This is a genomic window from Pseudomonas akapageensis (assembly GCF_011355085.1).
Lineage (GTDB): Bacteria > Pseudomonadota > Gammaproteobacteria > Pseudomonadales > Pseudomonadaceae > Aquipseudomonas > Aquipseudomonas akapageensis.
Window position 1 is genome coordinate 23,848 of record NZ_VXCP01000009.1, and the last position, 57,671, is coordinate 81,518.

At 60.2% G+C, this 57,671-nt stretch carries 49 protein-coding genes and 1 pseudogene (1 of these 50 running past the window's edge); 29 read left to right on the plus strand and 21 right to left on the minus strand.

The annotated features are described in order from the left end of the window. A partial coding sequence (locus F2S13_RS06475; RefSeq protein ID WP_166359646.1) for a DMT family transporter occupies positions 1–808 on the plus strand: 808 nt, incomplete at its 5' end. 10 nt (positions 809–818) lie between these two features. Here the strand turns inward: F2S13_RS06475 and F2S13_RS06480 are convergent. The 5 genes from F2S13_RS06480 to F2S13_RS06500 form a co-directional block, all read right to left on the minus strand. Then, positions 819–2,438 carry an MFS transporter gene (locus tag F2S13_RS06480; protein WP_166359647.1) on the minus strand — a complete coding sequence of 540 codons (1,620 nt, stop codon included), beginning with the start codon at positions 2,436–2,438 and terminating at the stop codon, positions 819–821. Beyond that, complete coding sequence (locus F2S13_RS06485; RefSeq protein ID WP_166359648.1) at positions 2,435–2,878, minus strand: DoxX family protein; 444 nt, start codon at positions 2,876–2,878, stop codon at positions 2,435–2,437. Before F2S13_RS06485 ends, F2S13_RS06480 begins: the two co-directional genes overlap by 4 nt. A gap of 13 nt (positions 2,879–2,891) precedes the next feature. Further along, positions 2,892–4,787 carry an amidohydrolase family protein gene (locus tag F2S13_RS06490; RefSeq protein WP_166359649.1) on the minus strand — a complete coding sequence of 632 codons (1,896 nt, stop codon included), beginning with the start codon at positions 4,785–4,787 and terminating at the stop codon, positions 2,892–2,894. Between the two features lie 68 nt (positions 4,788–4,855). Beyond that, positions 4,856–5,128, minus strand: coding sequence for a XapX domain-containing protein (locus F2S13_RS06495; RefSeq protein ID WP_166359650.1), 273 nt, complete (start codon positions 5,126–5,128; stop codon positions 4,856–4,858). 83 nt (positions 5,129–5,211) lie between these two features. After that, positions 5,212–5,904 (minus strand): hydrolase, encoded by a 693-nt coding sequence (locus F2S13_RS06500; RefSeq protein WP_166359651.1) that lies wholly within the window; start codon positions 5,902–5,904, stop codon positions 5,212–5,214. A gap of 201 nt (positions 5,905–6,105) precedes the next feature. On the opposite strand from F2S13_RS06500, the gene F2S13_RS06505 reads away from it, so the two are divergent. Next, the gene (locus F2S13_RS06505) at positions 6,106–7,035 is read left to right on the plus strand and encodes a LysR family transcriptional regulator (RefSeq protein ID WP_166359652.1); all 930 of its coding nucleotides are present in this window, start codon (positions 6,106–6,108) and stop codon (positions 7,033–7,035) included. A 214-nt stretch (positions 7,036–7,249) separates the two neighbouring features. Here the strand turns inward: F2S13_RS06505 and F2S13_RS06510 are convergent, their stop codons facing one another. The 5 genes from F2S13_RS06510 to F2S13_RS06530 all read right to left on the minus strand — a co-directional run bounded on the left by F2S13_RS06510 (position 7,250) and on the right by F2S13_RS06530 (position 13,547). Next, a complete protein-coding gene (locus F2S13_RS06510; RefSeq protein ID WP_166359653.1) occupies positions 7,250–8,569 on the minus strand; it encodes an outer membrane protein transport protein in 1,320 nt (439 codons plus the stop codon). A gap of 150 nt (positions 8,570–8,719) precedes the next feature. After that, positions 8,720–10,621, minus strand: a complete 1,902-nt coding sequence (locus F2S13_RS06515) for an acyl-CoA synthetase (protein WP_166359654.1) — start codon at positions 10,619–10,621, stop codon at positions 8,720–8,722. Further along, positions 10,621–11,577 carry a fumarylacetoacetate hydrolase family protein gene (locus F2S13_RS06520; RefSeq protein WP_166359655.1) on the minus strand — a complete coding sequence of 319 codons (957 nt, stop codon included), beginning with the start codon at positions 11,575–11,577 and terminating at the stop codon, positions 10,621–10,623. The genes F2S13_RS06515 and F2S13_RS06520 overlap by 1 nt, the downstream gene beginning before the upstream one ends. Positions 11,578–11,752: 175 nt before the next feature. Further along, entirely contained in the window at positions 11,753–12,844 is a 1,092-nt protein-coding gene (locus F2S13_RS06525) for a VOC family protein (protein WP_166359656.1), read from the minus strand. Between the two features lie 88 nt (positions 12,845–12,932). Beyond that, positions 12,933–13,547: a TetR family transcriptional regulator gene (locus tag F2S13_RS06530; RefSeq protein ID WP_166359742.1), complete on the minus strand. Its 615-nt coding sequence runs from the start codon at positions 13,545–13,547 to the stop codon at positions 12,933–12,935. Between the two features lie 265 nt (positions 13,548–13,812). Here F2S13_RS06530 and F2S13_RS06535 point away from each other — a divergent pair, with 265 nt between their 5' ends. The 9 genes from F2S13_RS06535 (at position 13,813) to F2S13_RS06575 (ending at position 25,573) form a co-directional block, all read left to right on the plus strand. Then, positions 13,813–15,048, plus strand: a complete 1,236-nt coding sequence (locus tag F2S13_RS06535; RefSeq protein WP_166359657.1) for an NADH:flavin oxidoreductase/NADH oxidase family protein — start codon at positions 13,813–13,815, stop codon at positions 15,046–15,048. A gap of 112 nt (positions 15,049–15,160) precedes the next feature. Next, positions 15,161–18,160 carry a molybdopterin-dependent oxidoreductase gene (locus F2S13_RS06540; protein ID WP_166359658.1) on the plus strand — a complete coding sequence of 1,000 codons (3,000 nt, stop codon included), beginning with the start codon at positions 15,161–15,163 and terminating at the stop codon, positions 18,158–18,160. Continuing rightward, positions 18,153–19,013, plus strand: a complete 861-nt coding sequence (locus F2S13_RS06545) for a 4Fe-4S dicluster domain-containing protein (protein ID WP_166359659.1) — start codon at positions 18,153–18,155, stop codon at positions 19,011–19,013. The genes F2S13_RS06540 and F2S13_RS06545 overlap by 8 nt, the downstream gene beginning before the upstream one ends. Positions 19,014–19,265: 252 nt before the next feature. After that, positions 19,266–19,991 carry a cupin domain-containing protein gene (locus F2S13_RS06550; protein ID WP_166359660.1) on the plus strand — a complete coding sequence of 242 codons (726 nt, stop codon included), beginning with the start codon at positions 19,266–19,268 and terminating at the stop codon, positions 19,989–19,991. Between the two features lie 51 nt (positions 19,992–20,042). Beyond that, entirely contained in the window at positions 20,043–20,591 is a 549-nt protein-coding gene (locus tag F2S13_RS06555; protein ID WP_166359661.1) for a 2,4'-dihydroxyacetophenone dioxygenase family protein, read from the plus strand. 23 nt (positions 20,592–20,614) lie between these two features. Further along, on the plus strand, positions 20,615–21,862 hold the full coding sequence (locus F2S13_RS06560; protein ID WP_166359662.1) for a CaiB/BaiF CoA transferase family protein: 1,248 nt from the start codon (positions 20,615–20,617) through the stop codon (positions 21,860–21,862). Next, positions 21,859–22,623, plus strand: a complete 765-nt coding sequence (locus tag F2S13_RS06565; RefSeq protein WP_166359663.1) for an enoyl-CoA hydratase-related protein — start codon at positions 21,859–21,861, stop codon at positions 22,621–22,623. The genes F2S13_RS06560 and F2S13_RS06565 overlap by 4 nt, the downstream gene beginning before the upstream one ends. Continuing rightward, positions 22,608–24,416 (plus strand): acyclic terpene utilization AtuA family protein, encoded by a 1,809-nt coding sequence (locus F2S13_RS06570; RefSeq protein ID WP_166359664.1) that lies wholly within the window; start codon positions 22,608–22,610, stop codon positions 24,414–24,416. The genes F2S13_RS06565 and F2S13_RS06570 overlap by 16 nt, the downstream gene beginning before the upstream one ends. Beyond that, complete coding sequence (locus F2S13_RS06575; protein WP_166359665.1) at positions 24,413–25,573, plus strand: acyl-CoA dehydrogenase family protein; 1,161 nt, start codon at positions 24,413–24,415, stop codon at positions 25,571–25,573. Before F2S13_RS06570 ends, F2S13_RS06575 begins: the two co-directional genes overlap by 4 nt. Positions 25,574–25,591: 18 nt before the next feature. Here the strand turns inward: F2S13_RS06575 and F2S13_RS06580 are convergent, their stop codons facing one another. From F2S13_RS06580 to mhpA, 3 genes are all read right to left on the minus strand, one after another. Beyond that, positions 25,592–26,425: a GntR family transcriptional regulator gene (locus F2S13_RS06580; RefSeq protein ID WP_218583833.1), complete on the minus strand. Its 834-nt coding sequence runs from the start codon at positions 26,423–26,425 to the stop codon at positions 25,592–25,594. A 107-nt stretch (positions 26,426–26,532) separates the two neighbouring features. Beyond that, positions 26,533–27,186 carry a TetR/AcrR family transcriptional regulator gene (locus F2S13_RS06585; protein WP_166359666.1) on the minus strand — a complete coding sequence of 218 codons (654 nt, stop codon included), beginning with the start codon at positions 27,184–27,186 and terminating at the stop codon, positions 26,533–26,535. 2 nt (positions 27,187–27,188) lie between these two features. Next, positions 27,189–28,847 carry a bifunctional 3-(3-hydroxy-phenyl)propionate/3-hydroxycinnamic acid hydroxylase MhpA gene (gene mhpA, locus F2S13_RS06590; RefSeq protein WP_166359667.1) on the minus strand — a complete coding sequence of 553 codons (1,659 nt, stop codon included), beginning with the start codon at positions 28,845–28,847 and terminating at the stop codon, positions 27,189–27,191. 310 nt (positions 28,848–29,157) lie between these two features. Between mhpA and F2S13_RS06595 the strand changes: the two genes are divergently transcribed. The 5 genes from F2S13_RS06595 (at position 29,158) to F2S13_RS06615 (ending at position 38,258) form a co-directional block, all read left to right on the plus strand. Further along, entirely contained in the window at positions 29,158–32,055 is a 2,898-nt protein-coding gene (locus F2S13_RS06595) for an AAA family ATPase (RefSeq protein WP_166359668.1), read from the plus strand. A 117-nt stretch (positions 32,056–32,172) separates the two neighbouring features. After that, positions 32,173–32,388, plus strand: a complete 216-nt coding sequence (locus tag F2S13_RS06600; RefSeq protein WP_166359669.1) for a hypothetical protein — start codon at positions 32,173–32,175, stop codon at positions 32,386–32,388. A gap of 117 nt (positions 32,389–32,505) precedes the next feature. Beyond that, positions 32,506–34,020 (plus strand): efflux transporter outer membrane subunit, encoded by a 1,515-nt coding sequence (locus tag F2S13_RS06605; protein WP_166359670.1) that lies wholly within the window; start codon positions 32,506–32,508, stop codon positions 34,018–34,020. 30 nt (positions 34,021–34,050) lie between these two features. Beyond that, positions 34,051–35,163, plus strand: a complete 1,113-nt coding sequence (locus tag F2S13_RS06610) for an efflux RND transporter periplasmic adaptor subunit (protein ID WP_166359671.1) — start codon at positions 34,051–34,053, stop codon at positions 35,161–35,163. After that, the gene (locus F2S13_RS06615) at positions 35,160–38,258 is read left to right on the plus strand and encodes an efflux RND transporter permease subunit (protein ID WP_166359672.1); all 3,099 of its coding nucleotides are present in this window, start codon (positions 35,160–35,162) and stop codon (positions 38,256–38,258) included. The genes F2S13_RS06610 and F2S13_RS06615 overlap by 4 nt, the downstream gene beginning before the upstream one ends. 152 nt (positions 38,259–38,410) lie before the next feature. Here F2S13_RS06615 and F2S13_RS06620 read toward each other — a convergent pair whose 3' ends face one another. Next, a complete protein-coding gene (locus F2S13_RS06620; protein ID WP_166359673.1) occupies positions 38,411–38,854 on the minus strand; it encodes a potassium channel family protein in 444 nt (147 codons plus the stop codon). Between the two features lie 1,022 nt (positions 38,855–39,876). Between F2S13_RS06620 and F2S13_RS06625 the strand changes: the two genes are divergently transcribed. Then, positions 39,877–40,089, plus strand: coding sequence for a DUF1289 domain-containing protein (locus F2S13_RS06625; RefSeq protein ID WP_166359674.1), 213 nt, complete (start codon positions 39,877–39,879; stop codon positions 40,087–40,089). 67 nt (positions 40,090–40,156) lie between these two features. On the opposite strand, the gene F2S13_RS06630 is transcribed toward F2S13_RS06625, so the two are convergent. Next, the gene (locus F2S13_RS06630) at positions 40,157–41,026 is read right to left on the minus strand and encodes an alpha/beta fold hydrolase (RefSeq protein WP_166359675.1); all 870 of its coding nucleotides are present in this window, start codon (positions 41,024–41,026) and stop codon (positions 40,157–40,159) included. Between the two features lie 185 nt (positions 41,027–41,211). Here F2S13_RS06630 and F2S13_RS06635 point away from each other — a divergent pair, with 185 nt between their 5' ends. Further along, positions 41,212–42,090, plus strand: coding sequence for a LysR family transcriptional regulator (locus F2S13_RS06635; protein WP_166359676.1), 879 nt, complete (start codon positions 41,212–41,214; stop codon positions 42,088–42,090). An 89-nt stretch (positions 42,091–42,179) separates the two neighbouring features. On the opposite strand, the gene F2S13_RS06640 is transcribed toward F2S13_RS06635, so the two are convergent. After that, positions 42,180–42,545, minus strand: coding sequence for a DUF3077 domain-containing protein (locus F2S13_RS06640; protein WP_343047357.1), 366 nt, complete (start codon positions 42,543–42,545; stop codon positions 42,180–42,182). 750 nt (positions 42,546–43,295) lie between these two features. Between F2S13_RS06640 and F2S13_RS06645 the strand changes: the two are divergent. Continuing rightward, positions 43,296–43,490, plus strand: a pseudogene (locus F2S13_RS06645) (IS30 family transposase); the annotation flags it as partial. 88 nt (positions 43,491–43,578) lie between these two features. On the opposite strand, the gene copD reads toward F2S13_RS06645, so the two are convergent. The 4 genes from copD to F2S13_RS06665 all read right to left on the minus strand — a co-directional run bounded on the left by copD (position 43,579) and on the right by F2S13_RS06665 (position 47,399). Beyond that, positions 43,579–44,517: a copper homeostasis membrane protein CopD gene (gene copD, locus F2S13_RS06650; RefSeq protein WP_166359677.1), complete on the minus strand. Its 939-nt coding sequence runs from the start codon at positions 44,515–44,517 to the stop codon at positions 43,579–43,581. Between the two features lie 3 nt (positions 44,518–44,520). After that, entirely contained in the window at positions 44,521–44,904 is a 384-nt protein-coding gene (copC, locus tag F2S13_RS06655) for a copper homeostasis periplasmic binding protein CopC (RefSeq protein ID WP_166359678.1), read from the minus strand. 420 nt (positions 44,905–45,324) lie between these two features. Beyond that, positions 45,325–46,713 carry a heavy metal sensor histidine kinase gene (locus F2S13_RS06660; RefSeq protein WP_166359679.1) on the minus strand — a complete coding sequence of 463 codons (1,389 nt, stop codon included), beginning with the start codon at positions 46,711–46,713 and terminating at the stop codon, positions 45,325–45,327. Then, positions 46,710–47,399, minus strand: coding sequence for a heavy metal response regulator transcription factor (locus F2S13_RS06665; RefSeq protein WP_166359680.1), 690 nt, complete (start codon positions 47,397–47,399; stop codon positions 46,710–46,712). The genes F2S13_RS06660 and F2S13_RS06665 overlap by 4 nt, the downstream gene beginning before the upstream one ends. A gap of 210 nt (positions 47,400–47,609) precedes the next feature. Between F2S13_RS06665 and F2S13_RS06670 the strand changes: the two genes are divergently transcribed. The 9 genes from F2S13_RS06670 (at position 47,610) to F2S13_RS06710 (ending at position 55,928) form a co-directional block, all read left to right on the plus strand. After that, entirely contained in the window at positions 47,610–47,957 is a 348-nt protein-coding gene (locus tag F2S13_RS06670) for a co-regulatory protein PtrA N-terminal domain-containing protein (protein ID WP_166359681.1), read from the plus strand. A gap of 174 nt (positions 47,958–48,131) precedes the next feature. Next, the gene (locus F2S13_RS06675) at positions 48,132–48,668 is read left to right on the plus strand and encodes a cupredoxin domain-containing protein (RefSeq protein ID WP_166359682.1); all 537 of its coding nucleotides are present in this window, start codon (positions 48,132–48,134) and stop codon (positions 48,666–48,668) included. A gap of 100 nt (positions 48,669–48,768) precedes the next feature. After that, positions 48,769–50,283: an HAD-IC family P-type ATPase gene (locus tag F2S13_RS06680; RefSeq protein WP_425500219.1), complete on the plus strand. Its 1,515-nt coding sequence runs from the start codon at positions 48,769–48,771 to the stop codon at positions 50,281–50,283. A gap of 721 nt (positions 50,284–51,004) precedes the next feature. Then, complete coding sequence (locus tag F2S13_RS06685) at positions 51,005–51,211, plus strand: co-regulatory protein PtrA N-terminal domain-containing protein (RefSeq protein WP_166359683.1); 207 nt, start codon at positions 51,005–51,007, stop codon at positions 51,209–51,211. Between the two features lie 221 nt (positions 51,212–51,432). Next, positions 51,433–53,412, plus strand: coding sequence for a copper resistance system multicopper oxidase (locus tag F2S13_RS06690; RefSeq protein ID WP_166359684.1), 1,980 nt, complete (start codon positions 51,433–51,435; stop codon positions 53,410–53,412). 12 nt (positions 53,413–53,424) lie between these two features. Next, positions 53,425–53,691, plus strand: coding sequence for a hypothetical protein (locus tag F2S13_RS06695; protein WP_166359685.1), 267 nt, complete (start codon positions 53,425–53,427; stop codon positions 53,689–53,691). Next, a complete protein-coding gene (locus F2S13_RS06700; protein WP_166359686.1) occupies positions 53,663–54,643 on the plus strand; it encodes a copper resistance protein B in 981 nt (326 codons plus the stop codon). The genes F2S13_RS06695 and F2S13_RS06700 overlap by 29 nt, the downstream gene beginning before the upstream one ends. 9 nt (positions 54,644–54,652) lie before the next feature. Further along, positions 54,653–55,471 carry a c-type cytochrome gene (locus F2S13_RS06705; RefSeq protein WP_166359687.1) on the plus strand — a complete coding sequence of 273 codons (819 nt, stop codon included), beginning with the start codon at positions 54,653–54,655 and terminating at the stop codon, positions 55,469–55,471. Further along, the gene (locus tag F2S13_RS06710; RefSeq protein WP_166359688.1) at positions 55,461–55,928 is read left to right on the plus strand and encodes a DUF411 domain-containing protein; all 468 of its coding nucleotides are present in this window, start codon (positions 55,461–55,463) and stop codon (positions 55,926–55,928) included. The genes F2S13_RS06705 and F2S13_RS06710 overlap by 11 nt, the downstream gene beginning before the upstream one ends. Before the next feature lie 220 nt (positions 55,929–56,148). Here F2S13_RS06710 and F2S13_RS06715 read toward each other — a convergent pair whose 3' ends face one another. Next, entirely contained in the window at positions 56,149–57,105 is a 957-nt protein-coding gene (locus F2S13_RS06715) for a cupin domain-containing protein (RefSeq protein ID WP_166359689.1), read from the minus strand. A gap of 162 nt (positions 57,106–57,267) precedes the next feature. Between F2S13_RS06715 and F2S13_RS06720 the strand changes: the two genes are divergently transcribed. Continuing rightward, positions 57,268–57,671, plus strand: partial view of a diiron oxygenase gene (locus F2S13_RS06720; RefSeq protein WP_166359690.1) — the start only. 550 nt of this gene lie beyond the right edge of the window; 404 of the gene's 954 nt are visible here — the first part of the coding sequence; it begins with the start codon at positions 57,268–57,270; its stop codon lies off the right edge, out of view.

Below are 57,671 nucleotides of genomic sequence, written 5' to 3' on the forward strand. Positions count from 1 at the left end.
GGCGGCCGAACTGATCAGTCCTATCCAGATCGTGTTCCTGCGAGTGCTGTTCGGTTTCTTCCCGATCCTGGCGCTCGCGCTTTATCGCGGCGTCCTGTGCAAGCAACACCTGCGCCACTGGCCCCATTTCCTTGTCATGTCGATCTTGGCGACCGCGTTGTATTACTACGCCTTCGCAAAGGGGACCGCGCTGCTGCCATCCAGTGTCGCCGGCATGCTCAGCGGTGCCATCCCGCTTTTTACATTTGTGCTGACGGCGCTGTTTCTAAAGCAAGAGTCGATCAATGTTAGAAAAATCGTCGGCGTGGTATTGGGATTCCTGGGAGTGCTGCTGATCGCTCGCCCTTGGAATACCGGTGCTGGCGGGCTCGATTTGTGGGGCGTGGGCTACATGATTCTGGGGTCGCTCAGCCTCGGAAGCTCGTTCGTCTATGCCAGGCGTTTCATGTCCAATCTGGAAATCACGCCCCTCGCGTTGTCCACGTATCAGGTCGGATTGGCGCTTTTCATTCTCGCGGTGGTGACGCCCTATTCGGGCTTGAGCAACATCGGTCAAAGTGGTGTCGCCTTGGCCGGACTCGTCCTGGGTCTCGGACTGACAGGCACTGGGGTCGCTTACGTCCTCTATTACTTCATCGTACAGCGCATGGGAGCGGTGCAAGCCTCGACAGTGACATACCTGCCGCCGGTTGTGGCGCTGCTGATCGGGCTACTTGTCGGAGAGGCGCTGCGGGTGATGGATCTGATCGCCATGAGTGCAATTCTCCTGGGTGTGTATGTGATCCAGACGTCTATTCAGCAACGCTAGCTACCTGCCCCTATGCCCGCCCTTCGCTCGGGTGGTTGAACGCCAGGAAATGCCGCACTACGGGCCTGCCTTCGCCCCGGTGGAAACGCAGCACTTCGGTCTGGATGTCGGCGTCCGCCCTGGAAACCCGGTGATGCTGACGCAAATGTTCGGCCCAGGACTCGACCTGGAACCATTCGAGCATCAGATCAGGTTCGGCCGCATCTTCGCTGATGGCCCAGGCGTAGGCGCCATCGCGCCGCCGCTCGGCCGACAGCCGGGCCAGCGCCTTCAAGAAGTCGGCGCGCTCCTGCGGCAAGACGCGGTATTCGATCTGGATCAGTACCGGTCCCCGATCATGCTCGACCGGTGCCGCCGTCAGCGGCTCGGGCCAGTGTCTGGAGGGCATCAGGTCGGCCTCACCCTTGGGCAGCTTGAGCCGATGGGCGACCAGGCCCACCACGACCAAGCCGGCGGCACCCGTCAGCAGCGTGAACGGCACGCCGATCAGTGTCGCCACCGCACCCCAGCTCAGGGTACCTAAGGTCATGGCACCGTTGAACACCGTGAGATACACCGCCAGCGAGCGGCCGCGCACCCAGTTGGGCAGGATGGCCTGCGCCACGCCACTGAGGGTGGTCAGCGCAGTGATCCAGGCTGCGCCCAACGCCAGCAAGGCAGCCACCGCCGCCCACTGCGGCGGCGCGAACGAGAGGAAGGCCATGACCGCCGCCGTCACCAGCGCCGCCACTAACAGCAGGCCGTCGGCACTCAGGTGTGCACGCAGTTTCGGCATGATGATGGCTCCAGCGATAGCGCCCAGGCCGACGGCGCCAAGCAGGATGCCGTAAAAGCCGGCGCCACCGCCGAGCAGGCTGCGCGCCACCAGCGGAAGCAGAGCCCAGACCGAACTGGCCAGGGCGAAGAATACGAAAGCGCGCACCAGGACGACATGCAACTCGCGGCTGGCGCGGGCATAACGTAGCCCCGCTCGGAATGCGCCAGGGAAACGCTCGGCCAGCACATCCTGCGCGGCCACTGGTCGCCGCCACCACAACAGTGCGCAGATGACGAAAACATAGGTGATGACATCTACCCCATAGGTGAACGCCGCCCCCAGGCTGGCGAGGATCAGCCCGCCCAGCGCCGGGCCGATGGCGCGGGCGATGTTGATCCCCAGCGAGTTGAGCGCCACCGCGTTCTTGAGGTCTTTCTTCTCCACCAGTTCGGGCACGATGGCCTGCCAGGTCGGCCCCATCAGCGCCGCGCCGATGCCGCCGAGGAGCGTCAGGGCCACCAGCGAGGTAACCGACTGCAGACCGCCGAGTGACAGTAGCATCAGGCAAATGCTGACACTGGCCAGCAGGAACTGGATGACGATCAGGAGCTTGCGCCGGTCGAGGATATCGGACAGCACGCCGGCGGGAATCGCCAGCAGGAAAATCGGCAGTGTCGCGGCGGCCTGCACCAGTGCGACGGCCACTGGCGACGACGACAGGTCGGTCATGATCCAGGCGCTGGCGACATCGCGGATGAAGCTGCCGGTGTTGCCGATGATCGTCGCGACCCACAGGACTGCAAAAAACGTCTGCCGCAAAGGCGCGAAACTACCGGTAGACGCGGAAACGGATTGCGATGATTCCTTGCTCATGATGCTTCTCGCTCTTTCAGGTCCAGCCAGACGACCAGCAGGAATCCGCCCACCAGTCCGAGATGCTCGAAGAACGAATTGGCGGCCATGAAGCGCTCTTGCCCGGCCGGCAGTTCCCAGAAACGCAAGGCGATGCCGGTGGCCAGCAAGGTGAACCCCGCCAGCCCCAGCGCGCCCAGCCAACGCAGCCAGCCGCTGAGGATCATCGCAGAGGCTCCCAGTTCGAGCAGGATCACCAGCACCGCGAACAGCGGTGCTGGCGACAAGCCGAAATGGGTCATCTCGCCGATCGCGCCCGGAAAGTCCGTGAGTTTGGCCAGCCCACCTTGCAGATAAGCTGCACACAGGCCGAGGTAGGCGACGAAGCGCACGGCGGGCGAGCCGAGCACCGGCCGTACGGCAGCAGTCAGTTTTCGCTCGAATGAATTGGACGTTGGCATGGGTCAGTCTCCTCTACACGGCCCAGCAGGAGCAGCCCAGGGCACCGAAGAAACTCCTGGCGTCCGACACCGGAGCACTGGAGGCCCAGGCGCGCGCATGGTCATGACCGTGCAGACCGCAGGAGCTGGCGCAGCCGCATGAAGCCGCGGCCTGGGCGCGCAACGGCGCCAGCGAGTTCCTGCCGGCCCCATCGGGCTCTCCCCAGGCGCCGTAGCCCTTGAAGGTGCGGGTCGGTGACCAGTCGGGCATGGCTGGCGGGAGCGGGTTATCGTCGAGCGACGCGAATTCGCCCGCGCCGTAGACCACACGCCCTCCGACCACGGTCAGGTCGCAGGTGAGGAAGGAAATTTCGTCCTCGGGCACCGTGAAATAGTCCTTGCACGGCACGATCAGGTCGGCGAACTGACCTGCCTGGATACGCCCCCGTTTGCCTTCTTCATTGGAGAACCAGGCGACGTTCTCGGTCCACATGCGCAATGCCGTCTCCCGGTCGAGCAGATTGCGCTGCGGATACAGGTTCAGGCCGCCCACCGTCTTGCCAGTGACCATCCAGGACAGCGATACCCAAGGGTTGTAGGAGGCCACGCGGGTGGCGTCGGTACCGGCGGAGACCTTCACGCCTTTCTCCATCATGCGCTTGACCGGCGGGGTTGCCTCGGCGGCGCGGGCGCCATAGCGCTCGACGAAGTATTCGCCCTGGTAGGCCATGCGGTGCTGCACGGCGATGCCGCCGCCGAGCGCCGCGATACGGTCGATGGACTTCTCCGAGATAGTTTCGGCGTGGTCGAAGAACCAGTTGATTCCCTGCAGCGGGATGTCCTGGTTGACCTTCTCGAATACGTCCAGTGCGCGCGTGATGGTTTCGTCGTAGGTCGCGTGCAACCGCCAGGGCCACCTGTTCTGTGCGAGGATGCGTACCACTTCTTCAAGTTCGCCCTCCATCTGCGGCGGCATGTCGGGCCGTGGTTGGCGGAAGTCCTCGAAGTCCGCCGCCGAGAACACCAGCATCTCGCCGGCGCCGTTGTGGCGGAAGTAGTCGTTGCCCTGCTTGTACTTCACGCTTGAGGTCCATTTCAGGAAGTCCTCCTTTTCCTCCTTGGGCTTCTGCGTGAACAGGTTATAGGCCAGCCGTACGGTCATCTGGCCCTCGTCGGCCAGCTTCTGGATGACGGCGTAGTCGTCGGGGTAGTTCTGAAAGCCGCCGCCAGCATCTATCACCCCGGTCACGCCGAGGCGGTTGAGTTCGCGCATGAAGTGGCGGGTGGAATTGACCTGGTAATCGAACGGCAGCTTGGGCCCCTTGGCCAGGGTAGCGTAGAGGATCATCGCATTGGGCTTGGCCAGCAGCAGGCCGGTGGGGTTGCCGTTGGCGTCGCGGGTGATCTGGCCGCCCGGTGGCTCGGGCGTGTCCCGAGTGTAGCCAACGGCGCGCAGCGCGGCACCGTTGAGCAGCGCACGGTCGTACAGGTGCAGCAGGAACACCGGTGTGTCGGGCGCGACCGCGTTGATCTCGGCGATAGTTGGCAGGCGCTTCTCGGCGAACTGGTGCTCGGTGAAGCCGCCGACCACGCGTACCCATTGCGGTGCGGGGGTGATGGCCACCTGGCGTCTGAGCATGTCCATGGCGTCGGCCAGCGAACGCACGCCGTCCCAGCGCAGCTCCAGGTTGTAGTTGAGGCCGCCGCGAATCACGTGGGTATGGTTGTCGAACAGGCCGGGCAGCACGCTGCGGCGCTTGAGATCGATGATCCGAGTGCCGGAACCTGCCAGGGGCATGATCTCCTGGTCCGATCCCACGGCCAGGAACTTGCCATCCTTGATGGCAACGGCGCTGGCAACGGGATTGCTGCGATCGAGCGTGGTGATCTGACCATTACGGAAAATAATCTCGGGAACGGAATCGGTCACGGTGGATTCTCCTTTATTGAGTATTTCAGCGACGGCGTTGCGTCCCAGCGAGTGCCGGGCCAGGTTGTTCACGTCTTATCTGTATCCTCCGCCTGCTGCCTGGCATGCCGACCGGGCAACTGACCGAACAGATGGCTGACGGTGTGCGTCTTGTCGCAGGCGGCGTTGAATGCCGTGCCACAGAGCAATTGTTTGCCGATCGGAATGATCTGCTCGCCGGCCAGGATGCCGAGCAGCCCGACCAGGGCCACTAGTGGCGGCGCTGGTGAGCGCACGTTGAGCAGACTGTAGACGACGCCGACCAACAGGCCGGCGCCCAGGGACAGGGCATAGAGTTTCATGCTTCACCTCGTTGCCGATTCCCCCGTGGCGCGGAGCCATCGGCCGGCATGCGCCCGACGACTCCTGCCACGGGATGGGTGGTTTACTTGGCCGGGTTGGGGCCGATGCGCTCGCCGTGTTGCACGCGCTCCGGAGCCTTGTGCACCATGGTGTAGGCATAATCCACGCCCATGCCGTAAGCGCCGGAGTGTTCCTTCACGATCGCCATCACGTCGTCGTAGGTTTCCTTGCGTGCCCAGTCGCGCTGCCATTCGAGCAGCACCTGCTGCCAGGTCACCGGTACGATGCCGGCCTGGACCATGCGGTCCATGGCGTACTTGTGCGCCTCGACCGAGGTGCCGCCGGAGGCGTCGGCGACCATGTAGATTTCATAGTCGGTGTCGTTCAGGCACGACAGCGCGAAGGTGGTGTTGCACACCTCGGTCCACAGGCCGGAGACGACGATCTTCTTGCGGCCTGCGGCGGCGTGCCTGGCCAGCGCATCGCGCACGTTCTGGTCGTCCCAGGAGTTCATCGAGGTACGTTCGAGGATCTTGTTCTCGGGGAACACGGCCAGCAGCTCGGGATAGGTGTTGCCGGAGAAACCTTCGGTCTCGACGGTGGTGATGGTGGTGGGGATGTCGAACGCCTTGGCAGCCTTGGCCAGACCCACGACGTTGTTCTTCAGGACCTGGCGGTCGATCGACTGCACGCCGAAGGCCATCTGCGGCTGCTGGTCGATGAAGATGACCTGGCTGTTCTGCGGAGTCAGGACATCGAGATATTTGTTGGACATGGTAGATCTCCTTCAACGATTGAACGGGTTCGAAAGCGGCAATTCGTTTTGACGGAGTAACTATAGGTAGTCGAATCTATGTTGTGAATGGAATTGATGGAAAACCATTATTTCCATATTTGATTTGATTGGTGGCGATTTTCATGCCGATCGTTGAGAATCCTATCGAGTCAATGTGATCGGATCATTTCCAGGACTGCCATGAAGAAACTGCCGGATCTCGAAGCCTGGGCGATCTTCGCCAAGGTGACGGAAACGGGCTCCTTCGCCCGGGCCGCGAGCGAACTCGGCCTGTCGCAAGCCACTGTCTCCAAGGCCATCACTCGCCTGGAAGGGCGCATGAAGACCATGCTGTTCCATCGTACTTCGCGGCGGATGTCGCTGACCGAGAGTGGCCACGCCGCGCTGGATCGTGCCGCGCGCATCCTGGCTGAAGGCGAGGCGGTCGAGGCCGAGGTGGCCGAGCAGTCGACCAGCCTGCGCGGGCTCATCCGGGTTACGGCGCCGATGTCGTTTGGCGTCTCGCACCTGGCGCCGATATTGCCGGATTTCATGGCGCGCCACCCCGACGTGGTGCTCGACGTTCATTTCAGCGACGAGATGATCGACCTGGTTGCCCAGGGGTTCGACATGGCCCTGCGGATTTCGACTCTGGCCGACTCCAGCCTGCTGGCCCGGCGTCTGTGCACCGTGCGCATCCTGCTGGTCGGCGCGCCGGCCTACTTCGAACGCCATGGTCGTCCCGGCCACCCGCGCGACCTGGCCGGGCACCGCGCGTTGAATTACAGCTATTCGCGCGGCGGCAGTAGCTGGCGTTTCTGCCACAAACGGCATGGGGAGTTCGCCCAGGCAATGCCTGTGTCATTGCTGGCCAACAATGCCGAAGCTCTGGCCCCGGCCTTGCGGGCGGGGCTGGGCCTGGCGCTGCAGCCCGAATTCCTGGCCTGGGAGGACCTGCAGTCGGGGGCGCTGGAGACGATGATGGAGGACTGGCAGGTGGAGCCGATCGCGCTGCACATCGTGACTCCGCCTGGGCGCAGCCGTCCGGCTCGCGTGCAAATGCTGATCGACTACCTGGTCGAGTGCTTCGCTAGTGCGCCGTGGGCGCAGGTTGGCGGGAAGTTGGAGTGAGTTGCCATTGCTGCCTTTGGCGAAGGGCAGCTTGCGACCCTGTGGGAGCGGGCTTGCCCGCGATTCAGACGCCGCGGTCGGTCTACATCACCGCGGTGATGCCATCGCTGGCAAGCCAGCTCCCACAGGGTTTACCCCTACATCGATGTCGGCTCCTGGCCGGAAGCTGCCCTTGGGGCGAGGTCACCTTGGAGCTGCTTGAAGCCGGCAGGCATTAGTAGCGATACGTCGCCTGCACTGAAACTCCATTCGCACTATTTTCATATTTGGCATTGTATTCCGGTTGCAGACCAGAGTTGTTCGCCTGATTGACCGAGACTTTGGAATCCCAGAGATAACCGTAAGCAAAGTCTATCGTCAGATCGGGATTCGGCGAAAAAGCGCCGCCCAAGGTCACGGCTTGGCGGTTACCAACCGGAACGCGCACACTGCGGTCGGCATTCCTGATTGGCGACGGATCATAGGCGTAGCCTGCACGCAGCAGCCATTGTTGGTTCAATTGATAGGATGCGCCAACGGCCGTGGCCCAGGTGTCGCGCCAGTTCATTTCTTCGATCACACTTCCCAGGCCAGCCGCCTGGCCTACGGGGGAAAGACCGCTGTTGACTACCTCGATCTTCTGGATTCGGCTCCAACGTTTCCAGGTGGTCCCCAGGTATCCCGTCCAGCGACTATTGAAATGATGGGTAATGGACGTGTCCACGGATTCGGGCATTGTGAGGTCTAGTTTGTTGTCATACTTTCCGTCCAGTGGAATAACGCTTGGGGAGCCAGAAACTTCAGTATGCCCTTCAAGTTCATAGTCTACCTTCGAGTGATAGTTGATCCCCCAACGGGTTGCCTCAGTAAAGTCAACCAGGATGCCGACGTTGTAGCCAAGTGCGGTGTCATCGCCTTTGATCGTGACCAGTGTGTCCTGGCCGTTGTTCAGGGCGCCGGTGGCCAGGTAATTCTGCAGCTTTGCATCGAAATGGTTCAGGGTCGGTCCGCCACCAATGGACAAGTAATCATTGATCCGATAGGCGATGGTGGGCTGCAGGGTGATCTCCTTGGTCGAACTATAGGAACCATGGTAACGGCCCTGAAAAGTGCTCTCGTAGTCATTGATCAGACCACTCGGAACATAGAGGCCCAGGCCAATCGAAAAACGATCATCAAGCGGCGTCGACATATAGGCAAAGGGCACGACCCCCAACGGTACCGAGTCCCCCTTGTTCGTTCCTGGGGCACTGCTCTGCGCATCACTGATGTCGTCGCTCGCCGAGACGACCGCGGCCCCGCCGGAAATCTCGCTGCGCTTCAATTTGGTCAAGCCTGCAGGGTTGCCAAAGATGGTGCTGGCATCCAGCGCGGAAGAAGATCTTCCGGCATAAGCAGTTCCCGCGCTGCTCGCACTTTGTTCGTTCAAGGCAATGCCATTGGCCCCCGCGCTTGTGGAAGCGCTGATTATTGCCGCGGCACCTGCGAATTTGATCCAGGAAGACACTTCTCGCACAGCTGAGTGGCACGGGGTTGCACGGTTGCTCGGTTTCATTTCCCACCTCGTATTGTTTTTATTGATTGGTGCGCAGGCAAAGCTTCACCTTCCGGTGCACTTGGAAGTTCCGGTTGGAGTTGGTCGAAGTTGTGAAAGGCCCTGGCTGACTAGTACCAGGGCCGGGGTGCCGAACTTACGAAGTCAGGTTCATTTGAGCCACTCGACCTGAAAGCTGTAGCGCCCCAGCAGGGGAGCCAGGATTTCCTGGCTGGTTCCGGGCCTGATGCAGGCGACATGCCCACGGCGATTATCCTGCACGACCTCCACTGCAATATCCGCAAGCCCCAGACGGTCCACTTCCTGCTGAACAACTCTGGCAATTTCCCGCTGCTGCAAGGCGGGCTTGAATATCTTGCCCACGGCAGTCAGAGGCAGCGTTTCGAGGATTTCAATGCGCTTGGGAACCGCTGCCCGCTCGTTGATGTTGAGATGAGCGAAGGCTTCAAGTTCTTCGGCATTGCAGGTTTGTCCGGGGCGCAGTTGAACGTAGGCGACCGGCACCTCGCCCGAGTAGACGTCGGGGCTGCCGATTGCAGCGGCCAGGGCGACGGCGGGGTGCAACTGCAGAGCCTCTTCGATTTGCTTGGGATCGATGTTGTGGCCGCCGCGGATGATCAACTCCTTTTTGCGTCCGGTCAGCCAGAAATAACCCTGGGCATCCTGGCGACCCAAATCGCCCGTATTCAGCCAGCGCTGACCGTCGATCTCGATCCAGAGGTCCCGGTTATGACTTTCCTCCAGATAGCCGGCGAAGAGGTTCGGACCACTGATCGTGATCAGGCCGGTCTCATCAACATTGGCGTCGCGCAGGTACGCTCCGCAATCATCGAGCAAGACCGCGCGCATATGCTGGTAGGCGATCCGTATCCCGATGGAGCCGATACGACGTTCGCCATGGGGCGGATTGACCGAGGAAACGCAGGCGCCCTCGGTAAGTCCGTAACCTTCAAGAATCTTCAGCCCGGTCTTCTGCTCGAACTCTCGGAAAAGCTCAGCCGGCATGGGGGCGGCGCCACACATGGCATAGCGAAGACTGGACAGGTCGCGACCCTGCCGGTCAGTTTGCAAAAGTGCCGCATACACAGTTGGTACGCCGGAAAAGAAGTTGATACCGAAGTGCTCGACCATTTCCCAGAATCGTGTGATCACCCCCTCGCCACGATAACCATGAGGCGTCCCGAGGATCACATGGTCGCCTTGAGTCCAGGGCATCAGCCCGGTGACCAGTTGTCCATTGACATGAAATAGCGGCAGGCCACAAAAGATGACCTGGCCACTACGGCGTGGCTGCAGGTGAGCGGCCATGGCCCATGCATTGAAGACTTCCGAACCATGGGTACGCGCGGCGATCTTGGGGAGCCCGGTGGTGCCGCCGGTACAGATGTAGGAGGAACGCTCATCCTGGCGAATTTGCCGCCCGCTCTTCAGGTGCGTGTGTGGCTGAGCATTCATCAGCGATAGCAAATCGTGGATCGCGATACCGCTGTGCAAGTCTCGCTCCTTCTGTGCCACGGCTTTCATGGCCACACGCACAGGTTCGGCGACATAGGGTTCCATGCTGACCCAGACGACATGCCTGACCGTGGGCAACTGATCCAGTTGCGAAGCCAGTTTGGGCCACAGATCGCTGCCCCCGCTCGGTGCGAGTGTCACCACCACGGATGCCTTTGCGGCATTCAGCAAGCCAGCGATCTGCTTGGCCTCGAGCAGAGGATTGATCGCCATGACGATGCCCGCCGCTTCCCCACCCCAGATGGTGAAGTGGGTTTCCGGGAGGTTGGGCAGGATGAACGCAAGCACCTCGCCGGGTTTAATGCCCAGGTCATGGAAGGCATTTGCCGCGCGGGTGATATCAGCGAAGAGCTGGTAGTAGTTCCACTCGAAGGTGCGCGTGAAATCGGCGGCATCGGCAAAGAAGCTCAGTGCCGGTGCCTGGGGAGTGCGCTCGACGGCTTGTCGCAAAGCTGCGTAGGTACTGGGCGCCAGGCCACGCGCCGACAACGGGACTCGTTCGAGTTTTTCGATATCGTTCAGGGTTTGCACCGTCATCAGGCTTCCCCCACGACTCGGTTGCGTTGCACGCCGAGGTCGATCACGCCATCGGCGCTGCGAATGCGCGCCTCGACCACGTCACCTGGCTTGAGATACTGCGTCCGGCTTTCCTGCGCCTTGAGGAAAAGCTTCCACTTGGTGGCTTCCGGCATCAGGGCTGCAATGCGCTGTTTGGCGGGCGAGGGTATCGTCAGGGCACAACCTGCAGGAGTACCCGTGGCGATCAGATCGCCGGGTGCGAGATCCTGCAACGAGGAGAGTTCGGTCAGGGTTTCAGCTGGGCCGTAAACCAGGTTGGCCGTGCTGTCGTCCTGTCGCACCTGGTCGTTGACCGTCAGGCGCAGCTGCAGTGCTTTCAGGTAAGGCATGCTCTTGGCGTCCAGCAGGCAAAGGTAGGGGCCGACCGGGCCAAAGGTGCGGAAGCTCTTGCCCTTGTAGAACTGCATCTGGGGAATCTGAATGTCACGCGCCGAGTAGTCATTGACAATGACGACGCCTGCAATGAACTCATGCAAATTGGCGTCGGTGACGGCAACCGCGCCGGTGATCGCGCGTTTCATCACCAACCCCAGTTCAATCTCGTAATCCAGGAAGCGCACGCTGCGCGGCTTGATCAGGTCGCTGTCGGCTGCCACCAGGCAACTCGTTGCCTTGGTAAAGATCATGTTGAAGTTCTTCGCGTCCGGGTCCATGCCTGACTCGATCATGTGCTGACGGTAATTGGCGCCCTGACAGACGAACTGCTGGTTACGGGTCACCGGCGACAGCAGTTTCACTTCGCTCTCATTCAACTCCGTACCTGTCAATCGAGCGAGGTCGTCGATACTGTTCTGGCGAATGAAGTCACCGGTGGTTTCAAAAGCACCGGGGACAACCGTGATACGGCCTTGGCGCAGCACGCCCCAGTGGATACCGTTCTCGAATTCAAAGCGGACTACGTGTACAGCAGACATTGAAGGTACTCCTGGAGCGGCGTTTGTCCCGCGTTCGGTGGCGCGAGAACTTTGGTGTTGTTCTGAGAGGGGGCTGGCAACGCTGCAGATCAGCGAGCCGCCGATGATCAATGCGCCGGCTTTAAGCACATCCCGCCGGCCATGCCTGGTTGAATTGCTCGACATGCCAGCAGCGCTACCCGAACATCCGCATGAGTGTCATCAACTTGCGAATGGTAAGGTCCGGGCTGCGGCGCAGGTTGCGGATCAGTGCGCGCAGACTGGTCAGGCTCATCCTGGGTTTGGTAAAACTCCTGGGCATGCGCTGCCCCCACTGCGCCATGGCTTCGGGGCTCACGGGATGAATGCCGGTGGGCTGTACGGCCGTGAAGATATCGCCGTCGCAGTAGTGCTCGTGCTTGTCACCCCAAGGGTCTTGCCAGTAATCGAAGATCTGGCTGCCCAGAATGTGCCGGCCGATTCCCCATGAGTGCTGCCAACCCCGCTCCCGCAGGACGCGCTGCCCCATGCCCACCGCGTCTGCATCGACAACCTCGTAGGCGCTATGGCTATAGGTCGCCATGAACCCTTGCGCTATCGCGAGCGTATGGTGATCCGCGGGAATTTCACCGAGGTCAAGGCGCATGAAGGCGACGATGGGGGTGCCGTCCGGGAGTACCTGCACATCGCTTGGAATAAACCCGAAATGCTGGGTATACCAGGCGCAGGTCGCCTGATAGTCGGCCACTTCAATGACGACATGGCCAAGCCTGAGTACTTCAGGTGGAGCAATCGGCGGGCGCTGCGTGGCGTTGATGCGCGGTTGCTCCTGCGCCACATTCCAGAGAAGGGGGGCTCTGTGTGCCAGATTTTTACCTGGAGTCTGGTCGCAAACGGCTTCCACAATGAAACCGGAAGGGTCAGTCAGTCTGACGTAGTACCCGCTACCCGGATGTTCTGATTTCTCGACCGGTGACGCACCTGGAATTCGCGTCAGTTTTTCCAGATCCGAGAGAGACTGGACGGCCAGTCCGAATCCAATAAAACGCGCATGGTCCGCACGATGGACACGGTAACAGTAGGAAGTGGGCTCGGTGGCGCGTAGATAGAGCGTATCGGCGTCCTGTCGACTGACTGTCAGGCCGAAGTCGGTCAGGAAACGCGCCGCCTCGTTCAAGTCCGGCCTTTGAAAAATCAGGTGCGTCAGATCCTGGGCCTTCACCGTTGGCTGCGGATGCCGTGCAGGTTGTTGCGTTGCCAACTGGGGCATTTCATTTTTGCTGTTCATTGTTCTTGTTTTCCGGGTTTTCAGGGTAAAGCGTCCCCGCACCCCTGAAAATGCCAGGGGTGTTGTCTGGTTTAGTCAGCTAACGCGCTCAGTCGATAGAGGGAAGTGCCGGCAACTCTGTGGTCGCCAAGGCACGAGCCTCCTCTTGAGGTACACCCAATGCCCGGAGCACCAGCTCGGCTGTGTCAGAGCCTGATTCGCGCCATGTTTTATGTCCTTCCAGCACCAGGAAAATCGAGCCCAGGACGCTGCTCGATATCAGCGTCAGGACCGAGAGCAATTGCTCCTGCGCAAAGGTGTACCGCCCACTGGAAAGTCCGCTCAGCAGATCCGTAGTCGCCTGGCTGGAAAACATTTCGCGCAACGAAGAATTGCTCATGGCGAATTTATGTATGAACGCCCCCCACTTGGAATCCTCGTGAGCCCGACGAATGAAGAATCGAATTCCATTGGCAAGGCGCTGAGCCGGATCGGAGAGGGAATCGAAGCTCTTGTTGACGCGCTCGTGCATCTCTCTGGCGAGATGGCTGGCGACCGTTTCGAACAGGCTTTCCATGTTGTCGATGTTGCTATAGATCGTTCCGCGTGCCACGCCTGCCTCTTGCGCGAGGTCGAGGACGTTCACCTGCGAGGTGCCTTTTTCAGCGAACAGGCGAAAGGCGGCTTGATGTATGCGGCGCTGCGTCGGATTCAGGGATTCCACGGTCTCTCTCTCCAGGATTACCTCATGGGTCAATTGAACACGCGTGTTCATTTGGCGTCAATAAGGTTTTTTGCATTAAAAACGCGCTTCACGGTAAAAGCCGGTCTATGACTCCCATGAAATCTAGCTGCTCGAGTGATGTGGCAAGGTCGACGAGGGCTGTTCAGATTTCAACATATTGACTTAAATGAACACGCGTGTTCAGCTCTTTGGTGTTTCTGGCTCGCCCCCTCGGGCCGACTTTTCATTAACCGAAGGACAGAACATGACCGGCTCAAAGCTCTTCGAACCGCTTCGATTGCCTAACGGCACGGTGATTCCAAATCGAATCGCCAAGGCTGCCATGGAGGAGAACCTTGCCAATGATGATCACGCTCCAGGGGAAGCGCTGGCCAGGCTTTATCGGCGTTGGGCGGACGGTGGGGCCGGTCTGATCATCACAGGCAACGTCATGGTTGATCGCCATGCCTTGACCGGACCGGCTGGCGTGGTGCTTGAGGACGCTCGAAACCTGGGCAAATTCAGGCTATGGGCCGATGCTTGCCGCAGTCGTGGAGCCCAGGCCTGGATGCAAATCAATCATCCCGGGCGGCAGTTGTTGACCTCAATGGGGCAGCCGGCACGGGGGCCTTCAGCGGTCGCTGTCGACATTCCCGGACTATCAAAGGCTTTTGTCCCGCCCAGAGCCTTGAATGAGCAGGAAATCGAAGAGCTGATCGAGCGCTATACCCGTGCTGCAGTGCTGGCCGAGCGTGCAGGATTCACCGGGGTGGAGATTCACGCAGCGCATGGCTATCTGTTCAGCCAATTCCTGTCGCCCTTGACCAACCGGCGTAACGACCGGTGGGGTGGCAGCCTGGAAAATCGTGCGCAAATTCTCCTGCGAACCATCGACGCAATACGTCAGCGAGTGGCACCGGCCTTTTGTGTCGCCGTGAAACTCAATTCCGCGGACTTTCAGCGAGGCGGTTTCGATGCCGAGGATGCGGCTCGCGTGGTGGAAATGCTCAACGCCAAGGCGGTCGACCTGGTCGAGTTGTCAGGTGGCAGCTACGAAAGCCCGGCGATGCAGGGGCAGACCCGCGATGGCAGTAGTTTGGCTCGAGAAGCCTATTTTCTCGAGATCGCGCAGAGAATTGGAGAAATAGCGCGCATGCCGCTGATGGTCACCGGCGGCGTGCGTAGAAAGGCGGTCGCGGAGCGAGTGGTGAGCGGCTCGGTGTCGATGGTGGGGCTTGCCACTGCGCTGGCAATCGAGCCGGCCCTGCCACGCCTGTGGATGGCAGGCCAGGACACCGAAGTGGAGCCCATTGTCGTCCGCTGGAAGAACAAGGCGCTGGCATCGCTTGCCGTGTCATCGGTGGTCAAGAAGCAACTCGGCTTGCTGAGCCGGGGGAAACGGACAAGGCCCCGGACGTCGCCGCTCATGGCATTGATCGGCAATCAGCTGAAGGCTCGTCGCCAGGCGAAGAGCTATCGGCAATGGATTGGCCAGGCCTAGCCCCTGGTGGAGGGAGTCGGTCCGCACATCGAACTGCTTCCCCCACCGCCCACTGATTCCGAGACGTCGTTCCGCTGGAGCACCTCAAAACCCAATACCGGTGGCAACCTGAATGAAAAAAATACTTCTAAAAACAATACTGTTCGCCTTGCCGAAGGTACTCGGCTTCACTGCCCGCAAACATCCGCAATTCCGCGCCCGGCTCAAGCAAAAGAATTGCACCGCTTATATCGGCCTACAGGACGGCAGCATCGGCCGCTTCTTGCAGATCAGGGGCGGCAAGGTGTCGTCGCGCGTCGGCACAGCAGCGCAGGCCGATGTCAGCATTCTGTTCAAGGACCTGCCGACGGCGCTGAAATTCCTCATGCCCAATCCGGACATGAGCGAGATCGTCCACGCAGCCAAGAATTTCAAGGTCGTCGCCAGTGGCCCGGACCATCTGGTTGTGTGGTTCACGCAGACGCTCAGCCTCAGCCAGACGGTCGGCCTGGAGATGGGCCTGCCGATGCGCGACGGCACACGCCGCTACACCACCTGCACCAATGGCGGCCCGCTGTTCGTCTATGTCAAGAACGGGCGGATCCAGCGCGTCACGCCGCTCGAACTGGACGACAAGGATGCACCGAGCTGGGAACTGCAGGCGCGGGGCAAGATCTTCCGGCCCAAACGCCGCGCGCTGGTGGCGCCGCACGCCCTGTCGCTGAAGTCTCTGGTCTACTCGGAAAAACGCATTCTCCAGCCGATGAAGCGGGTCGATTTCGACCCCGACGGTGAGCGTAATCCGCAGAACCGGGGCAAGTCGCCCTACGTGCCCATCAGCTGGGAAGAGGCGCTGACTATCGTCGCCAAGGAAATCAACCGGCAGAAGCGCGTTCACGGACCCGGCTCGATCACCTTTCCGATGTCGTCCCACCACCAGTGGGGCAATGTCGGCTATTACCTCAGTTCGCTGACGCGTTTCGCCAACCTGATCGGCTTCACCCGTGTCGCTGCCAACCCGGACAGCTGGGAGGGCTGGTACTGGGGCGCCATGCACCATTTCGGCAATTCCATGCGGATCGGCGTGCCGGCCGGCTATGGCGGTATCGAGGACTGCCTCAAGGAAGCTGAGATGATGGTCTTCTGGTCCTGTGATCCGGAGAGCACCAACGGCGCCTATGCCGGTTTCGAAGGAACAACCCGCCGCCTGTGGGCCAAGGAACTCGGCATCGAGTTCATCCATATCGATCCGCACAACAACCCGACGGCGCAGCTCCTCGGCGGGCGCTGGATTCCGATCCGGCCGCAGACCGACGCCGCTTTGGCGACCGCCATCATGTACGTATGGGCTGTTGAGGGCCTGTACGACAAGGATTACGTCGCAAACCGCACGACCGGCTTCGAGGAGTGGAAAAGCTACCTGCTGGGCGAAACCGACGGCATCCCCAAGACCCCCGAGTGGCAGGAAGGCGAAACCGGCGTGCCGGCCAAGGACGTGCGCGCCCTGGCCCGCAAGTGGGGCAACCGGAAAGTCTATCTGGCGACCGGCATGACTGGGGCTGGCTTCGGCGGTGCCTGTCGCGGCGCGACCGGGCAGCAGTGGGCGCGCTGCATGATCATGATGATGGGTATGCAGGGTTGGGGAAAACCTGGCGTCAATTTCGGCTGCCTGCAGGTTGGTGCGCCGGTGGACCATCATTTCTACTTCCCCGGCTATGCCGACGGCGGGATATCCGGCGACCTGATGTGGACCGGCAACGCCGTGAACAACTATCAGCGCATGCCCCACATCCTGACCATGAACCCGGTCAAGCAGATGGTGCCGCGCCAGCAGCTGCCCGACGCCATCATCGATGGCCACGCCACTGGCTATCTGTGGGACGGCATGTCGCAGGAGGCGCAATTCGCGCCCTTCACCTATCCGATGCCGGGTTATTCGCCCATCCATATGATCTACCGTTACGGCGGCTCGTCCTTCAGCACGGTCACCCGCTCCGGGCGCTGGGTCGATGCCTACCGCCACGACAGCATCGAGTTCGTCGTGAACCAGTCGATCTGGATGGAGGGAGAGGCTCAGTTCGCCGACATCATCTTGCCGGCCTGTACTCAGCTAGAGCGCTGGGACATCGGCGAATGGTGCAATTCCGGCGGTTATGCCCACCATGGTTACACCCTGGTCAATCATCGCGTCATGACGCTGCAGCACAAGTGCATTGAACCGCTTGGCGAGTCTCGGTCGGACTACGACATCTTCGCGGCCATCCTCGAACGCCTGAGCTTGGGCGGCGTATTCACCGAGGGTTGCACCGAGCTCGACTGGGCCAAACGGGTCTTCGACTCATCCGACCTGCCGGACCATATTTCGTGGACCGACTTCTGCCGCAAGGGCTATTACGTCGTCCCGCCGGAAAAGCCCGAACTGCGCCCACCGGTCGACATGCGCTGGTTCGCCGAAGGGCGACAGAAGGACGTGCCGGAGCCGCATCCGCTGCCCTCCCAGTGGTCGGAGGAATTCGGCAAGGGTTTGCAAACGCCTAGCGGTAAGCTGGAGTTCATTCCCGAAATCCTCAAGCGCCACACCAAGGACAATCCCGACCGACCGGCGCTCAACCGTTACATCCCCTCCTGGGAAGGATTGGGGACAATCCATCTGGTCGCCAAGTATCCGCTGCAGATGATTGCGACCCATTCCCGCTACAGCTTCCACACTTCGAGCGACGGCAAGAATAGCGTTACCAGTCGGGTGCAGGACCATCGTGCTCGCATTGCCGGTCACGATTTCTGGCTACTGCGCATCAGCCCTGCCGATGCGGCTACCCGCGGCATTTCGCAGCGCGACCTGGTCAAGGTTTACAACGACCGCGGAGTGGTGATCTGCGCCGCCGACGTGTCGGCCCTGGTGGTGCCGGGGGTGGTGAAGTCCTACGAGGCGAGCGCGGAGTTCCAGATGGTGGAAGTGGCCGGCGAAACGGTGGAAATCGGCGGCTGCATGAATATCCTCACCCCGGATCGGTCGCAGACCCAGGGGACCAGCAGCATGAGTCCCAATTCATGCCTGGTCCAAATCGAAAAATGGCAAGGCGCCGAGGCGTTCAAGTGCCTGCGCGCCGAGGCGGGAGCAGTACATGAGTAAGTGGAATCTGATCATCAACGTGGGGCGTTGCGAGAATTGCTATAACTGCGTGCTCGCCGAGCAGGACGAGCATGTTGGCAACGACTATCCGGGCTACGCGGCGCCGGCTTCCCTCAACAGTGAGGCGCCAATCCGCATCCTGCGGCGGGTGCAAGGGGAGGCTCCGATGGTTGAGACCACCTATCTGCCGGTGATGTGCAACCACTGCGACGATGCGCCGTGCATGAAGGTCGGCGGCGACGCGATCAAGAAGCGTGCCGATGGCATCGTCGTAATTGATCCGGTGAAGGCTAAAGGCCGCAAGGACATCGTTCGCTCCTGCCCATACAAGGCCATCGTCTGGAACGAGGAGCAGCAGCTTCCTCAGACCTGGATCTTCGACGCCCACCTGCTCGACGGCGGCTGGAAAGGCCCGCGCTGTCAGCAGGTCTGTCCGACGGACGTGTTTGAAGCGGTGAAACTCGACGACAAGGCGATGCAGGCGAAGGCGTGCAAGGAAGGGTTGCGGGTGCTGCTACCCAAGTTGAACGCGAAGCCGAGGGTCTATTACCGGGGGCTGGAGCGTTGGGACACGTGCTTTATTGGCGGCAGCGTCAGCGCGAGCGTTGACGGCGTGGTCGATTGCATCGCCGGTGCCGAAATCTCGCTCCTTCAGGGTGCCAAAGTCATCGCGGTAACGTACAGCGATGCCTTTGGTGACTTCCGCTTTGACGGCCTGGCCAAGAAAAGCGGCTGCTATCGCATCGAAGTCCGCCACGGCCTGGGCGTGGCGCAGCGCGACTGCGAGCTCGACGAAAGCATCTATCTCGCAGAGATCCAGCTCGTGACCAGCCAGCAGAATTGCATTAGCTGAAGAGTTCGTTTTGTTTGAGGTCGAGTCCACGCATCGGCTTGGACTCGGATTGGCTTGAATAAGATGGTTATCTGCCAGAGCCAAGCGGGCGCTGGCTTTTTCAAGGGCCTGCTGGTCGCTCCGCGACGTTGAACGCCCATGAGGTGCTTGACGAAGGTCTTTTTTCATGTCAAAACTCCTAACATTAGAACGTTAGGTTTATGTCATGTCGGAGGTTCGATGCTTACGCGAAATGTTCAGGATCCAGCCGCAATGAAAGCCATCCCCACTGTGATCAGGGCGGCGGACCTTGCCGCCTACTCGCCGGCGAACCACACCGGCACCACCAACGTGCGCGTGATTGGCCCCGAGACTGTGGGCGCGACGGCACTCGAAGTACTGATCGGCACGATCGTGAAATCCCATGGCGCGAAGCCGCACGCGCATCCGCATCTGGAGCAATGCGCCTACATGATTGAAGGCACTGGCGAGTCGCAAGCGCAGGGTCGCGTCGACGTGATGAGCCCCGGAACCTGGACCTACGCGCCGGCGGGCGTGTTCCATACATTTCGCGTGACCAGCGACCAGCCCGGACGGCTGCTGGTCGTCTATGCGCCGCCTTATGGCGAGAACCCGGCGCACACGATCACGGAACCCGACCCTGCGGTCGTTGAGCGCGGCGAAGTCCGCGTGCTTGCCGCCGCCGAGGCCGCCACCCCGATCGTCCCGCTCATCGATCGCGACACCGTCGGCGCGCAGTGGGTCGATATCTCGGCGCTGCGGATGCGTGCCGGCGACGCATGGGCCTGCACGACCGAGCCTGAGGCCGAGCAGGTTCTCTACGTCGAAGACGGACGGATCGAGGCCCACGTCGACGGGCAGGACTTCCAGCTCGCGGCGGGCGACTTCCTATTTCTACCTTGCGGGGTCGTCACAGCCCTGCGCTGCACGCCGGAGCAGTCCGCATCCGGCTTTCTCATCAAAGGACGGCTTCCGTAAAGGACAGCTTCCGTCAACCGCGTTACTCACAACAACAAAAGGAATCAACTCATGAACGCTAAATTTCCCACCCAGCAAAAAACGTCCACCGGCGCGTTGCTGCCGTTGGTCGGCCTCCCGCAGGACACTCTGCTGACCGTCAACATCGAGCAGGTCCCACTGATCAAGAATGTCTTCCCGGGCATCCACATTCAGCCACTACGTATCGACCCTGAGCGCGGCGAGTGGGTCTTCAAGGCCATCGTGGAGCCCGGTTGCTCCCTGCCGATTCACTACCACACCGGTACGGCGCAGGTGTGGACAATCCAGGGCTGCTGGAAGTATCTCGAGTACCCCGACCAGCCGCAGACGGCGGGCTCCTACCTGTTCGAGCCGGGCGGCTCTGTACACACCTTCTACACCCCCAAGGAAAACACCGAGGACACCATCACCATCGCCTGGATCGAAGGCGCGCAGGTCAGCTTCAACGAGGACGGCACCTTCCACTCGATGAATGACGCAACTTCGATCCAGTACGCGCTCGAGTCCCTCGCGGCGGCGCGCGGTATCGGACCGGTGCCCTACATCCGCGGCAACAGCGCCGACATAGCCGGTTCCTGACCGAAAAGAGGAGCACGGACCGAATGAACAACAATTCAAGCCAGGGCGGGCCGCTCGCCGGCCTGCGCATTATCGACATCACCGAAGTCGTCATGGGACCTTCGGCCACGCAGATGCTGGCTGACCTTGGCGCCGACGTGATCAAGGTGGAGCCGCCCGGTGGCGACATGCTGCGCGCCACCGGGCCCGGCGGCCGCGCTGGCGCCGGTCCGCTGTTCCTCAACCTCAACCGCAACAAGCGCAGTATCGTGCTGGACCTTAAGAATCCTGTCGGCAAGGAGGCGCTGCTGAAGCTGGCGCAGACGGCCGACGCGCTGATCTACAACGTGCGGCCGCAGGCCATGCAGCGGCTCGGGCTGGATTACGAAGCGGTACGGCAGGTGAACCCGGGCATTATCTATGTCGGCACCTTCGGTTTCAGCCAGCGCGGCCGCTATGCGGCCTCGCGCGCCTTCGACGACCTGATCCAGGCCGCCGTCGCGATCCCCGAGGCCAGCGTGCGGGCGGGGTCCGAGGTACCGCGCTATGCACCGCTCAACCTCTCGGACCGGGCGACGGGCCTGTACGCATTCGGTGTGATCTGCGCGGCGCTGCTGGCGCGCGAACGCACGGGACGCGGCCAGTCGGTCGATGTGCCGATGTTCGAGACGACCGCGCAGATGATGCTGGGCGATCACCTCTACGGCCACACGTTCATCCCGCCGCGCGGTGGCTTCGGCTATCCGCGGCTGCTCAACCCGCAGCGGCGACCGTACGCCACACAGGACGGTCTTGTATGCCTGGTCGTCTACACCGACGAGCAGTGGAAGGCCTTCATGCGCGTGGTCGGCGAGGCCGAGCGGTTCGAGAGCGACCCGCGGTTTGCCGATGGCGAATCACGCACGCAGCATGTCGAGGTGCTGTACGAAATCCTCTCCGACAACCTGAAAACCAAGACCACGAAAGAATGGGAAGAGCTGCTGGGGCCGCTCGGCATCCCGGTGCTCCCGGCGCATACCTTCGAGACCCTGCTGGAGGATCCGCACCTGAAGGACATCGGCTTCTTCCAACAATTCGAGCACCCCACCGAGGGCGTGCTGCGGACCATGGCGGTGCCGAGCGAATGGCCGCAATCGCCGCTGCCGCCGTTGCGCCCGCCGCCGCTGTTGGGTGAACACAGCGAGGAAGTGCTCGCGGAGGCTGGCTACTCGCGCGAGCAGATCCGCGAGATGGTACTGACCAGCGTGACCCAGGTGACGACGGTACCCAAGGAAACGGAGATCAGGGCATGACAACGGTCCTTCAAGAAAGCCGGCAGGGTGGTCGGCTAATTCTCACCATCGACCGCCCGGAGCGCCGGAATGCGCTCAACGCAGGTGTTATCGCGGCGCTGCAGCAAGCCCTGCAGCGCGCCAGGGCGGACGACTCGATCCGCGCTGTCGTGCTCACCGGCGCGGGCGACGAGGCGTTCTGCGCCGGTGCCGACCTGGGCGCGGATGCCTTCGTGTTCGACTACGCCACGCCGACCATCGCCTATGCCGACCTGCTGCGCACCGCCCGCACGCTCGATGTGCCGCTCATCGCGCGGGTCAACGGTGCCTGCATGGCCGGCGGCATGGGCCTGCTCGCGATGTGTGACCTCGCCATCGCTGCCCCGCACGCGATCTTCGGCCTGCCAGAGGCGAAGGTCGGCGTGTTCCCGATGCAAGTGCTCGCCGTGCTGCAGGCCCAGGTGCCGCAGCGCTGCCTGGTGCAACTTTGCCTGACGGGTGACCCGATCGATGCCGCGAGAGCGCGCGAAATCGGCCTGATCAATGAGGTGGCCGGCGACCTCGACGGTACGCTCGAGCGCCTGCTGTCGCGTCTGCTCGGCAACTCGCCCACCGCGCTACGCCGCGGCCTGTATGCGATCAAGGCGATGCGCTCGATGTCGTTCGAAGAGGCGATCGCCTTCGGCGAAGGCCAGATCGGCCTGCTGGCCATGACGCAGGATGCGCGCGAGGGCATCGCCGCATTCAAGGAAAAAAGGAAACCGCAATGGACCAACAAGTGAATCCGCAAACCACGAACAAGCTCGTGCGCATCGGCGGCGCCTCGGGCTTCTGGGGCGACAGCAGCCTCGGGCCGATGCAGCTGGTGCGCCAGGGCGACATCGACTACCTGGTGTTCGACTATCTCGCCGAGCTGACGATGTCGATCCTCGCCGGCGCACGCATGAAGCGTCCTGAGGAAGGCTACGCCATCGACTTCGTCACGGTGGCGCTGCGCTCAGTGCTCAAGCAGGCTGTAGAGAAGGGCATTCGCATCGTCAGCAACGCCGGCGGCGTGAACCCGAAAGGCTGCGCCGCGGCGGTGCAGGCTCTGGCCGACGAACTGGGCGTGGCGGTGCGCATCGCGATCGTCGAAGGCGACGACGTGCTGCCACTCGCGGCCGCCATGCGGGCGGCCGGCACGGTCGGAATGTCCAACGGTGAACCGATGCCGGAGCGGTTGGTAACGGCCAATGCCTACCTTGGCGCGCTGCCGGTCGCGCAGGCGCTCGATGCCGGTGCCGACATCGTCATCACCGGCCGCTGCGTCGACAGTGCTGTCACCCTTGGCGTGCTGATGCATGAATTCGGCTGGACATCTGACGACTTCGACCGGCTTTGCGCGGGCAGCCTCGCTGGCCACATCATCGAATGCGGCTGCCAGGCCACCGGTGGCTTGCACACCGACTGGGCCGCGGTGCCCGACTGGGCCAACATCGGTTATCCGATCGTGGAGTGCCGCGACGACGGCAGCTTTGTCGTCACCAAACCCGCGGACACCGGTGGGCTCGTCTCGCCCGGGACGGTCGGCGAGCAACTTCTGTACGAAATCGGAGATCCGGCCCGCTATCTGCTACCGGATGTGGTCTGCGACTTCCGCCAGGTGCGCCTGGAGCAAGTCGGGCTGCATCGCGTGCTGGTGACCGGTGCGCGCGGCCTGCCACCGACAGCTACCTACAAGGTCAGCGCCACTGCGCCGGCGGGCTTCAAGGTGTCCGGGCAGCTCACTATCGTCGGGATCGATGCCGCCGCAAAAGCCAGGCGCACCGGCGAAGCGCTGCTCGAGCGGGGCCGTCGGTTGCTGCGCGAGAACGGGTTCGCGGACTTCCTGGCGACGCACATCGAGCTGCTTGGCACCGAGTCGGCCTACGGCCCGCTCGCCCGGCTGTTGCCGACGCGCGAAGTCGTGCTGCGCCTGACCGTGACGCACGCAGACCGGCGGGCGCTGGAGATGTACAGCCGCGAGTTCGCCGCACCCGGCACGTCATGGTCGCCGGGTACGACCGGTTCAGGTGGCCGTCCCTCCGTGTCGCCGGTCTTGCGGCAGTTCGCCTGGCTCATTTCGAAGGAACAGGTGACGCCGACGGTCACGCTCGGCGAGACGACGTTCAGCGTGAGGTTGCCGCCGTCATCATCGGAGGGGGTGCCGGAACGGCTGGGGCCCATCGAGGGTGCGCTGCCCGCTGGTCCACGCCATACCGTGCCGCTCGTGAGAATTGCGCTCGGGCGAAGCGGCGACAAGGGCGATACGTCCAATATCGGCCTGATCGCCCGCCATCCGGCGCTGTTGCCGGTGCTGATCGAGCAGGTGACGCCCGAACGCGTGAAGGATTACCTCGGCCACCTGGTGCAGGGGCCGGTGCATCGATACGAACTGCCCGGTATTCACGCCATCAACCTCCTATGCGAGCGCGCGCTGGGCGGCGGCGGCATGGCGTCGCTGCGCAATGACCCGCTCGGCAAGGGCATGGCGCAGATGCTGCTCGACATGCCGGTCGAGGTGCCCGAAAGCCTGCTGCAGGAACTGCCCGCATGAATTTCGATTTATCGGACGACCAGCTCGCGATCCGCGAAGCCGTCGGGGCGATCTGCGCCGACTTCGGTGCCGATTACTGGCGAGAGCGCGAGCGCGACGGGCGCTGGCCGGGTGAATTTTGCGACACCGTCGCCCGTGGCGGCTGGTTCGGCGTGACCATGCCCAAGGAGTACGGCGGCGCCGGCCTGGGTATCTCGGAAGCCGCAATGGTGATGCGCACTATCGGCAAACTCGGCTCGGCGGCGGTGTCGTCGGTGCATTTGAACCTCTTCGGCCCGCAACCCGTGGTCGTATTCGGCAGCGAGGCGCAGAAGCGGCGTTTTCTGCCGCCGTTGATCGAAGGCACGGATCGCGCTTGCTTCGGCGTGACCGAGCCCAACATCGGCTCTGATACCACACGTATCAGAACCTTCGCGCGCCGCTCGGGCGACCGCTACATCGTCAACGGCCAGAAGGTCTGGACCTCGACCGCACAGCACGCCAACAAGATCCTGCTGGTGGCCCGGACGACGCCGATCGAGGAATGCGCGAGGCCGATAGACGGTGTCACGCTGTTTTATACGGACCTCGACCGCGCGCATGTGCGCATCTGCGAGATCGAGAAGATGGCGCGCAAGGCCGTGGACTCGAACGAACTGTTCATCGACGGGCTGGAGATCCCGGTCGAGGATCGCATCGGCGAGGAAGGCCAGGGGTTCAAGTACCTGCTGCACGGCCTGAACCCGGAGCGCATCCTCGTCGCGGCCTCTGCGCTTGGTGCCGCGCAGACGGCACTGACGAGTGCGACGGACTATGCCAGGGAACGCGTCGTGTTCGGGCGGCCGATCGGCATGAACCAGGCGATCCAGCATCCGCTGGCCGAATGCTGGATGCGCCTGCAAGCGGCCGAGCTTGTGATGTGGAAGGCGGCTGCGCTCTATGATGCCGGCAAGCCCTGCGGCGTCGAGGCCACGGCGGCGAAGTACCTGGCGGCCGAGGCCAGCTTCGAGACTTCATTGCGTGCGGTGCGCACCCATGGCGGATTCGGATATGCCACGGAGTACCACGTCGAGCGCGGCTTGCGCGAAAGCGTGCTGTCACTGCTCGCGCCGCTGACGCAGGAGCTCGCGCTGTGCTACGTCGCAGAGCAGGCGCTCGGCCTGCCGAAGTCGTATTGACCTGCTGCACGAGCGCTTTTAGTCTTGCTTGCGCTCACCCACCACGCCCGGTTGGGGTTCGGTCATGCCGGGCATGGTCTTCAATGTGGACGCGGGGAAGTCGATCTCGGCGACGTAGCGGTCGCCCCGATACCAGGTGACACCGGCGTACAGCACGTTGCCTTTGCCATCGACCAGACACCGTGACATTTTCGCCACGGGAGAGGCAAACGGGATCTTCAGCAGGTCGCACAGAGGAAAATCCGCAGGCATCACGGAAATGCGTTGCTTCACGCGTTTGCCGCGCGTGCCCAGTTCGTCGAGCACCGCGGCGAGCAGTTTCCTTTTCTTGGCGATATTATTGGGCAGCGACTCGAAGACCACCGTTGACACGTAAATCTCGGCATAGCAGAACGGCTCGCCGGAATAGGTGTGCAACTTGCGCACGCACACGTTGTCGTCCGCCGACCGATCGTCCGACCCAAGCAGTTCTTGGGGTATCTGGGTATGGTGCCGGACTTCGAGTATCTCGAAGGAAAGCGCTTGCGGCGTGGCGAACGGATCGTTGATCGTCAGTTCGAGGTCGCCGGTGGCGGCGGGCAGCGCCGCCACGTGGGTACCGATACCCCGTTGGCTGCGGATCAGCCCTTCCTTGGAAAGCAGTTCGTACGCTTGCCGGATACTCACGACGGCGACGCCCAGGTCGTGCGCCAGTTTCGTGATCGGCGGCAGCTGCGTGCCGAGCGGGTACTCGCCTTTCGCGATCCGGTGCCTCAGCAGGGAAGCTAACCTCTGATACTGCGTAACGCCGCGTTCGGCTCCCAGCACCGGTCGCTCGGCCCTGATGTCTGCATCACTGTTCCGCTTGTTCACGCCGCCTTTCACCCCAAATGCCTAACATTAGGTTTATGTTATCAGGGCCGGCGTTGGCCGTCATTTATGTGCAGTGAGGCTGCAAGGTGGCCGCCGTGCCGTTTTCATCAGGACCGGACGGGTAGCGGCAGGCTGGCGATTTTCTTGGCTCTGGCAGGTGTTACGCCCAGAGCCTTGAGAATCATCTCGGCCACACGCACGTCATGCTCTGCCACCGCACGTCCCTCGACAACCGAGCGCATTGCCCCGGTTGTGCACGAGATCACCATGTCCAGGGCGATCCCTTCATCCTCGAACGCGAAAGCGCCCTCGCGCAGGCCTTCACGCAGGTCGCCAAGTACATGGGCGGCCAAGCGAGAACGCATGGCCTGATCGAAATGGATGATGCGCAGCAGTGCGTTGGCCCATTGGTGGTCGTCGGCGGCCCGGCAGACGAACATGCGTACGCCAATCGCAAGCCGCTGCGCGCCGCAGTGAATGTCCGAGCTCAGGGCGGAAATGGCATCGGAGAACTCGGTCGCCATGGCGATGCCAACCGCCTCGAGCACTTCGTCGCGAGTTCGAAAATAGTTGTAGATGGTGCCGTTGGATACCGCGGCCTCCGCGGCGACCTCGAGCAGGGCAATTTCCCCCACCTCCTTGCGTGCGACAAGTCGTAACGCCGCGTCCACCAGCCCGAGACGGGTGCGCTCACGCTTCTTGTGGCCTCGCGTGAGAGGCTGTGGCGCGGTTGTTTCTGCAGAAGGAGTGGGGGAGGGCATTTTCAGGCTCGTAATCGAGGGGGCTCGTTGATGGTAATGGAAAGGCTATTGGCAGTGGAACCGGCGCTGCCCAAAAGCTCCCTGCAGTCTCGAAGGAGACTGCCTGCTTCTGCACCCGGGGCGTGGTGCATGATGATGCGGTCGGGGCGGACCGCGACCAGCGTTCCTTTGGCAGCCAGCGGCAGGATCTCATGGTTCAGGTCTTCGATGAAGTCGCAACTGCCGCCGGCGCGCTTGCCGCGTGTTCTGATCTCCAGGAAGTGGCCGCCCATTTTTTCCCAGTAAACGACCTGATCAGCGGTCAGCAGTGACAACGGGTCAACACCGAATCCAACCAGGGTCAGGTTGTCTCCCAGGGCGTCGTCGCTCAATCGGATCTGTTTTTGCATGTTGCGAACCCAGGCCTGGGGAAACAGACTGCCACGAACCAGCTTGTCGCCACGACGATGCTGCATGAACAGACCGCGTTTGAAGATGTTCTTCGGTTTGATGTCCAGTTGTTCGAAGTACCTTCTGGTAGCGGGAGTCAACGCCAGCATGCGCATCAGGCCGTGGACGAAGAAAGCGGTGATCTTGTTTCTGGGCATCACCAGACGGCCCATGAGTTTCGCCAGATCGATCATCGCCTGGGCATGGGGACGACGCTCTACGTCATAGGTATCGAGCACTGATGGTGCGGCATGGCCGCGCAGGACCCAGGCCAGTTTCCAGGCCAGATTGGCGCCATCTCGAAGGCCCGCAACGAGACCTTGCCCGACAAAGGGGGGGGTAATGTGGGCTGCATCCCCAGCGAGAAAGATGCGTCCCTTGCTGAATTTTTTGCAGCAGCGCGCGTGGAATCGATACACCGCCTTGCGCTCGATTTCCAGCTCCTGCGGATCGACCCACGGCGAGATCAGCCGGGCTATGCTTTGCGGGCTTTCCAGCTCTTCCCGGGATTCACCCGGGTGCAGCATGAACTCCCAACGCTCCCTTCCACCGGGAGCGGGCATGTGTGGCGTTGGTCGCCGTGGATCACAGATGAACTCAATGTGATCAATTGCTGACGCGTGCCGGTTCCTGGCATCGACAATCAGCCAGTCCTCCGCATAGGTCTGTCCTTCGAATTCCTGGCCAATCAGTCCCCTGACTCTGGAGCTTGCGCCATCTGCGCCTACCAGGTATTGGGCGCGAACGAAATGCGTTTGGCCATTCTGGTCCCGTACGCAGGCGACGACACAATCCGATTCCTCGACCAGGCTCTCTAGCTCGAAGCCGCCGAGGCTGGTCACTGTCTTCAGACGGGAAACCTGGCTGCGCACCGCGTGTTCAAGGTCGGGTTGATAGAACGTCACAAGTTTGGGATGGCCATCGATGCATCCGGTGGTATTGGCCCGGCCGAATTGCCCGAGAACCGGGGAGTGCATCCTCACTTCCGGGATAGCGATCTTCTCGAAAGCGTCTTCCGACAATCCGGCAAGTTGCAGGATGCGCAGCGCCTCGTTGTCCAGGGCAATGGCGCGGGGCATCAGTACGACCTCATGGGTCTTGTCCAATACCAGCGTCGTCACGCCATAGCGGCCGAGCAGCGCCGCGATTGTCGCACCTACCGGACCGTTACCGACCACCAGGACATCGACGGCGGAGGGAGGCGATTCGGAAACTTTCTTGTTGTTATTCATCTCGAGCCCTTGTGGTGATTGAAATCGAGAGACGCGCAGGTCTCGTCGTCAGGCAGTGTCAAGGTATGCAAAAATGAGACAATATTCAATATTGAAATTTATGTCATTTATTTTTGAGGGGCATTAGCGCACCGGGATGAGGTGCTTGTTCCTTGAGTGGGGCTACTTATTGAGTTGACCCGCGATGGCCTGCGGGCAGTTGTTTGCGTCAGTTTCCGACCGGAGAGGCTTGGCTTCCGAGCCGATCAGCGTTGTCATTGGAATACTGGCCCAGTACTAGAAACGATGTTTTAGTCTTCAGGAATCAAACGTGGCGCGTCCGCAGCTCCATCCGAACCCGGTCCAGATCTGCTTCGTCGAATTCGAGCTCGACGAGGCCAACGCTTGCTTGTTACGTAATGGGGAAACCGTGGCGCTGGCGCCAACCCCCTTCACACTGCTTTGCGCACTAGCACGCCAGCCGGGATCGCTGGTGACCAAGGATGCCTTGCTCGATGCCGTGTGGGGGCATCGGTTCGTCAGCGATTCGGTGCTGAAGACGGCCATCAGCGACCTGCGCAAGGTGCTGGGCGACGATCCCAGACGGCCCCGTTTCATCGAGACCGTATCCCGGCGCGGCTATCGCTTCATCGCCGCGCCGTCCCCCGGATCTTCGATGCCGCTTGCATCCGCGACGGTGCCGGCGGCCGGCGCGCATCCGTCGCCGCCATTCATCGGTCGCCACAATGAGGTCTCGATACTGCAACGGGCGTGGGAACGCGCTGACGGCGGCCAACGCGCCGTGGTCTGGTTAGCCGGTGAACCGGGAATTGGCAAGACCACGTTGATCGAGCATTTCATCTCCAGCCTGGGCGGCATCGCCTGCGCCCGCGGCCATTGCGTGGAGCACTACGGCACTGGCGAGCCGTACCTGCCGGTGCTGGAGGCGTTGGCCGATCTGTGCCGCAGCGACCCCACCTTGCCAGCCCTGCTGCGCGCCGTGGCGCCGACCTGGCTGCTGCAACTGCCGTGGCTAAGCACCGCGCAAGAGCGAGATGCGTTGCGGCGCGAGCTTGCCGGCATCGGTCCGGATCGCATGCTCCGGGAAATGGGCGAACTGCTTGACCGCTACACGGAGCAGCGACCGCTGTTGCTGGTGACCGAAGACTTGCATTGGAGCGATCGGGCGACGGTCCAACTCATTGACTATATGGCGCGGCGACGTGGTCGCACGCGGCTTATGTGGCTGTCGAGTTTCCGTCTCGCCGAGGTGGTAGCGCTCGATCATCCCCTCAGTTCGCTGCGTCACGAACTGCGCCTGCAACGTCTGTGCGAGGAAGTGGTGCTCGATCCGTTCTCGGAAACCGAGGTCGCTGACTATGTTGCACTGCGTTCTGCCTCGCTCGCGCGCGCTGAAGCCTTCGTGCGCGCCCTGCACGAGCGCACTGACGGTGTGCCGTTGTTCGTATCGTCGGTCATCAGTGAAGTAATGGACCCAGCGGACGACGATGCCACCATCGAGGCTCGGCTTGCAGGTGTGGCGGTCCCTGAAAACCTCGCGGCCATCATTGATCACTACATCGCCAGGCTTGGGCAGGAGCAGCGTGCGCTGCTCTCGGCAGCCGCGGTGTGCGGGGACGAATTCCGGGTTGAGACGGTTGCGCTGGCCCTGGAGCGCGATTTCGCTTCGGTGGCCCATGCCTGTGAGGAGTTGATTCTCGAGCAGGTCTGGCTCACACGGTCACGGGCCACCGACGTTGAAGAGACCGTAGAGTTACCCTACTTGTTCCGGCATGCTCTCTTCCGTCAGGTGCTGTACGACCGCACGCCGCGTTCATTGCGCATCCACCTCCATCGCCAGGTTGGCGCTGCCCTCGAACGCGAGCGCTCGGCCGGCGTGCCGGTTGCTGCCTCGGAGCTGGCAATGCACTTCGACCGGGCTCGGCAGCCGATGGTCGCACTGCGCTACTACGCCGAGGCCGCAGAAGCCGCGCTGCTGCATTTCAGCCCAGCCTTGTGCATCGGTCTCACTGAGCGTGCGTTGGTCCTGCTGAAGCAGGCCCCGGAAGGGACGGAGCGCGATGCGCTCGAAATTACCCTGGCCACGCTGCAGGGGGTGTCGGCTTTCCACACGTTCGGTGTCGGCAGCGAAGCCAGGAATGCGTTCGAACGCGCGTACACGCTGCTGGCGGATGTACCCGAACATCCAATGCGCGGTCGCCTGCTGCACGGATTCGGCTATCTGCTCGGTCTGCGCGGCGACTATGCGCTGGCGCTGGAGGTGGCGGAACGCGCCGAAGACCTCTCGTGCGCGGCGAACGATCCAGTGCTCATGCTGGCGGCGTGCATCGTGCAGGGCGAGGTGCATCACCTCCAGGGGCGCACGCAGATGACCCGCAGTTGGCTGGAGCGCGCCCTCGCGATCGCCGAGCCGTTGGACATCGGTGCGAGCGAGATCTTTGCGGCCGATCCTCAGGTCATGCTGCACGGTATGCTGGCCATAGAACTCGTGCGTTGTGGCCTGGTTGAGCAAGGCCGAACCCACATGCAACGGGCGCGAACCCGCGCGCAGGCGCTTCGCCAGCCTATGACCTGGCTGGTCGCCGCCTGGCAGGAGGTGCTGATCGAGGTGCGGATGGGCAACCATGCCCGTGTGGCAGTGCTGGCTGACGACATGCAGAAGCTGGTCGATGAGTATTCGCTCGCACTGGGGCGTACGGCTTGCCGCTGGTGGCGCGGCTGGGCCGACGCGCGCAACGGCGCGCCGCTCGACGGCTATCGTCGCATACGCGAGGCCTATGAAGAACACACCGGGCTCGGCATGCGCTCCGGCGCCAGTGAGGTGCTCGGCTACGCCGCCGAGGCGTTGTTGCTGGCGGGTGATTGCAGCGCAGCGCAAGTCGAGCTTCAGGAAGCACTGCGGGTGGGTGAGGAACTGGGCGAGCGCGTGTACCTGCCGCAGCTTTTGCTGCTGGAGGCAGCGATCGCGCGAGCGCAAGGGCGGCCTGACGCCAGCTGCGCCGCGGTGCGGTGCGCGGTTGAGGAGGCTCGTACCCAGGACGCACCGTGGTTGGAGCTGCTCGCACTGGTCGAGCTGTGTGAACACCACCACGCCGCGGCCGTGGACCACCAGGCATTGGCGACGCTGGTTGACCAGTTGCCCGAAACTGACGGAACCGAGCTGGTGAAACGTGCGCGCTCGTTGCTTCAGGCTGCTCCGTCGGCTTGACACTGTAGGAGCAAGCTCGCTCCTACAAGGCATTGACCGAAGTCCGACCTTTCGCTTACGACTCGACCCGGGGAGCGGCCTACGCTGTCGTCGAACTTTCTTATCCCCTGGTCTGCAATGAGCCTGAATCCTGAATCCAAGTACCCGAGCCGCCGCTCGTACGTAGTGAAGCTGCGTAGCGATTCCGCGCCGGGGGCCCTGGCCGGCCGCCTCGAAAACCTGGTCACCGGACGTCAGCGCGAGTTCTCGTCCGCCGAAGAGCTGTTGGAGTCGATTGCCTCGGACCTTGTGTCGGCGGCGGGAGAGCACGCGACAGATGCCGACGGCGAGTGACGTCTCCAACCTGAATGAGCGCTCGATATGGCGACCGAACGGCGACGCTTCGCTGACGACTTCGCGCACACCGGGTCCTACGCTGATGCAACCTCGAATTTACACGAGTCCAATCCGATGCCGCGACTTCCAACCCTCCATCCGTTGACCCGCCTTGCCGGGAAGACGCCCCTGCAACATGCTGAACGCCTGGTCGGCGTCGTCGTTGGTGCGGCACTCGTCGTGTCTATCGCCTTGACCTTTTCCGGTTGTTCCACGGAAATCGTCAAACCGTCGGTGCCCGTGGCAGCCAGGTTCGCCGCCAGCACGGCCTCGGAGATGGAGCCCGAAGTCGCGTGGTGGGAGACGTTCAATGACCCGGTTTTGGCGGATCTGGTGCGCCGCGCGATGCGCGAGAACCGTGATATCAAGATCGCCGCCGAGCGCGTGCGCACTGCTCGCGCCGGTGAGACGATCAGTCGTTCCTGGCTCTTTCCGAGTGTCGGCATGTCCGCCTTCGGCTCCGACCATAGCACCGGCTACAGCACTGCCAAGAAACAGGGTTATCCAGATGCCGAGGCCGTGGGCGCGGGCCTGGACGTCTCGTGGGAACTTGACCTGAGCGGACGCCTGCGCGCTGGCGCGGCAGCGGCCGATGCCGAGGCATTGGCCGCGGAGGACGGCGTACGTGGCGTGCGCCTGCTGGTGATGAGCGACGTCGCCAGCAACTACTTCACGCTGGTCGGCGCGCTGCGCCAGGTCGAAACATTACGCGCGATCTCGACGGCGCAGGACGAGACACTGCGCCTGGTCAATGCCCGCCACCGTGCAGGGCTGGCAACCTCCTTCGACGTCGAGCGTGCACAGACCGATGCCGCATCGGCGCACGCGCAGATCCCTCCGTTGGAAACCCTGGCTGCTGTGGCGCGGCACCGCATCGCAGTATTGATCGGTGACCAGGCCTTTAACGCCGCGAGTATCCAGCCCTCCCATGTCAACGTGGTGGCGCCCGAGGCCCGGCAGGGGCAGCCCGCCACCTTGCTGCAGCGCCGGCCTGATGTACTGGCGCTGTTGGCGCAGGTCGATGCCGCCAATGCGCGCCGTCAACAAGCCGCGGCCGAGTGGTTCCCGCGGCTGTTCCTCGGGGCATCCTACGGCCGCCAGGGCCTTGAGCTGAACGGTCTGAATCTGGGCACCGCCAGCTTCACCAACGTGGCTAGTCTGCTCACCATGCCGATCTTCAACGCCGGGCGCACGCGCGCGATCAACGAGGTCGCCGAGAGCGGCCAGCGTGAGGCGCTACTGCGCGCCGAGGACGGCATTGTGCGCGCTCTCGAGGATGTCGAGAACGCCCTCGTCACGCAGGCGCAAGAGCGTCACCGCGCCCAGTCGTTGCAGTCGGCCACCGAGTCCGCAGAGGCTGCGCTGAGCCACGCGCAGTCGCTCTACGACAGGGGGCAGATCGACCTGTTGCCGCTGCTGGACGCGCAACGGGCGCGCCTGGCGGTACGCCTGAGTGCCAACGACAGCAACACCCGGCTGCTGCTCGATAGCGTGCAGCTCTACAAGGCACTGGGCGGAGGCTGGCAGGTGTTCGAACAACCCGCCAACCCCACTGCAGCCACTGCAGCCGACCGGCCACCACTTTCCTGAGAATCTGCCGTTTTTCAAAGAGGAACAGCCTTGAAAACCACCCTTACTGCGGCCGGCGCCCTGGCCGTAGCCGTCATGCTGTCCGCGTGCAGCCCCGAACAGCCCACCGTGCAGGCACCACGACCGGTACGCACCGTTGAAGTCAGCTACGACAATGTCCGCGATATCAGTCGCTACGTGGGCACCGTACAGTCGCGGCATGAAGTCGACCAGGCCTTCCGCGTGGGCGGCAAGGTAGCCCAGCGCAAGGTCGATGTAGGCCAGTTCGTGAGCGAAGGCGACATACTGGCTGTGCTGGATGACAGCGACTACCGCCTTGCTGAGGAAGCGTCGCGACAGCAGTGGGCGGTTGCCGTCGAGCAGACGCGCCAGGCCGACTCGGACCGCCAGCGCCTGACCGCGCTGAAGACTGACGGCTCGGTCAGTGCGGCCGATGACGAGCGTGCGCATACCAATGCCCAGACCGCTCATGCGACCGCCGAGGCCGAAGCGCGAAAGCTTGAGCTTGCGCGTAACCGGCTCAAGTACACCGTGCTGCGCGCTTCTCGTAGCGGAGTCGTCACGGCTGTGCGCTTTGAGGCGGGGCAGGTAGTGGCGGAGGGCCAACCGGTTGTCTCGGTTGCGAATCCGGATGAATCCGAGATCGTCATCGATGTGCCCGAAGATCAGCTGTCTGTCTTCAAGGAGGCGAATTTCAAGGCTTCGCTGGCCAGTGCACCGAGTGAGTCCTTCGATGTCACGCTGCGCGAGCTGTCGCCGCAGGCAGCAGCGCAGACGCGCACCTATCGCGCGCGGCTCAAGCCGGTGCAGGCGCTGCCGCTGGGCGCCACCGCTACGGTAACGGCCGAACGCGTGATGACAAGTCTCTCGGTGGCGGCGGTACCAGCCACCGCACTGACGCAAAGCGGCGGCCAGCCGGCGCTATGGGTGGTCACGCCCGCGGGCAAGGATCCGGTGGGCACTGTCGAACTGGTGCCTGTGGCGGTGTGGGGCTACCGCAACGACGAGGTGCTCGTCTCCGGGCCGCAGACCGGCGCATTGGTCGTCACCGCCGGGGTGCAGAAGATGGCGTCCGGACTGAAGGTCGCGCTTCCCGGCACGGCGATTGTTGACACGAACACCACGCAGCAGGCAGCTCGATGAACAATTTCAACCTCACCGACTGGGCGCTGCGTCATCGCGCGATTGTCCTGTTCATGCTCCTCATTGTCGCGTTGGCCGGCGCCTTCAGCTTCACCCGCCTTGGTCAGCTCGAAGATCCGAACTTTTCCGTGCCCTCCATGACCGCCATGGTCATCTGGCCGGGCGCTACTGCCCAGCAATTGCAGGACCAGGTCCTCAATCGCATGGAGAAAAAATTCGAACAGATCGACAACTTCGAGAAAGTGGTCACCTACGCGCGGCAAGGCTACGCCGGCATGACGCTCACCGTGCGCGGCGGCACCTCAAAGGCTGACCAGCGCGAGGCCTGGTACCAGGCGCGCAAGAAACTCAACGACCTGAGCCTGGAGATGCCTGACGGCGTGATCGGCCCGATCCTCAACGACGAGTACGGCGACGTGTATGGCCTGATGTACGCGGTCAAGGGCGACGGCGTCGGCCACGCCGACCTGTCGGACGCGGCCGAGGACATCAAGCGCCAGATGCTGAAGGTGCCGATGGTCAAGAAGATCGATCTCATCGGCAAGCAGGCCAAGCGTGTCTACGTCGAGTTCTCGCACGAGCGCCTGGCAGCGCTGGGCATTACACCGCTGGCCATCGCCGAAAGCCTAAAGAGCCAGAACGCCATGTTGCCCGCAGGCCAGATCGACACCCACGGCGACCGCGTCATGGTGCGGGTGAGCGGCCAGTTCGCCAGCGAGGATGCTATCCGCAACGTGCCCATCGCGGCAGGCGGCCGGCTGATCAAGCTTGGCGACATCGCGACCGTCGCCCGTGGTTTTGAGGATCCGCCAACCTACACGGTCCGCCACAATGGCCAGCCGGTGCTGATGCTTGGCATCACGATGACCAACGACGGCAATATAGTGGACCTCGGCAAGGCCATGGAGACGGCGGTCGACAAGATCCAGTCCGAGCTGCCACATGGTGTGGAACTGGAGCGCGTAGCCGACCAGCCCTCTACGGTGAAGGACGCGATCTGGGATTTCGAGCGGTCGCTGATGGAGGCGCTGATCATTGTGATCGCGGTGAGCCTGGCCAGTCTCGGGTGGCGCACAGGCATTGTGGTCGCGACCTCGGTGCCGCTGGTGCTGGGTGGCGTGGCGCTGGTAATGCTGGCGATGGGCTGGAACCTCGAGCGTATCTCGCTCGGCTCACTGATCATTGCGCTCGGCCTGCTGGTCGATGACGCAATCATCGCTATCGAAATGATGGTGGTGAAGATGGAGGCGGGCATGGACCGCGTGAAGGCGGCCGCCTTCTCCTATCAGTCCACCGCCATGCCGCGCCTGACCGGTGCACTCATCACCGTCGTTGGCTTCCTGCCCATCGGTCTCTCGAAGTCCACCACCGGCGAGTACGCAGGTGGCATTTTCTGGATCGTCGGCGCCGCGGTGCTGTTCTCGTGGATCTGCTCGGGTATCTTCACACCCTACCTGGCGGTCAAGATGCTACCCAACGACTTCGGCAAGCACCAGCATGCCGGTGATCCCTATGACACTAAGCTCTACCGCAGGCTGCGCGGCATGATAGATACCGCCATTGAGCGCCGCTGGGTTGTCATCGGAGTAACATTTGGCGCCCTGGCACTTGCTCTGGCCGGCATGAAGTTTGTGCCGCAGCAATTCTTCCCCAACAGTTCGCGCCCTGAGTTGGTCATTGACCTGCGCTTGAAAGAGGGTTCGTCCATCGCGGCGACCACCGAGCAAGTGAAGCGGATGGAGGCAGTGCTGTCGAAGGACGAGGAGGTCAAGTACTTCACCGCCTACACCGGCGCCGGCGCACCGCGCTTCTATCTCTCGCTCAACCCCGAACTGCCGAATCCGGGCTTTGCCCAGTTCGTCGTGATGACCAAGGATCTGGACGCGCGCGAGCGGGTGCGTGTGCGGCTGATGAACGCAGCTGACCAGCAGTTTCCACAGGCGTGGGTGCGCGTAACCCGGCTTGAACTGGGGCCGCCCGTCGGTTACCCAGTGCAGTTCCGCGTCGTGGGACCTGATACCCAGGTTGTGCGCCAGATCGCCCGCGATGTGGAGAAAGTGGTCGCGTCCAACTCGAAGGTAAGGGATCTCCAGCTCGACTGGAACGACCCGGTTCGTGCACTGAAGGTGGAGCTTGATCAGGACAAGGCGAGCGCGCTGGGCCTCACGCCGGCCGACGTGTCGCTGGCGACCCAGACCGTGATGAACGGCGCAACCTTGTCGCAGCTGCGTGAGCACGAAGACCTGATCGACATCGTGGCCCGTGCCGTACCAGAGGAGCGCTTGAACCTCGACACACTGAAAGACATCAACCTGTACACGCGCCAGGGTACGGTGGTGCCACTGTCGCAAGTCGCACAGGTGCGCTCCGAGCTGGAAGAACCGGTATTGTGGCGCCGCAACCGTGACATGGCGATCACCGTGCGTGCCGACGTGAAGGATGGTGAGCAGGGTGTATCGGTGACCCAGGAAATCCAGCCGTTGCTCAAGGACATCGAAGCAAAGCTGCCGACGGGTTACCGCATCGATGTGGGCGGAGCGGTCGAGGAAAGTGACAAGGCCAACAAGGCGCTGCTCGTGGTGGCCCCGCTGATGCTGGTCACCATTCTGCTGCTGCTCATGCTGCAACTGCAGAACTTTTCTCGCATGTGGATGGTTATGCTGACTGCACCGCTGGGCCTGATCGGTGTGGTGCCGGCGCTGCTGGTGTTCCAGTCGCCGCTGGGCTTCGTCGCGATCCTGGGCATTATCGCACTGGGTGGCATGATCATGCGCAACTCGTTGATCCTGATCGACCAGGTACAAACCGAGATCGCCGAAGGGCGCGACCCGTGGAATGCTGTGCTGGATGCCGCCATTCACCGGACGCGTCCGGTGATGCTGACGGCGCTGGCCACCGTGCTCGCAATGATCCCGCTAACGCGCAGTGTGTTCTGGGGGCCGATGGCAATTGCGATCATGGGCGGCCTTACCGTGGCAACGCTACTGACGATCTTCTTCGTCCCGGCGTTGTACGCCGCATGGTTCAAGGTGGCTCGCCAGACGGCTGTTGGCACCCAACAGGTGAGGAGTGACGCCGCGCTTGCTTCTGAGTGATGAGTGCCATGGCACTGTAATCTCAACCTGACCACTTTTGGAATGGATTGCCCAGCGCAGTTTCTCCACGGCTGCACCGAGCAGCCAGATCAAGTTTTCGTGGTGTTCTTCTGAAATGGCCGCCGCTCCGCGGGCGGCCGCAAGCCCGGTAATCAGGACGTGTGGTTGTCGTCGTTTTTCGTGTGGAAAAACAGATAAATATGATTGACCACAGCGAAGAAGACCCCCGTGGATAAACCGCACATGAGGATGCCGGTCAAACCCTCCATCAACCCGAACAGACGCCAGGGTTTCCCCAGAACCACATCACCGAAGCCAATCGTCGAATAGGTCACTCCAGAGAAGTAAAACGCCGTTTCGAGATCAGGCAGACACTCCTGCCACACATAGAATGTCGCCCAGATCGAGATCGCCATCAAATGCAGCAGAATCATATAGCAGGCGACCCACACCAATCGCGTGCTAATGGCCCCTAGTTGCGTCATAAGGACATTTCCCCGGTGGTCCAGAAACCTCAGCATCAAGGCCAGACCGACTGCATGCAAGACCACGGTAATGGCCGCCAGCCCCCATGCGAAAAAGATGCTTGAATACATCAAGTGCTCCTCCAGGATGTCACCCCGACAGGCCGAGATCCTGTCTTACGGTTGAATGTGCAGCACGCGGCCTTTCAGGAAAACTGGTTTCACCTGGTTCAACCCGCTATTACTGTAGCTTCACGGCATTTCTCATGCTTTACGTCTTAAGCAGTGAGGGCTGCTTTTGGCTGTGGATTCAACCGGTGGCGAAGGGTGCTTGCGACCCGAAGCGGACGCTGACAAGGTGATTGGACACTCACTTCATTCATCGCTAAAGAGACTGCGAACATTGGAGGTGCTGCACCAGCAGTCGGTGTCATCCAGAATCTCCCCAGCCAGAACGCAAGTGATCCCCACAGAAACAATGCAAGCTACGGTCCCCAACGCTTTGCTGACATCACCGGAGGCACTGGCAACGGCCCAGCAGGTGTTTCGCGTAACGCCTGCTGGGCCAGGATCGAAGGCGATTGCGCCTCATCCTTTCCCGTATCAACCATGGTTGGCGCGGGTGCAGCAGGGATCGGTCCTTCGTTGCTAGCGACGGGAGCAGAGACGGCCGGTGCTCCTTTCGCTGCGACTGATAGCTCCTGGACTCGTACGCCGTCCGAGAGTTTGTAACCAATTCGGGGCAACGTCTGGATGTACTCCCGATCAGGCTGCAGCTTCTCCAGCCCCAAACGTAATTGACGGACGACCTAGGCTAGGCTCTTGTTGGTTACTTCCAGGTCATACTGCCCCCAAGTCCAGGCCATCAGTTCGCGCTTGCGCAACACGGTTCTGCCCGACCTCAAAAACATCGCCAGGCATCGGCTCGCGGTTGCGCCTAGGCGCAAAGGCTCCTCATCGGTGGGCCGTTACCGGGTCTTCGATATGCAGGCCAATATGGATCAGGCCCTTACCAATGGGCAGGGCGCGCGCATGGTTCAACTGACAGCCTCGGCGCTAAGAGACGCGGATGTTATCGTCAGCCCGGTATCGGCCCATGTGCATTTCGATAGCGAAGAGCATTGCCTGCGAGCCGCTCGATGCGGGGTTGAACCATGGCCAGGGATATCGAAAATGCTTGTATCTCCGATTGCCAGTTCAGCGCTGACCTGTGCGCGAGTTGCGCCCGCAGCAAGGAGGACATCAGAAAATGGAGGCGCATGAAGCGCCCCGAAAAGATTGCCGCCGTGCAACGAGCAATCCTGCGCCTGTGTGAGCGGGCTTGCTCGCGATCCAGGCGACTCGGATTGCCTGAATCACCGCGGTGATTCCATCGCCGCACCGCCGCATCCTACGGATGCTCATTCAGCGTCCTCGCCACTGAATTGAGTGTGGTTATCTGGATGTGCGTGCAATGAAGTCGGCAATGTACCCGGCCGACAGCTCCGGGTACTGGTGTTGCGGGCCATGCCCCGATTCCGGATAGAAGACGAACTGTGCATTGCGAAGCTGGCCGATGAGCGGGAACCAGTTCTGGCCGGCGGTGCTGGTGTCGTTATCGCCACTGATGACCAGTATCGGCGTGCGCGTCCGGGTCAGCTGGGTGCGCCGTCCCGACTTATCCTCGCCAAAGGCTTGGCCCGCCTTCAGGTACACCTGAAACTGCGCCATCTGCGAGGGAATTTTCGACACGATATCGGGGCGGGCGTAGATCCGTTCATGAGAGGCCTTGGCTGCCGCGCGGCTGAACGCGGACTTCGGCTCGAAGAACAGCACTTCTTCATCGTCCAGGTCATTTATCGGTTTCATGGCGCGCTCGATGAAGACCTGCTGGATCGGAAATTGTCTCGGCCCCGGCGGATTGGTGCCTACCAGGATCGCATGGGTCACGCGTTCCGGCTGGTCGAGCAGCAGGGCCTGTGTGGTGAGGCCGCCCCATGACCAGCCCAGCATGGCGAATCGGTCCAGATTGATGGTCGTGGCAAATTCGTTGACAAAACTGGCGACCTGGCCGATGTCGTCGGGCAGCGTGCCGGTCGAATAACCAACGCCTGGATAGTCGAAGGTGATGACAGTATGCCGTTCGGCCAGCTTGTCCAGGAACAGCGGATCCCAGGTATCGAGCGTGCCGCGCATGCGGTTGGCCAGGACGATAGGACTACCCGATCCGATGGAACGGTAGGCGATCCGGTTTCCGTTGACCTGCACATACTGGTTCTCGGCAGTGGCAGCCTGGTTGAGCGGGGTGACAAATTGGGTATTCATGGTCATTGATCCTTTGAAGGAGGAAGAAGTCGATGCCGTGAGCAGTGCCGTCCTGACAGGGCTTGCGCCGATCCGATGAGTACTTTTTACGCCTCGCGCAGCGTTGCCGAAATAGCTACGATGGCAATCGTACGTTGCAAAAAAGCAACGAATTTGGCGCAACCATTGCTTAGGGGGCTTGCCCCATGAACTTCGACTGGAACGACATTCCCCTGCTGTTGAAACTCGCCGAGTCCGGCAACATGGCCCAGACAGCGCGCGACCTCGGCCTGGTGACTTCCACTGTGAGCCGACGGGTCGCGGCAGCCGAGCAAGCGCTGGGGATCAAACTGTTCATCCGCGGCCACACCGGCTATCAGCCGACCGAAGGCGGCAAGGTCTTCCTGTCCCATGCGGACACCATCGCCGACCGCGTCAAGACAATGCTGCTTGAGAGCCGGGAGGAGACACAGGACATCTCTGGTGCGGTCAATATCACCGCAATCGACGTCCTGCTCAGTTATTGGCTTGTGGGTCATGTACCGGGACTGTTGGCAAAACATCCGCACCTTGAACTGAACTTCATCGGGGATTTTCGCGAACTGTCTTTCACCCGGCGTGAGGCCGATCTCGCCATTCGCCTGAATCGGCCAACCGCAGACGCGGCCCTGCGGATGCGCAAGATCGGGACGCTGGGTTTCGCTGTGTACGGTGCCGGGAAATTCTCCGGAGCATCACGCAAGGAATGGCCAACACTTCCCTGGCTGGCATTCCCGGACGAGATGTCCAGGTTGGCCGAGATGCAATGGCTGGCCAGGATGGCGCCGACTCAGACGATACGGCTGACCAGCATCTCGATGATTGCACGCGCTTGCGAGGCAGGGGTCGGCGTCGCACTGCTTCCGTGCGTAGTCGGTGATCGCTTGAACCTTGTCCGGCTCCAGCAGGACCCAGTATCACAGAGAGAGCTGTGGTTACTCAGTCACAAGGATGCTGGCCAGGTCGCCAGGTTCCGCGCCGTATCGCAATGGTTGAGCGAGCGGGCGGAGCAGGATTCGGATCTGCTTGCCGGAATTTCCCACTAGGGCAGGAGGGAATGCTTGCCCTGACAGCACCGTCCTGCGAGGCCGGTGCTGCTTTTGAGGGGGCATGCGGTAGTCGCTACGCCACCTGCTTACAACCCGCCGTTAGCCTTACGCTCGGGGTTCATACCTTCAGCGCCATCGAGTAATGCATTGATGATTGCCTGGGCCGTTTCGATCGAATGCATCGTTGACCAGATCAGGCCTTTCTCGTGAGCACCGGGGCATTCGGTGGCGGCGTAGGCCGTATCGACTGCGCATTTGAGAAAGAGTGAGGCATGGACCAGGGCGTCTTCGGCGTTGATTCCGGCGCGGACGGCGAACAAGGGTTCGTGGCCGGCGTCGCAGGAGCCGAAGGGGGGGGTGACGGTTTTGAGGATAGTGCCGGCGGGTGGCAGCTGTGCGCGGGTCTGCAAGACCGGGAAACCAGGCACCCGGCAGACCCGAAGGTCTCCCACGCACAGCCACCATAAAACTGCGGCACAAAAAAAGCGCCGAGCTGTTTACGGAGGGCACTATGCGCCTGGTGTTTTCGGCGGGGTTGCAGACCCGATCGCTGAATTTGCAGCGACGGGCGAAGGTTAGCGCGGTAAGGGGGAGGGTGCAACAGGGGATGAGCTGCAAGTAACCATGGCATTGCTGTTTCCGACCCGAAGCTGCCAATGGCGGGGCACTGTGGGAGCGGGCTTGCCCGCGATTCAGACGCCGCGGTCTGTCTGAACCACCGCGGTGCTGCTTTCGCGGGCAAGCCCGCTCCCACAGAGTTGTACCCCTATATTGATGTCTGCTTCTGGCCGTTTTCTGCCTGTCGTGACCGGCTGAAACCGACCCAAGCTGCCTGTAGCAACCGGCAAAAATCGGCCAGGTGGGACCGTTAAGTGAAGGAGTAATAAATCCGCTCCCATTTCCTTAACACCCTCACCGCCCCAACCGAGATGCCCGCCGCTGCTGGCCTGTGACTTCCTCTACACTAGGCCGTGGACCTCTGAAAATCCATCGACGGCCTGGCCACGTAAGTTGAGTTGGATATCAAGGTCCCGGTGTTCGACCCGGTGCTTTTGTATTTCCAGACATCGTGGATGGATCTGACTCATAGTGAGTTTGGGAAACCGTGACTAACCTTTTTACAGCCTTCTTCGCGAAAGATGACGAATCGATTGACTGGCGACTTACTGCACTTTGTATGACACGATCAACGGCACGTTCAACTACCCGGCCACTGGAAAGGTGATGTGTTGTTCGGCAGCAAGAACAGCCAAATCGCCATGTTTGTCGAGCGCCATACCCGCTACGTGATGCTTGGGAAGGTTGCCAGCAAGGACACCGAATCGGTCATCAACGCACTAATCGAAAATGCTCGCCTGCTGCCCCAGGAGCTTTACAGGTCACCGACTTGGGATAGGAGAGATGGCTGCCCATAAATGAACCAAGCAGAAGCGGGGCTGCGGATGGTGCTATTACGCTCCCTGCTGTATGCGAATTTTTTCCCCCCTATACAGTGCCCATATCCATCTCTGGGCTCAAGGTTCCAAGCCAAGCGACTAGGCACACTATGATTATTGCCACAGAGAACTCCAGGGCCATACTGCGTCGCAAAGCATTAACGGCACCCGTGTATTCTCGGCTCTGGATCGAACGCTCCAAGAGCGGACTCAAGTGAAAACGATTCACCGTAGCTAATACGAGCATCGCTGCAAATAGTAAAATTTTCAAACAAAGCAGCGCGCCATAAGTACTAAACACTACACCGTCTAGTGTTGGACCAACAATGAATAGATAATTAACTATGCCGGTAATTCCTAAGCTCACTACGATCAATGCACCCGCCGATTCAAATCCCGTAAGCACTCGAGAAAGAATTCGTACCTCTTGTTCGCCATTGAGTATCTTCGTACGCAACAACAAAGCGAAAGCCGCTAGAGCGCCCAGCCAACCTCCCGCTGCGAGCAGATGGAAGATGTCGCTGGCGAAATGCATGTAACGCTTACCGCCTTCATCCATAGCGCCATGCCCAGTCCAGGCAAGGGTGGCTAGCGCGACGGCACCGCACAAGGTAACCACCCACAAGCTGAGGGTCGGATAGCGTTTGTTTAGCGTCAAGCCGATGCCCGCAAGTACCAGGGCAGCTATGCGAACCATCCACATGAGCCCGACATCGGTCCCCGTAAGCACCATTTCGAAGATATGGCGATGTAGTTCCATAAATTCGGAAACGCCACTCATTGCCTTGGCAAGTAACAACATGGCTGCGAGAGAGAGAAGTACGCCAACAATGACTGTGCCAAAAATTAGCGACTCAAAGTTCAAGACGGCGCCGAACACTCGCTCTTTTCCTCTGAGGCTGTACAAACCAAAAATGGCCAATCCAAACAGCAGCATGAGGTCCATGTAAAGAGCGAAGCGAACGGCGATATTGATTGAGTCGCTCATGGATCACTTCACTTTAAAAACAAGGTTGCCAGTTACAGGGTGAGTGTCGGAAGAGACTGCCCGCCATTCGACCTTGTAGGTACCCGTGGTGAGCGGAGCGGTGGGCGTGATGAGCATCGTTTTCGGATCGTCGCTGCCGGAGACACCTGCCTTAACAGCCATTGGGGAGTTCGGCATGCCCGGCATGTCGGTCATGATCAGCTTCGCACCGGAGAACTGAGTCGTGAGGTTTTCCGAGAAATGCAGTTCAATTTTGGACGGTGCTACGGAGGTCGAACCTTCCGCTGGTGTAGAGGACACTAGCTTTGGATGTGCTTGGGCCATAGCACTCAACAGCAATCCAGCGGTAAGTGCAGCAGCTACGGTAGTAGTTTTAAAGAATGACATGCAGGGCTCCTCACAGCAGAAGCTGTTGGTTCGAGGTTTGGTGGGGAAGTTCTAGTTATTACTTCTCGATGCTGGTTAAACCACTGGCAATTACCAAGTGAATGCCGCGTCCTGGTACGCACTTAACTCAGGTAATGGATCAAGATTTCCACGTCACTGAGCCAGGACACGATGCCACATGACCGCCGACGGTTCGATTACAATTCAGTAAGCTTGGTGAGTGGTCTCTGGTCTAGCGTTGAGGGCATGCTTCGTGGTTTTCACGTTCAGGACTTGCGTCACCTTGTCGTCATCCGGGCCTCTCAGAGGCTCTAGGCAGGTCACTCCGTCTAGGAGCCAGGGGACGCGAATATTGCTCCAATGTGGCGTTTGATTGCCGGTGACGAGCGCGTCTGTTCTTTCGCCAAAGCGGCTCCGGATTTAGGCACGTTCCAGTCCGGCGCTAGGGAGCTCCATATGAAAGGCAGTTATTCCATTGGATGAAGTGCACCAGATCCTGCCTTCATGAGCTTCGATAATGGACCGCGTAATCGCTAATCCCAGCCCTGCGTTACTTGGACTGCCTTCACGCCGTGCCGGGTCAGCGCGATAGAATCGATCGAAGAGCTTTTCAAGGTGTTCGGGCGCAATGGTTTCCCCCGGGTTTTCCACCGTCACCATTGCTGTCTTCAGATCCTGGCGGATATCCACACTGATGGTTTGGCCCTCCGGGGTATAGCGCAGCGCATTCGAAAGCAGATTCGAGATGGCTCTGTGCAGCATCAGCACATCGCCGCGAACACTCCCTGCTCCTGAAATACTGAGCTCAATGCTGCGTTCATCTGCCAACAGACGGTAGTACTCGAGCAGTTTACCAACCACCTCCCCTAGCTCTATCTTCTTGTTTTCCGGCTTGATCAAGCCGTTGTCGGACTTGGCCAGGAAAAGCATGTCGTCAATCATTCGAGACATGCGCTTCAAATCATCCAGGTTCGAGTACAGATTGTCTTCGTAGTCCTCGATGTCCCGTTTTCTGGACAGCACCACTTCGGTATGAGTCATCAAATTGCTGACCGGCGTACGCAATTCGTGAGCAATGTCCGCGGAAAAATTTGATAGCCGTACAAACGCATCATCCAGGCGGGACAACATTGCGTTGAACGACGAGACCATTTGTTGAAGCTCTTTGGGAACGGGCGCTAACGGGATGCGCTGGTTGAGTGATTTAGCCGACATCGAGGCCGCGACCCGGGTCACCTGCCGAATAGGACGCATACCACTGCTGGCAACCATCCACCCCAGCCCGGCACTGACGAGTGCACTGATCACCAGACCAATCCAGAACCAACGCTGAAGTGTCGTGAAGAACGACATGTGCTGAGTGACGTCAAAGATCAGGATAACGGTCAGTGGCTTGTCCAGGCCGGACACCATCGCTTGGGCCGTCATGCCACGGAACATCTGCTGCTGATCCTGCCATTCCCACACTTCGTAGTTGGAGGTTGTGCGGAACTGCTGCGGAACGTTGACTGGCCCTGGGTCAGCGAAAAGCAGCTTCCCTTCGCTGTCCAGGATGATGGCAGTCAAATCACGATGGGCTCCGAGCAAAGCCTGTAACTCGGGCTTTATATCGCTGAATTCGTCGACGCTGGTTAGCTCTCCCAGGATTCGCTGGGTGGAATAGAGCTTTTCGTTCAGTGCCTGCTGATCCAGCATTTTGAAATGATGGCGACTGAGATGGTTGAAGCTGAGCCCGGCGACAGTGAGGACGGCGGTCACCGCCAGCATGAACATCAGGCTCATGCGCGTCGTTAGGGATAGGCGGTTCATTCTGAGTCAGCATCCGGTGCATCGATCATGTAGCCCATGCCACGTGTGGTGTGGATCAGCTTGACTTCAAAGTCGTCATCGATCTTTGCCCTGAGCCTTCTAATCGCGACCTCGATCACGTTGGTATCGCTGTCGAAGTTCATGTCCCAAACCTGCGAGGCGATGAGCGATTTTGGTAGCACTTCGCCCCGACGTCGGAGCAGCAGTTCCAGTAGAGCGAACTCCTTGGCCGTCAGGTCGATGCGTTTTCCTCCTCGAATGGCCCTGCGCTTGAGCAGGTCGACTTCAAGATCAGCCAATTTCATGCGGGTTTGGGCGGGCGCGCTATTACTACGACGCAACAGCGTTCTGACCCGAGCCAGCAATTCGGAAAACGCGAAGGGTTTGTTCAGGTAATCGTCAGCGCCGAGCTCAAGCCCCTTGACCCGATCTTCAACCCGGTCGCGAGCCGTCAGGAACAGCACAGGGACATCTTTACCCGAGGCGCGCACCTTCCGGAGTACTTCCCACCCATCCAGGCCCGGCATCATGACGTCCAGAATCAGCAGGTCATACGCTTCGCTCAACGCATGTTGAAGGGCCTCGGTGCCATTGGTAAAGCGATCCACGTTGAAGCCCGCCTCAGTAAGGCCTTGCTGCAAATAGATACCTATTTTTGGCTCGTCTTCAGCAACCAAAAGTCTCATGGGGGGTGGCTCTCAAAGTGATGGCAAGATTGAGTGTGCAACGAATTCGCCCAGCCAACCAGCAACTGACAGAAATGTAATATTGGCTTCAGGTAGTTGTCAGCGAGCGTTGTCTAGGGTTCGAGCATGAGCACTTTGCAGTGTTCATCCGACTCTCCAGTGAGCAACACTCTGTCGAGCCGGACAACATTCCTACGAAGGAGCGGCCCAATGAACTACCTCAAAACCTTGTTTCTGGCTGGCTCAGTCCTGCTCTCTGCCTCGGTATGGGCTGAAGGAGGTGGGGACCGAGTGATCGACCGCATTAGTGCTATGCGAGACAAAGCCGAAACCATCCTGGTCCAAGCCGAAAAAGCCCCTCCAGGGCAGCGTGATGCGCACATGGCTGAGCACATAAAAATGCTCGAAGAAATTATGAGCCAACTGCATCAAGACCACCCTGATACAGCAATGACCCCCCAACAACACCTCGCCTGGATGGAAAAGCACGACAAAATCGTGGATGACGTTTTGAGCCAAATGCAACGTGAACACAAACTAATGCTTTCAGAAAAGTAGTAGTGGCCGCTCTACCTTAAGGCTTTACGCACTAAATAAGGATGAAACGGCGTCGTTCAGGCACCGTGCTTTTTTTCAGAAAACTGACAGAAATGTAGTGGTCAGGTCAGTCAGCTGGCAGCTTCGCTTCTTTCGCATAGCCAGCACCTACTCACTCTCGTTCTTGAGGTCGTTATGAAAGCCAATATTGCCAAACCACTTATCGCTGCAATGGTTCTGCTCCTGGGGGGTACAACCATGGCTCGCGTGGGTCTTGGGAAAGATGACAGTGGCCAGCCGGGTGCGGCTGTCGACGTGACTCGTACCATTGAAGTGAAGATGGGCGACGTCTTTTTCGTTCCCAAAAGCATCAGTGTCGAATCTGGAGAGACGATTCGATTTGTCCTGCGCAATGAGGGCTCGCTGCTGCATGAGTTCAACATTGGCAAAGCTGCTGCCCATGCCGCTCACCAAAAAGAAATGGCGGCCATGTTCCAGAACGGCACGCTTACCCCTAGTGGGCACGGGCAAGCGATGGCCGACATGGAGCACGGCAGCGGGGGCATGAAAATGGTCGGGATGGAGCACAACGACCCGAACAGCATTCTGATCGAGCCAGGTGCAACCAAGGAGCTTATCTGGACCTTCACCAAAAGCACCGGTCTGGAATTTGCCTGCAACGTACCGGGGCATTACCAGTCGGGAATGATGGGTCAGTTTGAGGTGAAGTAGCAGGGGCTTGATCGGTGTCACAACCTCGTCGGATGCCAAACATGTCAGCCATCCGAAGCAGGTGAATGAGTCGCTGGTGGGCACAGAATTCACCTGCCCGATGCATCCGGAGATACGTCAGCCCGGGCCCGGTACCTGCCCAAAGTGTGGCATGGCATTAGAGCCAGTGATGCCAGGGCTTGAGGAGGACGAGAACCCCGAACTCAAGGACTTCACTCGCCGCTTTTGGTGGTCGTTGCCTCTCACCATCATCGTGACCTTACTCGCCATGGCAGGACACTCGCTGCAACTGTTCCATGGTGCTACACAGAACTGGATTGAGCTGATCCTTGCCACCCCAGTGACCCTGTGGGCGGGCCGGCCCTTTTTTGTAAGGGGCGTCGCCTCAATTCGTCATCGCAGCCCAAATATGTGGACCTTGATTGGATTGGGCACAGCGGCGGCCTTTCTGTACAGCGTCGCAGCCACAGTACTCCCCCAGAGTTTCCCCCCGACTTTCATGCAAGGGGGACGCATTGGGGTCTACTTCGAAGCTGCAGCGGTGATCATTTCACTGACGTTGCTCGGTCAGATGCTTGAACTCAAAGCGCGATCACAAACGTCTGCCGCTATTAAGTCCCTTTTAGGCCTGTCACCCAAGACAGCACGCAGGCTAAACGCAAATGGTCAAGAGGAAGACATTCCCCTTACACATGTGCACAAAGGGGATCACCTACGGGTAAGGCCGGGAGAAAAGGTTCCCGTCGATGGCTCCGTCCTGGAGGGGGAAAGCGCGGTCGACGAATCGATGCTAACGGGTGAGCCTGTGCCGGTGATGAAGAGGATCGGCGATAGCCTGATCGGGGCAACGCTGAATACCCATGGCAGTCTGGTGATGGAAGCACAGAAGGTGGGTGCTGAGACCGTGTTGTCGCAGATCGTACAGATGGTTGCCCGTGCCCAGCGCTCCAAAGCACCCATGCAACGCATGGCTGATGCCATCGCCGGCTATTTCGTGATGGGCGTCATCACGGTGGCCATCCTGACTCTTTTGGGGTGGGGGCTCTTCGGTCCTGAGCCCAGTTGGGTCTTCGGTCTGATCAATGCGGTCGCCGTGCTGATCATTGCCTGCCCCTGCGCGTTGGGGTTGGCAACGCCGATGTCGATCATGGTTTCCACAGGCAAAGCAGCCAGCATGGGTGTGCTGTTCAGAGATGCCAGCGCGATCGAGAACCTGTGCAAAATTGACACGCTGATCGTCGACAAGACCGGCACCCTGACAGAGGGACGCCCGGTATTTCACAGCGTGGAGGCCACACAGAGGTTCACCGCCAATGAAGTACTTCAACTGGCCGCTAGCCTCGATCAAGGCAGTGAACATCCCTTGGCTCACGCAATCGTTGATCAGGGGATTCTTCGCGCGCGGGCCCTTTCTGTCGCGACAGTAAAAAACATGCGGCAGAATCTGGGCTTCGCCTTTCTCTACAACTCGATGGGCATCCCACTCGCAGCAGGCCTGCTGTACCCAATGACCGGACATCTCTTATCACCGAAGGTCGCGGCCATCGCCATGAGTGTTAGCTCCGCATCCGTTGTTTTCAATGCTTTGAGGCTGAGGAACACATCTATAGATTGAGGTGAACGTACAATGCTCCGAGCGCTCGACGCACATGGAGGTGCCATTTTGATGACACCAAGCTGATGCACTTTGGAGGACTAAACTTTCTACCTGCTCGACGTTTTGAAATGGGCCGCATATCAGGTCAGCAAGCTGCTCACTGGACTCTGCAATAAAGAACAAGCGGATCGACATTGGCAAAGGAGTATTGGCATTGACCCAGAATGGGCTTGCCCTAAGCCGCTCGCGATTTCCTTTGTCGTCTGTGACGGTCAGGATGCAGTCAGGCGAACAATCAGCCAACAGCGTCATATTCCCTCCAGATTCGTGCCCCATGGCGGATCATCAACCAATAGTCCACCTCAACGAATCACGCCACCTCGGCGAGGACCAGATCACTGCTGAACTTAACCCTTCCCAATAAGCCTGCTTTCAATAGCTTCCACGGAATAGTGAGCACTACTCTCAGTAGGGAAAATTTGGTCGACCAATTCTTGGTTGACCATGAGCTGAAGTATCAAAGTGCCATCGACTTTTTAGCCATTGGGAACGGTCTGCCATAACTTCTGATTTCAAAATATCGTCAGAAAATCAAAATCTTACAGAACTGTAATATTCACCTAAGGTTCCTGACAGGGGCTGAGTCTTAAAGTTATATCGAGCTTTGAGCTCACCCCCCGAGAATCATCTCTTGATGTGGATTCAACGGGTTAACCCAATCCCATTCGAGGATACCCCAATGAAATCCATGAAAGCACTGTTGGTCATTGCCGCTTTAACCGTCTCTTCTCTGGCTATGGCTTCAGGCGGTGGTGACCGGACATTTGCCCGCATGGAAGCGGCACAGAAGAACGCAATGGAAGCGTACCAAGCTACTCAAAAGCGAGCCGATCAAACTCCTGTAGCCAAGAGCAAAGCCAAGGCTGTCAATCAAGCCAAATACTGAGCGTCTTGATGCGCTCCCAAGCTGACAGAAATGTAATCACTTCGGTGGTTAAAGTGTGGCAATTTCAACGCTCGCCTGCCGTATGAATTTTATCATTTGCGGCGGCGGGCAAGGCTCATCCGGATTCGCGCCGAATTCCAGAGAGCACGCCCCCAACCGGTAAGCACAACGCTCAGTGTGTTTCGCACGGTTTTCCTTTTGACTGATTGGATATAAACGGCATGCATTCCAAAACCTCTAGGCGGACCTTCGTCAAAGGCCTGGCCGCTGGTGGCATTCTTGGCGGTCTTGGTCTGTGGCGCACGCCTGTATGGGCTGTAACCAGCCCGGGTCTGCCGAGCGTACTGACCGGCAACGAATTCGACCTGTTCATTGGTGAAACCCCCGTGAACATCACCGGTTCGCCGCGCACAGCCATGACCATCAATGGCACTTTGCCAGGGCCTCTTCTGCGGTGGCGTGAAGGCGATACCGTCACACTGCGGGTGAAGAACCGCCTGGATCAGGACACCTCCATCCATTGGCACGGGATCATCCTGCCGGCCAATATGGACGGTGTACCGGGCTTGAGCTTTCATGGCATCGCGCCCGATGGCATGTACGAGTACAAATTCAAGGTGCATCAGAATGGTACTTACTGGTACCACAGTCACTCGGGCATGCAGGAGCAGGTAGGCGTCTACGGGCCGATTGTGATCGATGCCAAAGAGCCTGAACCCTTCCAATACAACCGCGATTATGTGGTGATGTTGAGTGACTGGACCGATGAAGACCCTGGCCGCGTCATGGCCAAGCTCAAGAAGCAGTCGGACTACTACAACCATCACAAGCGTACCGTAGGCGACTTCATCGACGATGTCAGCCAGAAGGGTTGGTCCGCGGCAGTGGCAGATCGGAAGATGTGGGCCGAAATGAAAATGAACCCCACCGATCTCGCCGACGTCAGCGGGGATACATACACCTATCTCATGAACGGCCAGGCCCCTAACGGCAATTGGACCGGTATATTCAAACCTGGCGAAAAACTTCGCCTGCGCTTTATCAACGGCTCAGCCATGAGCTACTTCGACGTCCGTATTCCAGGCTTGAAGATGACTGTCGTGGCCGCCGACGGGCAGCACGTCAAACCCGTCACTGTCGATGAGTTTCGCATCGCCGTGGCAGAAACCTATGACGTGATCGTCGAGCCTGCCAGTGCAGAGGCGTACACCATCTTTGCCCAGTCCATGGATCGCACCGGCTATGCCCGCGGAACCCTGGCAGTGCGCGAAGGGCTGAGCGCACCGGTACCGGCAACTGATCCACGTCCGCTTTTGACCATGGATGACATGGGGATGGGGGGTATGGACCATGGCAGCATGGCGGGCATGGACCATAGCGCCATGAAGCAAGGTGACATGTCCGGAATGGCCAGTATGGATCACAGCAAGATGACCAGTATGGACCAGGGCGACATGTCCGGCATGGCCAGCATGGATCACAGCAAGATGACCGGCATGGATCAGGGCGATATGTCCGGCATGGCCAGCATGGATCACAGCAAAATGACTGGCATGGGCCAGGGCGATATGTCCGGTATGGCCGGGATGGATCACAGCAAGATGGCCGGCATGGACCATGGTGATATGTCAGGGATGGCTGGCATGGCTGGCATGGGTGGAATGGAAGGCATGGAGATGCAGTCGCACCCGGCCTCCGAAACCAATAACCCCCTGGTCGATATGCAAGCCATGAGCACTACGCCAAAACTCAACGACCCGGGTATTGGTTTACGGAACAACGGCCGTCGCGTGCTGACCTACGCCGACCTGAAGAGCACTTTTCAGGACCCTGATGGCCGCGAACCGAATCGCACGATTGAGCTGCACCTGACTGGCCATATGGAGAAGTTTTCCTGGTCCTTCAACGGCATCAAATTCTCCGACGCTGAGCCGTTGCGCCTCAAGTATGGCGAGCGCCTGCGCATCACCCTGGTGAACGACACCATGATGACCCACCCCATCCATCTCCACGGCATGTGGAGCGACCTTGAGGATGAGCACGGCAAATTCATGGTGCGAAAACATACGATCGACATGCCGCCCGGTACCAAACGCAGCTATCGCGTCACCGCCGATGCCCTGGGGCGCTGGGCCTATCACTGCCACCTGCTGTTTCACATGGAAATGGGCATGTTCCGTGAAGTACGGGTTGAGGAGTAAGGGAGACGGATTATGAGCAGATATCTGAACCGTCACTCACTGATCGGTTGCACCTTTGCCATTGGCCTATTGAGTGGAATGCCTTTGGTACAAGCTGGGGAAGTCAGTGCTGAACACGCTCACGCTGCTGCTGCCATGGACAAACCAGCAACAAAGCATAAGACCAAGACAAGTGAGTCCAAGTCTGATCACGGTTCCATGAACCATGGAACGATGGACCACAGCAAAATGAATCACGAGTCGATGGATCATGACTCAAACACTAAAAAAGCGGATTGAGACCATGACCCATAAGCTTTTACGTCCGACCCTGATGGCGTTGACGGTTTCAGTCAGCTCTGTGTTTGTTGGTATCGCTACCGCGGCCGAAGAGATGGATCACTCCAAGATGGATCACGGTTCGATGGGAACCATGGACCATAGCAAGATGGGGGCAATGGATCACGGCAACATGGATCAAGGCCAAATGGAGGGCATGGATCACAGCTCCATGAATATGGATGCTGGGACGACCACCACGAGTCGGACGCCCATTCCTGTATTGACCGATGCTGATCGCAAGGCCGCCTTTCCGCCTGTCGCAGGTCATGGCGTTCATGACAAGAAACTCAACTCTTTCGTCCTCCTGGATAAGTTTGAATACCAGGACGCGGATAACGGCAGCGCCCTGAATTGGGATGCCAAAGGCTGGATTGGCGGCGACATTGATCGTTTGTGGTTGCGCTCGGAAGGCGAGCGCACCAACGGTGTGACGGAAGATGCCGAACTCCAGGCGCTTTGGGGCCACTCAATCGGTCCATGGTGGGATGTTGTCACCGGCGTACGCCAGGATTTCAAACCCGGTTCACCGCAGACGTGGGGGGCCATCGGTATCCAAGGCATGGCCCTCTACAACTTCGAAACTGAAGCAACCGCGTTCATCGGCGAGAACGGCCAGACCGCCGCCCGACTGGAAGGTGATTACGACATTCTGCTCACCAATCGCCTGATCTTGCAGCCGACCGCCGAAGTGAACTTCTACGGGAAAAACGATCCACAGCGCGGCATTGGCTCTGGATTAGCCAATACCGAAGTAGGCTTGCGGTTGCGCTACGAAATTGTTCGTGAATTTGCCCCCTATATCGGGGTTACCTGGAATCGCGCCTACGGCAAGACCGCCGACCTGGCCAGCGATGAAGGGGAAGATACCAACGAGGCTCGATTTGTTGCCGGTATTCGCATGTGGTTCTAAGGGAGTGACATGAAAAGAACAATCAAAACGTTGTCTGCTGCCAGTGGCGTCGCCGCAATTGTAGGCGCTGGTGTCGTGTATTTCGGAGTGTTTAACGTGGGCGCCGATGACCCACATTCGCACCCGGTATATTCCCTGCTCTCGACCGCTCGGGATCGTTCGATCGAAGTGCGCTCCCGCGACATTAAGGTCCCTGACCTCACAGACGAAGCGCTCATTCGTGCAGGTGCTGGCAACTACAATGCGATGTGCATTGGTTGCCACCTGGCTCCGGGGCTCGCGCAAACCGAGTTGAGCAAAAGCCTTTACCCGGCTCCCCCGAATTTGTCGAAACTCGGTGTCGATGGAAACCCAGCCGCAGCGTTCTGGATCATTAAACACGGCATCAAGTCCACCGGCATGCCTGCTTGGGGCAAGAGCATGGCCGATCCGTATATCTGGGGAATGGTCGCATTTCTTCAACAGCTTCCGGCCATGGGGGTCGAGCAATATAAAGCGCTAGCCGCGAGCAGCGGTGGACACCAGCATGGTGGTGGTGAGTCCAAGATGCATAACCATGAAGGTCAGCATGATGGTCAAATAGAAGCGACTTCTTCACATCACCATGATGCAGACGGAGCTGTAGAGCTTGCCGAAGCTGATGTGCACCACGGCGAAACCAGCGGCGCCAATGCTCATGAGGAGGTCGTAGCACCGTCGTGGGATGAAAGTGTCGAGCACGCCCATCCTGAAGGTATGGGGCCTTCACATGGAGTTCCGGCAACTTCCGCCGCTCAGCCAAAGACTCACACCCATGCCGATGGCAAGGAGCACACTCATGCGCAATAACTTCCTTCGTTCCGGCCGGGCACTTCGCCTCGCGACATTAGCGTTTCTGTTTATCAGCTCGGCTGCCCATGCCACAGAATCGCTGACGATCGATGTCCATCGGGATCTTTACTGCGGATGCTGCAAGAAGTGGATTAAGCACCTTGAAGCGAACGGCTTCACTGTCGTTGATCATGTAGAAACCAACATGAGCGCGGTCAAGCAGGAGCTGGGTGTGGTTCCGCGACTCTCGTCCTGCCACACAGCGGTGATCAACGGAAAGTTTGTTGAAGGCCACGTACCGGCTGAGCAAATCGTCGCGTTGAGTAAGCGTACCGACCTTCTCGGGATTGCTGTGCCAGGTATGCCGACAGGCTCGCCGGGGATGGAGGTCGAGGGAGAGCAGGAGGCGTACCAGGTCATCGGCTTGACTAATGCGGGTACGGATCAAGTGATCGCTGAGTACCCGGCACACTAGTCTTCACACCGTCTGTCATCCTTGCATGGTCACTGCTCGTGACCATGCAAGTGAAGCGAACCCTTACCCAAGAACGCAGAACGCAGAACGCTGTGTGATGGAAAGCATGAGCAAGCGTAAGGGCGCATACCGAATGTCCGATTCTGGCCGATTACTGCCTATGACGAAGGGCAGCAGCCGGCTCTGGAAATTTCCTGCCAGCCTGTGCTTGTCTGAGTCTTCATTCTGACTGTCTGCGCCAAGTGCCGGGTGATGTGCCGAACTGGCGTTTGAATGCGCGACTGAACGCAGCTTCGGATTCGTAGCCAATCGCATAGCCGATTTGCGCCACATTTCCACGACCTTCGCGCAGGTGTTGCGCCGCCACGTGCATGCGCCAGAGCGTCAGGTATTGCATCGGTGGCTGTCCGACCAATGCCGTGAATCGCTCAGCAAATGCCGAGCGCGACATGCCCACCTCGAGCGCCAGGGCTTCTGCAGTCCAGCCCTCGGTGGGGCGTGCATGGAGCAGCGCCAGGGCGCGCCCGATTTGTGGATCGCGCAAACCCGCCAGCCACCCGCGCCGCTCGGCGGGGAGGCTGGCGACATATTGGCTGACGGCTTCGACGAACAGCAATTCCGATAGTTTGGCGATGACCGTGGTCGAGCCGACGCGGCCCGCCGCGATCTCACTGACAGCGAACCGGAATGAGCTTTCAATCCAGGCCCCCGACGCCGTGGCGCGGACGTCCAGTTTCAAGACCGATGGCAACGATGAAAGCAACGGACTGAAGGGTGTTTCAGAACCAAGGAATCCGCACAGCAACTGCGTGGTCGCACCGCCCCCGCCATACTTGACTCGTGCAATGCTGCCGACTTCTGGCGGCTGAATAACGTCGCTCGCCGACATGGGCGCAATGCTCAGGTCGCTGCCAAAGGTATGAGCGTCATTGCGAGGAAACAGAACGAGTTCGCCTGCCCGTACATCGATGGCGGGACTATCGTCGATTCGTACTTGCATGTTTCCGGCGACGACAAAGTGCGACGCAATGATATGTCGAGGTGCCATCAGGAAGGGTTTGCAAGCGTCCGCAGAGATTCTGCCATTGACGCACCAGGGCGCAGTGAATTCCGCCTCGAGGAAGACCCCTCCAGACAGCCGAATCACCCGCAAGACATCGGAAAACGCATCCAACACCTGCCAGCCCTCCTTTCCGGAGTCCGGAGCATGTAATCAGGCGCACTGGTCATTCATCGCCTGAACTGCGAGGCCTAGATTAGCACCAACGCGGACCCGCTGAGGCTCCGACGTCAACCGCAATGCTCCATTCCAAGTCGACCAGGGAAGCAGGAGATCCATATGAACACCCTCGCTACCATACCCAGCCCGGATTCGGCCAACGCCGCCCGTTATGCTCAGCTTGTCAGATCCTCGAAGAAGGCGGAATGGCAGATCGATCGCGATCTGCTGCAGGACCGGCGTTTCGACTTCTCGCGTAAATTCTTGCCCGACGGCCTGTCGCAGATCGACCGCCTGACCTTTCTCGCCGCGGACGAGGCGCGTCTGCTCAGTCAGATTCAGGGCCGAACCTATGCGTATATCTTTGGCCTCGTCGAGCGCTTTATCAGTGCCAAAATGCTCGATCAGGGTCGGGCCCATGTCTTTGACGATCAGCTCGCACTCGAAGCGCTGGTTCGCTTTTCCAACGAGGAGATCAAGCACCAGGAGCTGTTCGCGCGCATCGAGACGATGATTGGTGCGCA

Excerpts from the sequence above, each read along its gene's own strand:
- F2S13_RS06660 (WP_166359679.1), bottom strand. The coding sequence starts at position 46,713 with ATGAACCGCCTATCCCTAACGACGCGCATGAGCCTGATGTTCATGCTG.
- F2S13_RS06585 (WP_166359666.1), bottom strand. The coding sequence starts at position 27,186 with ATGCCCTCCCCCACTCCTTCTGCAGAAACAACCGCGCCACAGCCTCTC.
- F2S13_RS06480 (WP_166359647.1), bottom strand. The coding sequence starts at position 2,438 with ATGAGCAAGGAATCATCGCAATCCGTTTCCGCGTCTACCGGTAGTTTC.
- F2S13_RS06600 (WP_166359669.1), top strand. The coding sequence starts at position 32,173 with ATGAGCCTGAATCCTGAATCCAAGTACCCGAGCCGCCGCTCGTACGTA.
- copC (WP_166359678.1), bottom strand. The coding sequence starts at position 44,904 with ATGTCATTCTTTAAAACTACTACCGTAGCTGCTGCACTTACCGCTGGA.
- F2S13_RS06485 (WP_166359648.1), bottom strand. The coding sequence starts at position 2,878 with ATGCCAACGTCCAATTCATTCGAGCGAAAACTGACTGCTGCCGTACGG.
- F2S13_RS06685 (WP_166359683.1), top strand. The coding sequence starts at position 51,005 with ATGAAATCCATGAAAGCACTGTTGGTCATTGCCGCTTTAACCGTCTCT.
- F2S13_RS06515 (WP_166359654.1), bottom strand. The coding sequence starts at position 10,621 with ATGACGGTGCAAACCCTGAACGATATCGAAAAACTCGAACGAGTCCCG.
- F2S13_RS06495 (WP_166359650.1), bottom strand. The coding sequence starts at position 5,128 with ATGAAACTCTATGCCCTGTCCCTGGGCGCCGGCCTGTTGGTCGGCGTC.
- F2S13_RS06550 (WP_166359660.1), top strand. The coding sequence starts at position 19,266 with ATGAAAGCCATCCCCACTGTGATCAGGGCGGCGGACCTTGCCGCCTAC.
- F2S13_RS06510 (WP_166359653.1), bottom strand. The coding sequence starts at position 8,569 with ATGAAACCGAGCAACCGTGCAACCCCGTGCCACTCAGCTGTGCGAGAA.
- F2S13_RS06575 (WP_166359665.1), top strand. The coding sequence starts at position 24,413 with ATGAATTTCGATTTATCGGACGACCAGCTCGCGATCCGCGAAGCCGTC.
- F2S13_RS06625 (WP_166359674.1), top strand. The coding sequence starts at position 39,877 with ATGGCCAGGGATATCGAAAATGCTTGTATCTCCGATTGCCAGTTCAGC.
- F2S13_RS06710 (WP_166359688.1), top strand. The coding sequence starts at position 55,461 with ATGCGCAATAACTTCCTTCGTTCCGGCCGGGCACTTCGCCTCGCGACA.
- F2S13_RS06525 (WP_166359656.1), bottom strand. The coding sequence starts at position 12,844 with ATGAACAGCAAAAATGAAATGCCCCAGTTGGCAACGCAACAACCTGCA.
- F2S13_RS06545 (WP_166359659.1), top strand. The coding sequence starts at position 18,153 with ATGAGTAAGTGGAATCTGATCATCAACGTGGGGCGTTGCGAGAATTGC.
- F2S13_RS06700 (WP_166359686.1), top strand. The coding sequence starts at position 53,663 with ATGACTCAAACACTAAAAAAGCGGATTGAGACCATGACCCATAAGCTT.
- F2S13_RS06605 (WP_166359670.1), top strand. The coding sequence starts at position 32,506 with ATGCCGCGACTTCCAACCCTCCATCCGTTGACCCGCCTTGCCGGGAAG.
- F2S13_RS06570 (WP_166359664.1), top strand. The coding sequence starts at position 22,608 with ATGGACCAACAAGTGAATCCGCAAACCACGAACAAGCTCGTGCGCATC.
- F2S13_RS06560 (WP_166359662.1), top strand. The coding sequence starts at position 20,615 with ATGAACAACAATTCAAGCCAGGGCGGGCCGCTCGCCGGCCTGCGCATT.
- F2S13_RS06630 (WP_166359675.1), bottom strand. The coding sequence starts at position 41,026 with ATGAATACCCAATTTGTCACCCCGCTCAACCAGGCTGCCACTGCCGAG.
- F2S13_RS06565 (WP_166359663.1), top strand. The coding sequence starts at position 21,859 with ATGACAACGGTCCTTCAAGAAAGCCGGCAGGGTGGTCGGCTAATTCTC.
- copD (WP_166359677.1), bottom strand. The coding sequence starts at position 44,517 with ATGAGCGACTCAATCAATATCGCCGTTCGCTTCGCTCTTTACATGGAC.
- F2S13_RS06690 (WP_166359684.1), top strand. The coding sequence starts at position 51,433 with ATGCATTCCAAAACCTCTAGGCGGACCTTCGTCAAAGGCCTGGCCGCT.
- F2S13_RS06505 (WP_166359652.1), top strand. The coding sequence starts at position 6,106 with ATGAAGAAACTGCCGGATCTCGAAGCCTGGGCGATCTTCGCCAAGGTG.
- F2S13_RS06695 (WP_166359685.1), top strand. The coding sequence starts at position 53,425 with ATGAGCAGATATCTGAACCGTCACTCACTGATCGGTTGCACCTTTGCC.
- F2S13_RS06500 (WP_166359651.1), bottom strand. The coding sequence starts at position 5,904 with ATGTCCAACAAATATCTCGATGTCCTGACTCCGCAGAACAGCCAGGTC.
- F2S13_RS06675 (WP_166359682.1), top strand. The coding sequence starts at position 48,132 with ATGAAAGCCAATATTGCCAAACCACTTATCGCTGCAATGGTTCTGCTC.
- F2S13_RS06705 (WP_166359687.1), top strand. The coding sequence starts at position 54,653 with ATGAAAAGAACAATCAAAACGTTGTCTGCTGCCAGTGGCGTCGCCGCA.
- F2S13_RS06555 (WP_166359661.1), top strand. The coding sequence starts at position 20,043 with ATGAACGCTAAATTTCCCACCCAGCAAAAAACGTCCACCGGCGCGTTG.
- F2S13_RS06535 (WP_166359657.1), top strand. The coding sequence starts at position 13,813 with ATGACCGGCTCAAAGCTCTTCGAACCGCTTCGATTGCCTAACGGCACG.
- F2S13_RS06680 (WP_425500219.1), top strand. The coding sequence starts at position 48,769 with ATGCATCCGGAGATACGTCAGCCCGGGCCCGGTACCTGCCCAAAGTGT.
- F2S13_RS06635 (WP_166359676.1), top strand. The coding sequence starts at position 41,212 with ATGAACTTCGACTGGAACGACATTCCCCTGCTGTTGAAACTCGCCGAG.
- F2S13_RS06670 (WP_166359681.1), top strand. The coding sequence starts at position 47,610 with ATGAACTACCTCAAAACCTTGTTTCTGGCTGGCTCAGTCCTGCTCTCT.
- F2S13_RS06665 (WP_166359680.1), bottom strand. The coding sequence starts at position 47,399 with ATGAGACTTTTGGTTGCTGAAGACGAGCCAAAAATAGGTATCTATTTG.
- F2S13_RS06540 (WP_166359658.1), top strand. The coding sequence starts at position 15,161 with ATGAAAAAAATACTTCTAAAAACAATACTGTTCGCCTTGCCGAAGGTA.
- F2S13_RS06620 (WP_166359673.1), bottom strand. The coding sequence starts at position 38,854 with ATGTATTCAAGCATCTTTTTCGCATGGGGGCTGGCGGCCATTACCGTG.
- mhpA (WP_166359667.1), bottom strand. The coding sequence starts at position 28,847 with ATGAATAACAACAAGAAAGTTTCCGAATCGCCTCCCTCCGCCGTCGAT.
- F2S13_RS06520 (WP_166359655.1), bottom strand. The coding sequence starts at position 11,577 with ATGTCTGCTGTACACGTAGTCCGCTTTGAATTCGAGAACGGTATCCAC.
- F2S13_RS06615 (WP_166359672.1), top strand. The coding sequence starts at position 35,160 with ATGAACAATTTCAACCTCACCGACTGGGCGCTGCGTCATCGCGCGATT.